The 55,870-nt window shown below is 72.0% G+C and carries 56 protein-coding genes, 1 rRNA gene and 1 riboswitch (1 of these 58 cut by a window edge); of the genes, 39 read left to right on the forward strand and 18 right to left on the reverse strand.

The genetic code is table 11. The features are described 5' to 3' along the window. The 11 genes from rrf to AC067U_RS17660 form a co-directional block, all read left to right on the forward strand. Window positions 1-64: ribosomal RNA gene (rrf, locus tag AC067U_RS17610) — 5S ribosomal RNA — on the forward strand; the annotation flags it as partial. Window positions 65-191: 127 nt separating this feature from the next. Next, complete coding sequence (gene clsA / locus AC067U_RS17615; RefSeq protein ID WP_478830613.1) at window positions 192-782, forward strand: cardiolipin synthase ClsA; 591 nt, start codon at window positions 192-194, stop codon at window positions 780-782. Window positions 783-803: 21 nt separating this feature from the next. After that, a complete protein-coding gene (locus AC067U_RS17620; protein ID WP_478830614.1) occupies window positions 804-3,299 on the forward strand; it encodes a sugar phosphate nucleotidyltransferase in 2,496 nt (831 codons plus the stop codon). A gap of 72 nt (window positions 3,300-3,371) precedes the next feature. Then, the gene (locus tag AC067U_RS17625; protein ID WP_478830615.1) at window positions 3,372-4,271 is read left to right on the forward strand and encodes a DUF881 domain-containing protein; all 900 of its coding nucleotides are present in this window, start codon (window positions 3,372-3,374) and stop codon (window positions 4,269-4,271) included. Next, entirely contained in the window at window positions 4,268-4,600 is a 333-nt protein-coding gene (locus AC067U_RS17630) for a small basic family protein (RefSeq protein ID WP_281207173.1), read from the forward strand. The genes AC067U_RS17625 and AC067U_RS17630 overlap by 4 nt, the downstream gene beginning before the upstream one ends. Window positions 4,601-4,610: 10 nt before the next feature. Then, a complete protein-coding gene (locus AC067U_RS17635) occupies window positions 4,611-5,561 on the forward strand; it encodes a DUF881 domain-containing protein (RefSeq protein WP_478830616.1) in 951 nt (316 codons plus the stop codon). Window positions 5,562-5,750: 189 nt separating this feature from the next. Continuing rightward, window positions 5,751-6,548 (forward strand): FHA domain-containing protein, encoded by a 798-nt coding sequence (locus AC067U_RS17640; RefSeq protein ID WP_478830617.1) that lies wholly within the window; start codon window positions 5,751-5,753, stop codon window positions 6,546-6,548. 43 nt (window positions 6,549-6,591) lie between these two features. Then, the gene (ftsR, locus tag AC067U_RS17645; protein WP_478830618.1) at window positions 6,592-7,320 is read left to right on the forward strand and encodes a transcriptional regulator FtsR; all 729 of its coding nucleotides are present in this window, start codon (window positions 6,592-6,594) and stop codon (window positions 7,318-7,320) included. Window positions 7,321-7,373: 53 nt separating this feature from the next. Continuing rightward, a complete protein-coding gene (locus tag AC067U_RS17650) occupies window positions 7,374-7,847 on the forward strand; it encodes a bifunctional nuclease family protein (RefSeq protein ID WP_478830619.1) in 474 nt (157 codons plus the stop codon). 181 nt (window positions 7,848-8,028) lie between these two features. Then, window positions 8,029-8,679, forward strand: coding sequence for a MerR family transcriptional regulator (locus tag AC067U_RS17655; RefSeq protein WP_478830620.1), 651 nt, complete (start codon window positions 8,029-8,031; stop codon window positions 8,677-8,679). A gap of 146 nt (window positions 8,680-8,825) precedes the next feature. Beyond that, entirely contained in the window at window positions 8,826-10,283 is a 1,458-nt protein-coding gene (locus AC067U_RS17660) for a DNA polymerase IV (protein ID WP_478830621.1), read from the forward strand. A gap of 10 nt (window positions 10,284-10,293) precedes the next feature. Here AC067U_RS17660 and AC067U_RS17665 read toward each other — a convergent pair whose 3' ends face one another. Further along, a complete protein-coding gene (locus AC067U_RS17665; RefSeq protein WP_478830622.1) occupies window positions 10,294-10,671 on the reverse strand; it encodes a PRC-barrel domain-containing protein in 378 nt (125 codons plus the stop codon). A gap of 122 nt (window positions 10,672-10,793) precedes the next feature. Continuing rightward, window positions 10,794-10,892: riboswitch (glycine riboswitch) on the forward strand. A 203-nt stretch (window positions 10,893-11,095) separates the two neighbouring features. Here AC067U_RS17665 and gcvP point away from each other — a divergent pair. Further along, window positions 11,096-13,981: an aminomethyl-transferring glycine dehydrogenase gene (gcvP, locus tag AC067U_RS17670; RefSeq protein ID WP_478830623.1), complete on the forward strand. Its 2,886-nt coding sequence runs from the start codon at window positions 11,096-11,098 to the stop codon at window positions 13,979-13,981. 124 nt (window positions 13,982-14,105) lie between these two features. Here the strand turns inward: gcvP and AC067U_RS17675 are convergent, their stop codons facing one another. After that, window positions 14,106-14,312: a DUF5999 family protein gene (locus AC067U_RS17675; RefSeq protein WP_478830624.1), complete on the reverse strand. Its 207-nt coding sequence runs from the start codon at window positions 14,310-14,312 to the stop codon at window positions 14,106-14,108. Between the two features lie 253 nt (window positions 14,313-14,565). Next, the gene (locus AC067U_RS17680; RefSeq protein WP_478830625.1) at window positions 14,566-15,162 is read right to left on the reverse strand and encodes a hypothetical protein; all 597 of its coding nucleotides are present in this window, start codon (window positions 15,160-15,162) and stop codon (window positions 14,566-14,568) included. Window positions 15,163-15,680: 518 nt separating this feature from the next. Between AC067U_RS17680 and AC067U_RS17685 the strand changes: the two genes are divergently transcribed. Next, complete coding sequence (locus AC067U_RS17685) at window positions 15,681-17,189, forward strand: glutamate-cysteine ligase family protein (RefSeq protein ID WP_478830626.1); 1,509 nt, start codon at window positions 15,681-15,683, stop codon at window positions 17,187-17,189. A gap of 112 nt (window positions 17,190-17,301) precedes the next feature. Next, window positions 17,302-18,105, forward strand: a complete 804-nt coding sequence (locus AC067U_RS17690; protein ID WP_478830627.1) for a CPBP family intramembrane glutamic endopeptidase — start codon at window positions 17,302-17,304, stop codon at window positions 18,103-18,105. A 33-nt stretch (window positions 18,106-18,138) separates the two neighbouring features. Here the strand turns inward: AC067U_RS17690 and AC067U_RS17695 are convergent, their stop codons facing one another. Continuing rightward, the gene (locus AC067U_RS17695) at window positions 18,139-18,960 is read right to left on the reverse strand and encodes a PhzF family phenazine biosynthesis protein (protein WP_478830628.1); all 822 of its coding nucleotides are present in this window, start codon (window positions 18,958-18,960) and stop codon (window positions 18,139-18,141) included. A gap of 158 nt (window positions 18,961-19,118) precedes the next feature. On the opposite strand from AC067U_RS17695, the gene AC067U_RS17700 reads away from it, so the two are divergent. After that, window positions 19,119-19,766, forward strand: coding sequence for a PadR family transcriptional regulator (locus AC067U_RS17700; RefSeq protein ID WP_478830629.1), 648 nt, complete (start codon window positions 19,119-19,121; stop codon window positions 19,764-19,766). A gap of 88 nt (window positions 19,767-19,854) precedes the next feature. Here the strand turns inward: AC067U_RS17700 and AC067U_RS17705 are convergent, their stop codons facing one another. Then, window positions 19,855-20,283 (reverse strand): type II toxin-antitoxin system Rv0910 family toxin, encoded by a 429-nt coding sequence (locus AC067U_RS17705; RefSeq protein ID WP_478830630.1) that lies wholly within the window; start codon window positions 20,281-20,283, stop codon window positions 19,855-19,857. 161 nt (window positions 20,284-20,444) lie between these two features. On the opposite strand from AC067U_RS17705, the gene AC067U_RS17710 reads away from it, so the two are divergent. Both AC067U_RS17710 and AC067U_RS17715 read left to right on the forward strand, forming a co-directional pair. After that, on the forward strand, window positions 20,445-21,431 hold the full coding sequence (locus AC067U_RS17710) for an EamA family transporter (protein WP_478830631.1): 987 nt from the start codon (window positions 20,445-20,447) through the stop codon (window positions 21,429-21,431). Window positions 21,432-21,656: 225 nt separating this feature from the next. After that, a complete protein-coding gene (locus AC067U_RS17715) occupies window positions 21,657-22,637 on the forward strand; it encodes a DMT family transporter (RefSeq protein ID WP_478830632.1) in 981 nt (326 codons plus the stop codon). Here AC067U_RS17715 and AC067U_RS17720 read toward each other — a convergent pair. Continuing rightward, window positions 22,619-23,296 carry a pyridoxamine 5'-phosphate oxidase family protein gene (locus AC067U_RS17720; protein WP_478830633.1) on the reverse strand — a complete coding sequence of 226 codons (678 nt, stop codon included), beginning with the start codon at window positions 23,294-23,296 and terminating at the stop codon, window positions 22,619-22,621. The two genes, AC067U_RS17715 and AC067U_RS17720, sit on opposite strands and share 19 nt — an antisense overlap. Window positions 23,297-23,333: 37 nt before the next feature. Here AC067U_RS17720 and AC067U_RS17725 point away from each other — a divergent pair, with 37 nt between their 5' ends. Beyond that, window positions 23,334-24,668: an aminotransferase class I/II-fold pyridoxal phosphate-dependent enzyme gene (locus AC067U_RS17725; protein ID WP_478830634.1), complete on the forward strand. Its 1,335-nt coding sequence runs from the start codon at window positions 23,334-23,336 to the stop codon at window positions 24,666-24,668. Window positions 24,669-24,726: 58 nt separating this feature from the next. On the opposite strand, the gene AC067U_RS17730 is transcribed toward AC067U_RS17725, so the two are convergent. Next, window positions 24,727-25,713, reverse strand: coding sequence for a DMT family transporter (locus AC067U_RS17730; RefSeq protein WP_478830635.1), 987 nt, complete (start codon window positions 25,711-25,713; stop codon window positions 24,727-24,729). A 74-nt stretch (window positions 25,714-25,787) separates the two neighbouring features. Here AC067U_RS17730 and AC067U_RS17735 point away from each other — a divergent pair, with 74 nt between their 5' ends. Next, window positions 25,788-26,702 carry a LysR substrate-binding domain-containing protein gene (locus AC067U_RS17735; RefSeq protein ID WP_478830636.1) on the forward strand — a complete coding sequence of 305 codons (915 nt, stop codon included), beginning with the start codon at window positions 25,788-25,790 and terminating at the stop codon, window positions 26,700-26,702. 4 nt (window positions 26,703-26,706) lie between these two features. Here the strand turns inward: AC067U_RS17735 and AC067U_RS17740 are convergent, their stop codons facing one another. After that, window positions 26,707-27,165, reverse strand: coding sequence for a pyridoxamine 5'-phosphate oxidase family protein (locus AC067U_RS17740; RefSeq protein WP_478830637.1), 459 nt, complete (start codon window positions 27,163-27,165; stop codon window positions 26,707-26,709). Between the two features lie 76 nt (window positions 27,166-27,241). On the opposite strand from AC067U_RS17740, the gene AC067U_RS17745 reads away from it, so the two are divergent. The 11 genes from AC067U_RS17745 (at window position 27,242) to AC067U_RS17795 (ending at window position 38,651) form a co-directional block, all read left to right on the forward strand. Beyond that, on the forward strand, window positions 27,242-27,850 hold the full coding sequence (locus tag AC067U_RS17745) for a cysteine hydrolase family protein (protein ID WP_478830638.1): 609 nt from the start codon (window positions 27,242-27,244) through the stop codon (window positions 27,848-27,850). Window positions 27,851-27,974: 124 nt separating this feature from the next. Beyond that, a complete protein-coding gene (locus AC067U_RS17750) occupies window positions 27,975-28,802 on the forward strand; it encodes an FAD binding domain-containing protein (protein WP_478830639.1) in 828 nt (275 codons plus the stop codon). Beyond that, window positions 28,799-31,519: a molybdopterin-dependent oxidoreductase gene (locus tag AC067U_RS17755; RefSeq protein ID WP_478830640.1), complete on the forward strand. Its 2,721-nt coding sequence runs from the start codon at window positions 28,799-28,801 to the stop codon at window positions 31,517-31,519. The genes AC067U_RS17750 and AC067U_RS17755 overlap by 4 nt, the downstream gene beginning before the upstream one ends. 3 nt (window positions 31,520-31,522) lie before the next feature. After that, window positions 31,523-32,494, forward strand: coding sequence for an antibiotic biosynthesis monooxygenase (locus AC067U_RS17760; RefSeq protein WP_478830641.1), 972 nt, complete (start codon window positions 31,523-31,525; stop codon window positions 32,492-32,494). Between the two features lie 47 nt (window positions 32,495-32,541). Beyond that, the gene (locus AC067U_RS17765; protein WP_478830642.1) at window positions 32,542-33,396 is read left to right on the forward strand and encodes a HipA family kinase; all 855 of its coding nucleotides are present in this window, start codon (window positions 32,542-32,544) and stop codon (window positions 33,394-33,396) included. Beyond that, window positions 33,393-33,776: a DUF3037 domain-containing protein gene (locus tag AC067U_RS17770; protein WP_478830643.1), complete on the forward strand. Its 384-nt coding sequence runs from the start codon at window positions 33,393-33,395 to the stop codon at window positions 33,774-33,776. The genes AC067U_RS17765 and AC067U_RS17770 overlap by 4 nt, the downstream gene beginning before the upstream one ends. Window positions 33,777-33,929: 153 nt before the next feature. Further along, window positions 33,930-34,691 carry a 3-oxoacyl-ACP reductase FabG gene (fabG, locus tag AC067U_RS17775; RefSeq protein WP_478830644.1) on the forward strand — a complete coding sequence of 254 codons (762 nt, stop codon included), beginning with the start codon at window positions 33,930-33,932 and terminating at the stop codon, window positions 34,689-34,691. 19 nt (window positions 34,692-34,710) lie between these two features. Beyond that, window positions 34,711-35,472, forward strand: a complete 762-nt coding sequence (locus AC067U_RS17780) for an SDR family oxidoreductase (RefSeq protein WP_478830645.1) — start codon at window positions 34,711-34,713, stop codon at window positions 35,470-35,472. A 152-nt stretch (window positions 35,473-35,624) separates the two neighbouring features. Then, window positions 35,625-37,208, forward strand: coding sequence for an ABC transporter substrate-binding protein (locus tag AC067U_RS17785; RefSeq protein WP_478830646.1), 1,584 nt, complete (start codon window positions 35,625-35,627; stop codon window positions 37,206-37,208). A 160-nt stretch (window positions 37,209-37,368) separates the two neighbouring features. After that, window positions 37,369-38,037: a uracil-DNA glycosylase gene (locus tag AC067U_RS17790; RefSeq protein WP_478830915.1), complete on the forward strand. Its 669-nt coding sequence runs from the start codon at window positions 37,369-37,371 to the stop codon at window positions 38,035-38,037. 98 nt (window positions 38,038-38,135) lie between these two features. Continuing rightward, window positions 38,136-38,651 (forward strand): hypothetical protein, encoded by a 516-nt coding sequence (locus AC067U_RS17795; protein ID WP_478830647.1) that lies wholly within the window; start codon window positions 38,136-38,138, stop codon window positions 38,649-38,651. A 51-nt stretch (window positions 38,652-38,702) separates the two neighbouring features. Here AC067U_RS17795 and AC067U_RS17800 read toward each other — a convergent pair whose 3' ends face one another. Both AC067U_RS17800 and AC067U_RS17805 read right to left on the reverse strand, forming a co-directional pair. After that, window positions 38,703-39,278 (reverse strand): hypothetical protein, encoded by a 576-nt coding sequence (locus AC067U_RS17800; RefSeq protein WP_478830648.1) that lies wholly within the window; start codon window positions 39,276-39,278, stop codon window positions 38,703-38,705. A 72-nt stretch (window positions 39,279-39,350) separates the two neighbouring features. After that, window positions 39,351-39,872: a DinB family protein gene (locus AC067U_RS17805; RefSeq protein ID WP_478830649.1), complete on the reverse strand. Its 522-nt coding sequence runs from the start codon at window positions 39,870-39,872 to the stop codon at window positions 39,351-39,353. 153 nt (window positions 39,873-40,025) lie between these two features. Between AC067U_RS17805 and AC067U_RS17810 the strand changes: the two genes are divergently transcribed. Further along, window positions 40,026-40,934: a Gfo/Idh/MocA family protein gene (locus AC067U_RS17810; protein ID WP_478830650.1), complete on the forward strand. Its 909-nt coding sequence runs from the start codon at window positions 40,026-40,028 to the stop codon at window positions 40,932-40,934. Here AC067U_RS17810 and lnt read toward each other — a convergent pair. The 5 genes from lnt to AC067U_RS17835 form a co-directional block, all read right to left on the reverse strand. Further along, window positions 40,876-42,420 carry an apolipoprotein N-acyltransferase gene (gene lnt, locus AC067U_RS17815; protein WP_478830651.1) on the reverse strand — a complete coding sequence of 515 codons (1,545 nt, stop codon included), beginning with the start codon at window positions 42,418-42,420 and terminating at the stop codon, window positions 40,876-40,878. The genes AC067U_RS17810 and lnt overlap by 59 nt on opposite strands. Window positions 42,421-42,487: 67 nt before the next feature. Then, complete coding sequence (locus tag AC067U_RS17820; RefSeq protein WP_478830652.1) at window positions 42,488-42,979, reverse strand: nuclear transport factor 2 family protein; 492 nt, start codon at window positions 42,977-42,979, stop codon at window positions 42,488-42,490. Window positions 42,980-43,107: 128 nt separating this feature from the next. Beyond that, window positions 43,108-43,284: a hypothetical protein gene (locus AC067U_RS17825; protein ID WP_478830653.1), complete on the reverse strand. Its 177-nt coding sequence runs from the start codon at window positions 43,282-43,284 to the stop codon at window positions 43,108-43,110. Between the two features lie 122 nt (window positions 43,285-43,406). After that, window positions 43,407-44,282 (reverse strand): undecaprenyl-diphosphate phosphatase, encoded by an 876-nt coding sequence (locus AC067U_RS17830; protein ID WP_478830654.1) that lies wholly within the window; start codon window positions 44,280-44,282, stop codon window positions 43,407-43,409. A gap of 47 nt (window positions 44,283-44,329) precedes the next feature. Beyond that, window positions 44,330-45,055, reverse strand: a complete 726-nt coding sequence (locus tag AC067U_RS17835) for a TVP38/TMEM64 family protein (RefSeq protein ID WP_478830655.1) — start codon at window positions 45,053-45,055, stop codon at window positions 44,330-44,332. Window positions 45,056-45,217: 162 nt separating this feature from the next. Between AC067U_RS17835 and AC067U_RS17840 the strand changes: the two genes are divergently transcribed. The 4 genes from AC067U_RS17840 (at window position 45,218) to AC067U_RS17855 (ending at window position 48,541) form a co-directional block, all read left to right on the forward strand. After that, window positions 45,218-45,373: a hypothetical protein gene (locus AC067U_RS17840; protein ID WP_478830656.1), complete on the forward strand. Its 156-nt coding sequence runs from the start codon at window positions 45,218-45,220 to the stop codon at window positions 45,371-45,373. A 91-nt stretch (window positions 45,374-45,464) separates the two neighbouring features. Beyond that, the gene (gene tuf / locus AC067U_RS17845) at window positions 45,465-46,658 is read left to right on the forward strand and encodes an elongation factor Tu (RefSeq protein ID WP_478830657.1); all 1,194 of its coding nucleotides are present in this window, start codon (window positions 45,465-45,467) and stop codon (window positions 46,656-46,658) included. Window positions 46,659-46,779: 121 nt separating this feature from the next. Further along, on the forward strand, window positions 46,780-47,652 hold the full coding sequence (locus AC067U_RS17850) for a patatin-like phospholipase family protein (RefSeq protein ID WP_478830658.1): 873 nt from the start codon (window positions 46,780-46,782) through the stop codon (window positions 47,650-47,652). 100 nt (window positions 47,653-47,752) lie between these two features. Beyond that, window positions 47,753-48,541 carry a spermidine synthase gene (locus tag AC067U_RS17855; RefSeq protein WP_478830916.1) on the forward strand — a complete coding sequence of 263 codons (789 nt, stop codon included), beginning with the start codon at window positions 47,753-47,755 and terminating at the stop codon, window positions 48,539-48,541. A gap of 8 nt (window positions 48,542-48,549) precedes the next feature. Here the strand turns inward: AC067U_RS17855 and AC067U_RS17860 are convergent, their stop codons facing one another. Then, window positions 48,550-49,905 carry an MFS transporter gene (locus AC067U_RS17860; protein ID WP_478830659.1) on the reverse strand — a complete coding sequence of 452 codons (1,356 nt, stop codon included), beginning with the start codon at window positions 49,903-49,905 and terminating at the stop codon, window positions 48,550-48,552. A gap of 85 nt (window positions 49,906-49,990) precedes the next feature. Next, window positions 49,991-51,049, reverse strand: a complete 1,059-nt coding sequence (locus tag AC067U_RS17865) for a DUF8017 domain-containing protein (RefSeq protein WP_478830660.1) — start codon at window positions 51,047-51,049, stop codon at window positions 49,991-49,993. 96 nt (window positions 51,050-51,145) lie between these two features. On the opposite strand from AC067U_RS17865, the gene AC067U_RS17870 reads away from it, so the two are divergent. The 4 genes from AC067U_RS17870 to AC067U_RS17885 all read left to right on the forward strand — a co-directional run bounded on the left by AC067U_RS17870 (window position 51,146) and on the right by AC067U_RS17885 (window position 55,112). Beyond that, window positions 51,146-51,601: a DUF4442 domain-containing protein gene (locus AC067U_RS17870; protein WP_478830661.1), complete on the forward strand. Its 456-nt coding sequence runs from the start codon at window positions 51,146-51,148 to the stop codon at window positions 51,599-51,601. A gap of 113 nt (window positions 51,602-51,714) precedes the next feature. Beyond that, window positions 51,715-51,852, forward strand: coding sequence for a hypothetical protein (locus tag AC067U_RS17875; protein WP_478830662.1), 138 nt, complete (start codon window positions 51,715-51,717; stop codon window positions 51,850-51,852). Then, entirely contained in the window at window positions 51,845-54,382 is a 2,538-nt protein-coding gene (locus tag AC067U_RS17880; protein ID WP_478830663.1) for a beta-glucosidase, read from the forward strand. Before AC067U_RS17875 ends, AC067U_RS17880 begins: the two co-directional genes overlap by 8 nt. Window positions 54,383-54,446: 64 nt before the next feature. Continuing rightward, window positions 54,447-55,112 (forward strand): DedA family protein, encoded by a 666-nt coding sequence (locus AC067U_RS17885; protein ID WP_478830664.1) that lies wholly within the window; start codon window positions 54,447-54,449, stop codon window positions 55,110-55,112. A gap of 217 nt (window positions 55,113-55,329) precedes the next feature. Here AC067U_RS17885 and AC067U_RS17890 read toward each other — a convergent pair whose 3' ends face one another. Beyond that, window positions 55,330-55,870: the 3' portion of a gamma carbonic anhydrase family protein gene (locus AC067U_RS17890; RefSeq protein ID WP_478830665.1), read on the reverse strand. Its footprint extends 14 nt past the window's final position; the window shows 541 of its 555 coding nt (coding positions 15-555); the start codon falls outside the window, past its right edge; the stop codon is at window positions 55,330-55,332.

Raw genomic sequence — 55,870 nt, forward strand, 5'->3', positions numbered from 1 at the left:
TAAGCCTTTCAGCGCCGATGGTACTGCAGGGGGGACCCTGTGGGAGAGTAGGACGCCGCCGAACAATCATTGCGGGAAGCCCCGCACCGATCCTCGGGATTCGGTGCGGGGCTTTTCTGCGTTCAGGGCACACGCGTTCTCCTGTAGGGTCAGAAGGCATCGTTCGCACGTTCAACTGTGGAGGCCCCCGGGTGGAGGTCCAGGAGACTCGGGTTCAGACCGACCGAATTTTCACCATTCCGAACATCCTGAGCATGGCTCGGCTCGCCGGCGTACCCCTGTTCCTTTGGCTGATCCTTGCCGAGTACGACGGTTGGGCGCTGCTCGTGCTCATGTTGAGCGGTGTCAGCGACTACCTCGACGGAAAGCTCGCGCGGCGGTGGAACCAGATCAGCAGTCTCGGTCGACTGCTGGACCCCGCTGCGGACCGGCTCTACATCCTCTCGACGCTCTTCGGTCTGACCTGGCGCGAAATTCTACCGCTGTGGCTCACAGTGGCCCTGCTCGCCCGTGAGGTCATGCTGGCGGTCATGGTGCTGATCCTGCGCCGGCACGGGTATCCGCCGCCGCAGGTCAACTTCCTCGGGAAGGCCGCGACCTTCAACCTCATGTATGCCTTCCCGTTGCTCCTCCTCAGTGATGGCACGGGCTGGTTGGCCTGGCTTGCGGCTGTTTTCGGATGGGCGTTCGCTGGATGGGGTACAACCCTCTACTGGTGGGCAGGGATCCTTTACGTGGTTCAGGTTCGCCGGCTCGTGAAGGCGGACTCTGTGGCCGATTGAGCCGAGGAGGAGTATTCCGACATGAAGGCCGTCGTGATGGCCGGAGGCGAAGGCACACGCCTTCGCCCCATGACCTCAAGCATGCCCAAGCCGCTCCTGCCGGTGGCGAACCGGCCGATCATGGAGCACGTGCTCAGGCTGCTGAAGCGGCATGGGCTCAGCGAGACCGTGGTCACCGTTCAGTTCCTGGCATCACTGGTGCGGAACTACTTCGGTGACGGCGAGGAGCTCGGCATGGAGCTCACCTATGCCAACGAGGAGAAGCCACTCGGCACCGCCGGCAGCGTGAAGAACGCCGAGGCGGCCTTGAAGGACGATGCCTTCCTCGTGATTTCGGGTGACGCCCTCACCGACTTCGACCTCACCGACCTCATCACCTTCCACAAGGAGAAGGGCGCACTCGTCACGGTGTGCCTGACCCGGGTGCCGAACCCGCTGGAATTCGGCATCACCATCGTGGACGAGGAAGGCAAGGTCGAGCGCTTCCTGGAGAAGCCGACCTGGGGCCAGGTGTTCTCCGACACCGTCAACACCGGCATCTACGTCATGGAACCCGAGGTCTTCAACTACGTGGACCCGGACGTCCCCGTGGACTGGTCGGGCGACGTCTTCCCCCAGCTGATGAAGGAAGGCCGGCCCATCTACGGCTACGTCGCCGAGGGCTACTGGGAGGACGTCGGCACCCACGAGAGCTACGTCAAGGCCCAGGCCGACGTACTCGAGGGCAAGGTCCAGGTCGAGATGGACGGCTTCGAGATCTCCCCCGGGGTGTGGGTCGCCGAAGGCGCCGAGGTGCACCCGGACGCGGTGCTGCGCGGGCCCCTCTACATCGGGGACTACGCCAAGATCGAGGCCGGGGCGGAGATCCGCGAGCACACCGTCATCGGGTCGAACGTGGTCGTCAAGAGCGGGGCCTTCCTGCACAAGGCCGTGGTCCACGACAACGTGTACATCGGCCAGCACAGCAACCTGCGCGGCTGCGTCATCGGCAAGAACACCGACATCATGCGCGCCGCGCGGATCGAGGACGGCGCGGTCATCGGAGACGAGTGCCTGGTCGGTGAGGAATCGATCGTTCAGGGCAACGTGCGGGTGTACCCGTTCAAGACGATCGAGGCCGGCGCGTTCGTCAACACCTCCGTCATCTGGGAGTCCCGCGGCCAGGCGCACCTGTTCGGTGCGCGCGGCGTGTCCGGGATCCTGAACGTGGAGATCACGCCCGAGCTCGCGGTGCGGCTGGCCGGCGCGTACGCCACCACCCTGAAGAAGGGCGCGACCGTCACCACCGCCCGCGACCACTCCCGTGGCGCGCGGGCGCTGAAGCGGGCCGTCATCTCCGCGCTGCAGGCCAGCGCCATCGACGTCCGCGACCTGGAGAACGTGCCGCTGCCGGTGGCCCGGCAGCAGACCGGGCGGGGCAGCGCCGGCGGGATCATGATCCGGACCTCGCCCGGGGTGCCGGACTCCGTCGACATCATGTTCCTCGACGAGCGCGGCGCCGACCTCTCCCAGGCGCAGCAGCGGAAGCTGGACCGGGTGTACGCGCGCCAGGAGTACCGGCGGGCGTTCCCCGGCGAGATCGGTGACCTGCAGTTCCCGTCCAGCGTGTTCGACTCCTACACGGGCTCGCTGCTGCGGCGGGTGGACACCACCGGGATCGCCGAGTCCGGGCTGAAGGTGGTGGTGGACGCCACCAACGGCAGCGCCGGCCTGGTGCTGCCCAGCCTGCTGGGCCGGCTCGGGGTGGACGCGCTCACCATCAACCCGGGCCTGGACGAGACACGGCCGACGGAGACGGCGGAATCGCGGCGCTCCGGACTGGTGCGGCTCGGGGAGATCGTCGCCTCGGCGCGGGCCGCGTTCGGGGTGAGGTTCGACCCGGTGGGGGAGCGGATCTCGCTGGTCGACGAGCGCGGGCGGATCATCGAGGACGACCGGGCGCTGCTGGTGCTGCTGGACCTGGTCGCCGCCGAGCGGCGGAGCGGCCGGGTGGCGCTGCCGGTGACCACCACGCGGATCGCCGAGCAGGTCGCGGCGTACCACGGCACGCAGGTGGAGTGGACGACGACCTCGCCGGACGACCTCACCCGGGTCGGCCGGGCGGAGAACACGATCTTCGGCGGCGACGGCCGGGGCGGGTTCATCGTGCCGGAGTTCAGCAGCGTGTTCGACGGTTCGGCGGCCTTCGTCCGGCTGATCGGCCTGGTGGCGCGGACGCAGCTCACGCTGAGCCAGATCGACGCGCGGATACCGCGTGCGCACGTGCTCAAGCGCGACGTGCCGACCCCGTGGGCGGTCAAGGGCCTGGTCATGCGGCGGGTCGTCGAGGCGGCCGGAGAGCGGCACGTGGACACCACCGACGGTGTGCGGGTGGTCGAGGCCGACGGGCGCTGGGCGCTGGTCCTGCCCGACCCCGCTGAAGCGGTGACCCACCTGTGGGCCGAGGGGCCGGACGACGGGTCCGCGCAGGCCCTGCTGGAGGAGTGGGCCGCCGTGGTGGACGGCGCCGGGCACTGACCCCGGGAGGGCGTCCCCGGACCGGGCTCCGGGGACGCCCTCATTCGGTGATGGGCCCGCCCACGTGCGACGATGTGCGGCATGTCGCAGCCGTCCCAGAACCGGAGCTCATCGCCCCCCGCGCGTCCGGACGCCTCCATGTCGCTGCTGACGCACGTGATGGACCACGGTCTGGACGAGGGGTACGCGGAGGCCGCGGCCCGGCGCGAGGCGGCCGGCGCGGCGGGTCTGCCCCGGACGCTGAAGGCCAAGCTGGCCCTCGCCGCGGGCCTGGTGCTCGCGGCCGCCATCGTCACCGTCGGTGCCGCCGAGACGCGGTTGAGCGCGCCGGTGCTGGCCAAGGAGCGCCAGGAACTGATCGACCGGGTCGAGCGGGCCGACCGCAAGGCCGACGGTCTGGAGAAGGACGTCGACACCCTGCGCGAGGTCGTCGCGGCGCGGCAGCGGGCCGCCCTCAAGCAGCTCGGCGGGGACCAGGCGGAGCTGGTGGCACTGCTCTCGGGGGCCACGGAGGTCCGCGGCCCGGGGATCAGGCTGGTCGTCGACGATGCCAAGGGCTCCTCGGCGGAGGGCGGCGGGCCGCGGGAGAACTCGGGTTTCTCCGATACCGGCCGGCTGCGGGACCGCGACATGCAGCGGATCGTGAACGGGCTGTGGCAGTCGGGTGCCGAGGCGGTGTCCATCAACGGGCAGCGGCTGACCTCGCTGTCGGCGATCCGGGCCGCGGGTGACGCGATACTGGTCGACAACCGGCCGCTGGTGCCGCCGTACGAGGTGCTCGCGGTCGGGGACAAGGGACGGCTGGGCACCGCCTTCCAGGACAGCGCCGACGGCCAGTACCTGCACGTGCTGCAGGAGAACTACGGGATCCGCTACTCCCTGTCCGCCGAGGACGAGGTGCGGTTGCCGGCCGCGTCGAGCCTGACCGTACGTACAGCCACAGCAGCAGAGCCGAAGAAGGGTGCATCGTGATCGCGGTACTGGGCCTGGTGGCCGGAGTGGTGGTCGGGCTTCTGGTCCGGCCCGAGGTGCCGGCCGTCGTCGAGCCGTATCTGCCGATCGCCGTCGTGGCGGCGCTGGACGCGGTGTTCGGCGGTCTGCGCGCGATGCTGGACGGCATCTTCGTGGACAAGGTCTTCGTGGTGTCCTTCCTGTCCAACGTCGTGGTGGCGGCGCTGATCGTCTTCCTCGGCGACAAGCTGGGCGTCGGGGCGCAGCTGTCCACCGGTGTGGTCGTCGTGCTCGGCATCCGCATCTTCTCCAACGCGGCGGCCATCCGCCGGCACGTGTTCCGGGCGTGAGGGCGGTCCGATGAGTACGCATGACACACCCCCGGAGGGGACTCCCGAGCCGAAGCGGCAGGAGCAGGAGCAGGAGCAGGAGCGGGAGGGGACGGCACGGTCCGGGCCCGCATCCGCCGGAGCTCCGTCGCCCGGTACTCCCTCCTCCGGTATCCCGTCTTCCGGTATCCCGTCGACGGCGGCGCCCGGTCCCGTGCCGCCCGCCGACGCGCAGCCCGGTCCCGGGCCGGAGGGTCCCGAGGAGACCGGCCGGCAGCGGCTGAAGGCCGGTCTGTGGCCGCCGAAGTTCAGCCGGGCCCAACTGATCGTGGCGCTCCTGCTGTTCGTGCTCGGGCTGGGTCTGGCGATCCAGGTGCGGTCCCACACCGAGTCCAGCGCGCTGCGCGGAGCCCGTCAGGAGGACCTGGTCCGCATCCTCGACGAGCTCGACGGACGCACCCAGCGCCTGGAGGACGAGAAGCAGCGGCTGGAGGAGCAGCGCCGGGAACTGGAGAGCAGCTCGAACCAGGCCGAGGAGGCGCGCAGGCAAACCGTGGAGAAGGAGCGCCAACTGGGCATCCTGGCGGGTACGGTGGCAGCCCAGGGTCCGGGTATCACGCTCAAGGTCTCCGATCCCCAGGGTCTGGTGCAGTCCGACATGCTGCTGGACGCCATCCAGGAGCTGCGGGCCGCCGGCGCCGAGGCCATCCAGGTCAACGGAGTGCGCGTGGTGGCGGACACGTACTTCTCGGACGAGGACGGCGGTGTCGGCATCGACGGCAAGAAGATCGCACAGCCTTACGAGTTCAAGGTCATCGGCAAGCCCCAGGATCTGGAACCGGCACTGAACATTCCCGGCGGTGTCATCCAGACGCTGGAGAAGGAGCAGGCCACGGCCACTGTCGTACGCTCACCCAAGATCGTTGTGGACGCCTTGCGGCCGGCGAAGCAGCCTGACTACGCTCGGTCGTCATCGTCATGAGGCGGGACGGAGGGCGCGGCGTTCGACGTGGGCGGAAGCCTGCGGGGGGTCGACGCACAGAAGTCGCGGTGCGTGGTGGAAACTGTCTGGTGGTTACGGACGTTGTGAGAATGTCCGGGTCGGCAGGTGTGTCATTCGGAGTTCGTCCTGCCCCACGGGCGGGTCTGTTTCGGTCAAGGGGAATCGCCCGTGAAGTTGTTTGAGAAGTTGTTCGGCAAGAAGAACCGTGAGGAAAGCGGTGCGGCCAAGCACCGTGGCGGTCACGGGGAAGGGCAGGGCGACCGGCCGCTCTTCCGGGACGAGGTCGCCGGCCAGGGCGGTGCTCAGGGCACGTCGTCCGTCGACCCCGCCGGTACCGCACGCATAGGTGGTGCGGGTGGAGGGTTCGAGTCCGACCCGTACGCCACCCACGTCTCCGCGGGGCAGCCGCGGCCCGAGGAGCCGTCCATGTCGGCCGAGCAGGTGTGCGGCAGGTGCGGTCACCGTGCCCGCTCGACCAGCCGTTTCTGCTCGAACTGCGGCGCGCCGCTGCGGGCGGGGCTGACGCCGGAGCGTGCCTCGGAGACCACGTCCACCATCTCGATCTCGGGCCTGGAGGCCTACGAGGCCGAGGTGACCGGACAGCACCCGTCACCCACGCTGTCCCCCGAGGCCCAGGCCGCGGTGGAGGCGCTCCCGCCGGGCTCCGCGCTGCTCATCGTGCGCCGCGGTCCGAATTCGGGCAGCCGCTTCCTGCTGGACGGCGAGCTGACCACGGCGGGCCGGCACCCGCAGAGCGACATCTTCCTGGACGACGTCACCGTCTCCCGGCGGCATGTCGAGTTCCGCAGGAGTCAGGACGGCGGCTTCACCGTCGCCGACGTCGGCAGCCTCAACGGCACGTACGTCAACCGGAACCCGATCGACTCCATCGCCCTGAACAGCGGCGACGAGGTGCAGATCGGCAAGTACCGGCTGGTCTTCTACGTGAGCCAGCGGGGCGTCTGACCTCACTCCGGACTTCCGTCCGGGGGCACCCCAGGGAAGGTCCATGCTGCGTACACCGACGGGCGGTGCCGGAAACGGCACCGCCGGCTCGGCGGGGCGGCTGGTGAGCATCGGGTCGGTGCTCACCATGCTCCGCGACGAGTTTCCCGAAGTCACGATTTCGAAGATCCGTTTTCTGGAAGCGGAAGGGCTCGTGGAGCCCCGGCGCACCCCGTCCGGATATCGCAAGTTCAGCGCCGGGGACGTCGAGCGGCTGGCGCAGATCCTGCGGCTGCAACGCGACCACTATCTCCCGCTCAAGGTCATCCGCGAGCAGCTCGACGGGCTGGCGCCCGGTGAGCCCGTCCGGATCCCGGGCCCGTCGCCGCAGGGGGACGCTTCCGAGGGCCCGGAGCAGGCCACGGCCGGCAAGGTGGGCCGGGCCGAGCTGCTCGCCGCGGCCGAGGTGGACGAGGCGCAGCTGGCCGAATGGGAGTCGTACGGGCTGGTCGCGGAGGCGGCGGGGGGCGGTTTCGAGGCCCAGGCGGTCACCGTGGCCAAGCTGGTGGCCGATCTCGGCCGTTTCGGTCTGGAGCCGCGGCACCTGCGGGCCATGAAGGCGGCCGCGGACCGCGAGGCGGGTCTGGTGGAACAGGTGGTGGCACCCCTGCGCCGGCATCGCAACCCGCAGACCAGGGCGCACGCCGAGGCGACCATGAAGGAGCTCGCAGGGCTGTCCGTGCGGCTGCACGAGGCCCTGGTGCAGACGGCCCTCGGGGTGCGCCTGAACTGACCGGGGGCCGCCCCGACTACCCAAACCCACACGCCAGGTCCTAGGGTTGCTGTGTGAACGAGCTCGACGTTGTGGGTGTCCGGGTGGAAATGCCCTCCAACCAACCGATCGTGCTCCTGCGTGAAGTGGGAGGCGACCGGTACCTCCCCATCTGGATCGGTCCCGGGGAAGCGACCGCGATCGCCTTCGCCCAGCAGGGCATGGCGCCTGCCAGGCCGCTGACGCACGACCTGTTCAAGGACGTGCTGGACGCGCTCGGCGAGGAACTGACCGAGGTCCGGATCACGGATCTGCGGGAGGGCGTCTTCTATGCGGAGCTGGTCTTCGCCAGCGGGGTGGAGGTCAGCGCGCGGCCGTCCGATGCCATAGCGCTGGCGCTGCGCACGGGTACGCCGATCTACGGCAGCGATGTGGTCCTGGACGATGCGGGCATCGCGATCCCGGACGAGCAGGAGGACGAGGTGGAGAAGTTCCGCGAGTTCCTCGACCAGATTTCGCCCGAGGACTTCGGCACCAGCAACCAGTGACCGGTCGGGCTGGTCATCACAGGCGGGTGTTGCACCCCATTCGGGTAGCCTTTCCCCGATTCAGGGCACGGGAAACCACTCTCAGGGTGATTATCACTCGGCGTGCCGAGTGTGGCGATCGTTGACGCTGCCCTGGTGACTGCCTACCGTCGAGATGGCAGGTCAAGGACGGAGGGTCGGCGTGAGAGTCACGGGCGACGGTACGACCGGGGGCGTCCCCGCGCGCGGTGAGAGCGGGCCGTACCCGCTGCACGGGGGTGCGGTGGGCTCCGCGCGCCGGTCTCCGGAATCCGCGGCAGTGGCGCCGGTCGGGCCGGCCGGTGGCGGCGAGCCGGTCCGCGAGCAGATCGGCTACCGGGGACCCACCGCGTGCGCCGCGGCGGGCATCACGTACCGGCAGCTCGACTACTGGGCCCGGACCGGGCTGGTCGAGCCCAGCGTGCGGCCGGCGTACGGCTCGGGCACCCAGCGGCTGTACAGCTTCCGCGACGTGGTCGTCCTCAAGATCGTCAAGCGCTTCCTGGACACCGGGGTCGCGCTGCAGAACATTCGTACGGCCGTCCAGCACCTGCGTGAGCGGGGCTTCGCGGACCTGGACCGGCTGACACTGATGAGCGACGGCGCGACGGTGTACGAGTGCACCTCGCCGGACCAGGTCGTCGACCTGCTCCAGGGCGGCCAGGGCATCTTCGGGATCGCCGTGGGCGTGGTCTGGCGGGACGTGGAGAACGCGCTCTCGCAGCTGCACGGGGAACGCGTCGACACCGGGGAGACCCTGATCGGCCCCAATCCGGCCGACGAGCTCGCGGCCCGGCGCAACCGGGCCGTCTGACGGGCCGGGCCGTCGGGGCCCGACCTGACATGCGGCGGCGCGACCTGACACGGCGGCGTGAACTGCCGCGTTCCGATGTGGGCTGCTGCGTTCCGACGTGGCGGGTGTGACCCCAGCTGTCAGTGGGGTGAGGCAGCATCAGGGGTGTGAGAGCCGCACCGACCATCCTGCACCTGGACATGGACGCCTTCTACGCCTCTGCGGAGCAGGCGGCGAAGCCCAGCCTGCGCGGAAAACCGGTGATCGTGGGCGGGCTCGGCCCGCGCGGTGTGGTGGCCACCGCCTCGTACGAGGCGCGGCGTTTCGGGGTGCACTCCGCGATGCCGATGGGCCAGGCGCGCCGGCTCTGCCCCAACGGCGCCTACCTGTTCCCCCGCTTCAGCCTGTACCGGGCGGTCAGCGATCTGGTCATGGAGCTGCTGCGGGAGCTGTCGCCACTGGTGGAGCCGCTCAGCCTGGACGAGGCCTTCGTCGACCTGGAGGCGGGCGGGGTCGCCTTCGACTCGGCCACGGCCCGGGCCGTCGGAGAGCGGCTGCGGGCGGAGATCCGGGCGGTGACCGGGCTCAGCGGTTCGGTGGGCCTGGCCGGCTCGAAGATGCTGGCGAAGGTGGCTTCCGAGGAGGCCAAGCCGGACGGGCTGATGCTGATCGAGCCGGGCACGGAGCGGGCGCTGCTCGCTCCGATGCCGGTCCGGACGCTGCCGGGGGTGGGCCCGGCGACCGGGGAGCACCTGCGCCGGGCCGGGATCACCACCGTGGGGGAGCTGGCCGAGGCCGGTGAGGACGAGCTGGTGCGGATGCTGGGGCGCTCGCACGGGGTGGCGCTGTACCGGATGGCGCTGGGGCTGGACGACCGGGCGGTGGTGGCCGAGAGGGACGCCAAATCGGTCTCGGTGGAGGACACCTTCGACGTGGACCTGCACGACCGGGTCCGGATCCGGTACGAGGTGCAGCGGCTGGCGGACCGGTGCGTGGGGCGGCTCCGGGCCTCCGGCCACTCGGGGCGCACCATCGTGCTCAAGGTGCGCCGGTACGACTTCTCGACCCTGACCCGTTCGGAGACCCTGCGCGGGCCCACCGACGACCCGGCGGTGGTCCGCGAGGCGGCCGCCCGGCTCCTCGACGGGGTGGACACCACCGGCGGGGTGCGGCTGCTCGGTGTGGGGGTGTCGGGGCTCGCGGACTACACCCAGGAGGACCTGTTCGCCCAGACCCTCGGCGACCGGCCCCTCGGCGACCGGATCCTCGGCACTGAGCCGGACGGGGCTTCCGAGGCGCCTGAGGCCCCTGGGGAGCCCGCGGCGGAGGCATCGGTCCAGGAGGCCGAGACCCCGGCCGAACGGCGCTGGCCGGCCGGTAGTGACGTTCGGCACGCCCTCTACGGACCGGGCTGGGTCCAGGGCAGCGGGGTCGGCCGGGTCACGGTCCGCTTCGAACAGCCCTGGTCGCCCCCGGGCCGGGTGCGCACCTTCCTGGTCGACGACCCCGAGCTGGAGCCGTCCGAGCCGCTGCCGCTGCGGAAGCCGACGGATTCCCCCCGCCCGGCAGCCCCGGCAGCTCCGCCGGCCGCCGCCGGTACCGCCGACCCGGAGGTTGCGCCCTAGTACTGCGGTACTAGCCCTCGTCGCCCGCCAGCCGTCCGAAGTCCCGGTCCAGGCCGCTCCGGAAGTCGCTCGGCAGGGCCACGTCCAGGCCGTAGTGGTGGTAGAGCTGCAGCTCCTGCTCCGGGGACAGGTGACGGCCGACCCCGAAGTCGGGCGCCTCCTTGATCAGGGAGCGTTCGAACGGGACGCGGAGGGTGTCGTTCACCAGCTCGCTGGGTTCCAGCGGGACGAACGCGTCCCGGCTGAACAGGCCCGTGCGGACGGCCGCCCACTCCGGGACGCCGGTCGCGTCGTCGAGGTAGACCTCGTCGACGGTGCCGATCTTGACGCCGTTGCGGTCGAACGCCTTGCGGCCGATCAGGCTGCGCGGATCGATGTCGGTCTGCACGGTCCCTCCATATGGTCGCAACTCCTCCGTAAGGACAACGAAAGGGCATATCCGGGAAGGGGGCCACTCGAGGGAGCCACGGAAGGCCGGGGAAGCGCGCTGGTAGGCTGGGTGATGGCTGTCGACCCCGTGCGGGAGAGTCCTCCGACCGAGCAGGACGGAGGCGCCGAAGGAGCAAATCCTCCCCGGAATCTCTCAGGCACACGTACCGCATGGACGAGGCCACTCTGGAAAGAAGGGTGGACGTCGGGACCGCAGTGCCGGCACTCCTCCCTCACCGACGGTGAAAACCGGCGTTCCCCGGGCGACCCCCGGGAGCCGGTGAAGCTCTCAGGTTGAGATGACAGAGGGGGAGGCCGTCCGGGTGCCCGCTGTGGTACCCCTCGCAGGTCGCGCAGACCAGCAGACCAGGAGGCCTCCGTACATGACCGCCAACCGCATTCCGCTGTCCCAGCTGGAGCGAGGCATCCCCTTCGAAGAGCGTCACATCGGCCCCGACGCCGAGGCGCAGGCGAAGATGCTCGCCCAGGTCGGCTACGGCTCCCTCGACGAGCTCACCGTCGCCGCGGTACCGGATGTGATCAAGAGCGCCGCCGCGCTGAACCTGCCGTCGGCGCGCACCGAGGCCGAGGTGCTCGCGGAGCTGCGCAGCCTCGCGGACCGCAACCAGGTGCTGCGTCCGATGATCGGTCTCGGCTACTACGGGACGTTCACCCCGCCCGTGATCCTGCGCAACGTGATGGAAAACCCGGCCTGGTACACGGCGTACACGCCGTACCAGCCGGAGATCTCGCAGGGCCGCCTGGAGGCGCTGCTCAACTTCCAGACCGTGGTCGCCGACCTGACCGGCCTGCCCACCTCCGGCGCCTCCCTCCTCGACGAGGGCACCGCCGCCGCCGAGGCGATGACCCTCGCCCGCCGGGTCGGCAAGGTCAAGGGCGGTGTCTTCCTCGTCGACGCCGACACCCTGCCGCAGACCATCGCCGTGATCGAGACCCGCGCCGAGCCGCTCGGCATCGAGGTCGTCGTCGCCGACCTGTCCGACGGCATCCCCGCGGAGATCGCCGAGCGCGGCGTCTTCGGCGTCGTCCTCCAGTACCCGGGCGCCTCCGGTGCCGTCCGGGAGATCAAGGCCGTCATCGACCAGGCGCACGAGCTCGGTGCGATCGTCACCGTCGCCGCCGACCTGCTGGCCCTGACCCTGCTGACCTCCCCGGGTGCCCTGGGCGCGGACATCGCGGTCGGCACCACCCAGCGCTTCGGCGTCCCGATGGGCTTCGGCGGCCCGCACGCCGGCTACATGGCCGTCCAGGACAAGCACGCCCGCTCGCTGCCCGGCCGCCTGGTCGGCGTCTCCGTCGACGCCGACGGCAACAAGGCGTACCGCCTGGCCCTGCAGACCCGCGAGCAGCACATCCGCCGCGAGAAGGCCACCAGCAACATCTGCACCGCGCAGGTGCTGCTCGCCGTCATGGCCGGCATGTACGCCGTCTACCACGGCCCGGACGGTCTGAAGACCATCGCCCGCCGCACCCACCGGTACGCCGCGCTGCTCGCGGCGGGTCTCACCGCCGGCGGGGTCGAGCTGGTCCACGGTTCCTTCTTCGACACCCTCACCGCGTGGGTCCCGGGCAAGGCCGCCGAGGTCGTCGCCGCCGCCCGCGAGGCCGGGGTGAACCTCTACCAGGCCGACGCCGACCACGTCTCCGTCTCCTGTGACGAGACCACCCTGCGCGCCGACATCGAGGCCGTCTGGGCCGCCTTCGGCGTCACCGCTGACATCGAGGCCCTGGACGGGTCCGCTGCGGACGCGCTGCCCGAGGGCCTGCTCCGCACGGACGCGTACCTGACCCACCCGGTGTTCCACCAGCACCGCTCCGAGACCGCGATGCTGCGCTACCTGCGCAAGCTCTCGGACAAGGACTACGCGCTGGACCGCGGCATGATCCCGCTGGGCTCCTGCACCATGAAGCTCAACGCGACCACCGAGATGGAGTCGGTGACCTGGCCCGAGTTCGGCCAGCTCCACCCCTTCGCGCCGATCGACCAGGCCCAGGGCTACGCCACGCTCATCCGTGAGCTGGAGGAACGTCTCTGCGAGGTCACCGGCTACGACAGCGTCTCGATCCAGCCGAACGCCGGCTCGCAGGGTGAGCTGGCCGGTCTGCTCGCCGTCCGCGCGTACCACCGCGCCAACGGCGACGAGCAGCGCACCGTCTGCCTGATCCCGTCCTCCGCGCACGGCACCAACGCCGCCAGCGCCGTGATGGCCGGCATGAAGGTGGTCGTGGTCAAGACCGCCGAGGACGGCGAGGTCGACGTCGAGGACCTGCGCGCCAAGATCGAGCAGCACCGCGACGAGCTCGCCGTGCTGATGATCACCTACCCGTCCACCCACGGTGTGTTCGAGGAGCACGTCGCGGACATCTGCGGCCTGGTCCACGAGGCCGGCGGCCAGGTGTACGTGGACGGCGCCAACCTGAACGCCCTGGTCGGCCTGGCCAAGCCCGGTCACTTCGGCGGCGACGTCTCGCACCTGAACCTGCACAAGACCTTCTGCATCCCGCACGGCGGCGGCGGTCCGGGCGTCGGCCCGGTCGGTGTCCGTGCGCACCTCGCGCCGTACCTGCCGAACCACCCGCTGCAGCCGACCGCGGGCCCGGAGACGGGCGTCGGTCCGATCTCGGCCGCCCCGTGGGGTTCGGCCGGCATCCTGCCGATCTCCTGGTCGTACGTGCGCCTGATGGGCGGCGAGGGTCTCAAGCGCGCCACCCAGGTCGCGGTGCTCGGCGCGAACTACATCGCCAAGCGCCTGGAGCCGCACTACCCGGTGCTGTACACCGGCCCCGGCGGGCTGGTCGCGCACGAGTGCATCATCGACCTGCGCCCGCTGTCGAAGTCGACCGGCGTCTCGGTGGACGACATCGCCAAGCGCCTGATCGACTACGGCTTCCACGCGCCGACGATGTCCTTCCCGGTGGCCGGCACCCTGATGATCGAGCCCACCGAGTCCGAGGACCTGACCGAGATCGACCGGTTCTGCGACGCGATGATCGCCATCCGGGCGGAGATCGAGAAGGTCGCGTCCGGCGAGTGGCCGGCCGGGGACAACCCCCTCGCCAACGCCCCGCACACGGCGGCCGCGCTGGGCGGTGAGTGGAACCACGCCTACACCCGTGACGACGCGGTCTTCCCGGGCGGGGTCGTCGCCTCGGAGAAGTACTGGCCGCCGGTGCGCCGCATCGACGGTGCCTTCGGTGACCGGAACCTGGTCTGCTCCTGCCCGCCGCTGGACGAGTACGACAACTGAGGATCTGCGGACCAGGTCTGCGGAGCAGGTCCGCAGATCAGTCCGTGAAACGTGAAACGCCTGAGGGGCCGGTCCGGGGGAGATCCCCGGACCGGCCCCTCGGCCGTTGTCCTTGCCGGAGCCGTCAGGCGGCCTTCACCACCTGAGCCGCCCCGAGCGGGCGGTGCGGGGCGATGATCTGGCCGTCCGGCAGCAGCTCACCGGTGTCCTCGAAGAGCAGGACGCCGTTGCACAGCAGGCTCCACCCCTGCTCCGGGTGGTTGGCCACGGGCCGCGCGGCCTCCCGGTCGGCAGAGTCGGCAGATGGGCAGGCAGGCTGGTGCTGGCACATGGATGCGTTCTTTCGCTGCGGTGTCGTCTGTGTGCTGCGGCTCGATGCGTTGTTCATGGCCGCCCCCCGTATCGATCGCGGTTGGTCAGGATCCCAGTCTTCCCCTACGGGCTCGGCTCCGCAGGGATTTCCCGGTAGCTGTCCTCTGCGATTGATGACGCATCACTCGTGCGGGCGGTTCAGCTCAACTCCCCTGCTATTTCGGATGGTTATGGTCTGGCCCGAGGTGACTAGGCCGAATGGGGCATCCGGGTCAGGCGGCCGCCTCACCCGCCAGCGCGGGCGGCGTGAGCCGGTGCGTCATCACCGGGAGCAGCTCCGACACCGGGTGCGGCCGGTACGCCGCGATCCCGGGCGGTGCCGGCGCCAGCGGGACCAGCAGGTCCGCGGCGTCCGGCAGGCCCGCGGCGGGATCCGCCCCGGGGGCGCCGTGCAGCCACAGGGTGAGCATGTACAGCTCCGGTACGGACAGCAGCCGCGGCTGGTACGAGACGCCCAGCGCGCTCAGTGATTCGGCCTGGCGCAGCGCCCTTTCGGTGGCCGTCACGTACGGTCCCTCGAAGAAGTGGGAGAAGGCCCAGCCGTCGGGGGTGAGCCGGGTGTCCGCCGCCGCCACGTAGCGGTCGCCGCTGCGGATCAGGAACCGCCAGGCGGTGAGGCGGGTGCGGGGTGGCCGGCCTCCGGCGATCACCCGGTCCAGGACGTGGACGGGCAGGGGGAGTTCGGCCGTCACCGGGCCCTGCAGGGCGCGCAGGGCCGGGGTGTGATCATCGCGCACGGTGGGGGAACCGAGTGCCGCGAGGACGCTGCGCAGGGCGGGCGCGGGGGCCGGAGGGACATGCAGCGGCATGTGGGTCGCCTCTCACTTGGGAGACCGGTGGGAAGAACGGGTGAGTGCGGAGGGCGCTGTCGCATTCTGGGGCCAGAGGGGGGTTGTGGGGCAATGGCCGCGCGCCAACTCTGTGCCCAGTCTGCGGAGTTTATACGACATGTGTTCACACAGTGTTTCGGCTAGCCGTCCCGTCAATTGCCGACAAGGCGCATACCGGTCCCGCTGTCCTGGAATTCATGCCGAGGGCGCGCCAAAGAACTCGCGCTGACCTCGGAGGTTACCCGAAGGCTGCTCGGCTGGAAAGCATCGGTATTGCGATCGCGCGAACTTCGGCATGTCCGCCGGGCAATGTGCATCCGGCAAGATGCCGGATGAATGTGCCAGAGCGCGGGCGGTGCGCCGGTGTGGCCGGACCGGCGTACGCCTCTCGGACACCGCGCCCCCTCCGCGTTAGGGATCGTGCCCCCGGGGCATCATCGACCGTAACGCGCGCGCCCGGGTCGCCGGGTGGGGCCCGCTCGAGGAGGGACGCTTCGATGGGGGAGAAGGTCGTGGCAGGCGGATTCGACCTGTCCGATCGGCAACGGTATCGGAGGAAGCTCCACGAGTGCCTGGAGGGACTGGAGCAGCTTCTGGCCGAGAAGAGGTTCGATCGCCCGAAGAATCTCATGGGTCTTGAGATCGAATTGAATCTGGCGGGTTCCGACGGTCTGCCGAGAATGGTGAACGCCCAGGTACTGGAGCGGATAGCGAGCCCCGATTTCCAGACCGAACTGGGAATGTTCAACCTGGAGCTCAACATACTTCCGCACCGACTCGGCGGCAGGGTTTTCGACCAGCTGACCGAGGAACTCAGCGCGGGCCTCGGCTATGCCCACCGGCAGGCCGCCGAGGTCGACGCCGGGGTGGTGATGATCGGCATCCTGCCGACGATCTCGCAGGCCGACCTGGTGGCCGCGAACCTCTCGGCGGTGGACCGGTATTCACTGCTCAACGAGCAGATCCTGATGCTGCGGGGGGAGGACTTCCACCTGGACATCGACGGGGTGGAGCGGGTCCGGTGGACCGCCGGGTCGATCGTGCCGGAGGCGGCCTGCACCTCCGTCCAGCTGCACCTCCAGGTCACCCCGGGGCGGTTCGCGGACGTGTGGAACGCCGCCCAGTGCGTGACGGCGGTCCAGATCGCCGTCGGCGCCAACTCGCCCTTCCTGTTCGGCCGGGAGCTGTGGCGGGAGTCCCGGCCCCCGCTGTTCCAGCAGGCCACCGACACCCGTCCGCCGGAGCTCCAGGCGCAGGGCGTGCGGCCCCGGACCTGGTTCGGCGAGCGCTGGGTGGACTCGGTGTACGAACTGTTCGCCGAGAACGTCCGCTACTTCCCCTCGCTGCTGCCGATCTGCGACGAGGAGGAACCGCTGCGGGTGCTCTCCGAGGGCGGGGTGCCCAGCCTGCAGGAGCTCGTCCTGCACAACGGCACGGTCTACCGGTGGAACCGGCCGGTGTACGGGGTGGCCGACGGGCTGCCGCACCTGCGGGTGGAGAACCGGGTGCTGCCCGCCGGGCCGACCGTGACCGACGTGGTCGCCAACGCGGCCTTCTACTACGGGCTGGTCCGCACCCTCGCCGACGAGAAGAGCCCGCTCTGGAGCCGGCTGCCGTTCGCGGAGGCCGAGGCCAACTTCGACGCCGCCTGCCGGTACGGGATCGACGCCCGGCTGCGCTGGCCCCGGCGGGGCCGCTCGGGCGGGCTGGTGAGCGTACCGGCGGTCCGGCTGATCCTGGACGAGTTGTTGCCGATGGCGGCCGCCGGGCTGGACGCCTGGGGCGTCGAACCCGCGGACCGGGACCACTACCTGGGCATCATCGAGGAGCGGTGCCGGCGGCGGGTGAACGGGTCCACCTGGCAGGTGGACACCTATCACCGGGGGCTGGCCGGCGGGCTGGACCGGGAGGCGGCGCTGGCCGCGACGACCCGGCGGTACAGCGAGCTGATGCACAAGGGCGACCCGGTGCACACCTGGCCGGTGGGGCTGCCCGACCTGCCCTGAGCGGTGTCCGCGAGGCCCGTGCGCTCCCTTCCGGGATCCCTCCGGTCCCCCTTCTGCCATCGGCCAGGCAGTATGGGGAGATCGGAACGGGATCTCGGGACGGGAGCAGGGCGTGCGGGCGGAACCGGTGCTGGACGATCTGCGCGAGGACGAACGGCGCGCTCTGCTGCGCACCGAGACGCTGCTGGTGCTCGCCCTGTCGCTGGGCGCGAGCGCCGTCTCGTCCCTGATCAGCTTCATCGGCGCGCTGACCCGTCCCGGCGGACTCAAGGACCAGGCCGCCACGCTCAACGGCTCGTACGCCCCCGGCCGGCCCTGGCTGGACCTGGCCTGGCAGCTGTTCGGGATCACCACCGCCCTGGTGCCGGTCCTGCTGGTGGCCCATCTGCTGACCCGGGAGGGGGTCGGCGGCCTGCGCGTCCTCGGCTTCGACCGCACCCGCCCCGGGTTCGACCTGGGCCGGGGCGCGCTGGTCGCGGCCGGCATCGGCAGCGCGGGGCTGGCCTTCTACCTGGCCGCGCGGGCCTCCGGGTTCAACCTGACGGTGGTGCCGGAGGCGCTGCCCGAGGTGTGGTGGAAGTTCCCCGTGCTGATCCTCTCCGCCGTGCAGAACTCGGTGGTGGAGGAGGTCATCGTGCTGGCCTACCTGCTGCGCCGGCTGGACCAGCTGGGGTGGTCGCCGAGGGCCTCTCTGCTGGGCAGTTCGCTGCTGCGCGGCTCGTACCACCTCTACCAGGGCATCGGCGGGTTCATCGGGAACGCGGTGATGGGCGCCGTCTTCGTGCTGCTGTACCGGCGGTGGGGGCGGGTGGGCCCGCTGGTGGTCGCGCACGCGCTGCTCGACATCGTGGCCTTCGGCGGGTACGCCCTGCTCGCCGGCAAGGTGGGCTGGCTCCCCACTCCGGGCGGGCGCTGACGGGCTGACCCCGGCACGGGCCGGGGCGCGTCCTCAGGGCCGGGAGAGCAGCTCGCCGTCGATCACGGTGACGGCGCGGCCGGTGAGCAGGGTGCGGTCGCCGTTCAGGGTGACCTTGACCAGCCCGCGGCGGGCTCCGCCCTGGAGGCCGGTCAGCCCGTCGCGGCCCAGGCGGGCCGCCCAGAACGGGGCGAGTGCCGTGTGGGCGCTGCCGGTGACGGGGTCCTCGTCGATGCCGACGTTCGGGAAGAAGCCGCGGGAGACGAAGTCGTAGCCGCGCGAGGGGTCCTCGGCGGCGGCGGTCACGATCACCCCGCGCTTGGCGAAGGCGCGCAGCGCCGCGAGGTCGGGACGGAGGCCGTGGACCGTCTGCTCGTCGGCGAGCTCGACGACCAGGTCGCCGACGTGGTCCGAGGTGTCGTGCACCGAGCGGATCGGCACGCCGCCGAGGGCCTCGGCGATCTCGGCCGGCGGGTCCCACGGGGTCAGTGAGGACGTCGGGAAGTCCATCGTCACCGTGCCGTCCGCCGCCGTTTCGGCGGTGAGGACGCCGCAGCGGGCGGAGAACCGGATCAGGCCCCCGGCCAGTCCCGCCTGCGCCAGGACGTGTGCGGTGGCCAGGGTGGCGTGGCCGCACATGTCGACCTCGGCGGCCGGGGTGAACCAGCGCAGCGCCCAGTCGGCGTCCCCGCCCGGGGGCAGCGGGTGGGCGAACGCGGTCTCGGAGAGGTTGACCTCGGCGGCCACCTGCTGGAGCCATGCGTCGGAGGGGAACGCGTCGTCCAGCAGCAGGACGCCGGCGGGGTTGCCGCCGAAGGGGCGTTCGGAGAAGGCGTCGACGATTCGGATGCGCATGGCAGGACGGTAGGGCGGACCGCGCTGCGTGATCCAAGGCCAATTCGGGAGGACTGGCCTTGCCGACCGAACACTCCCGATATATCGTTGACGCATCGCGACAGAACGGCGATGCTCGTTGCTATAGCGGAAACGAACATGACGAAAGGAGCGCGGTCATGCGTTCACATGGACACGGACACGACCATGGACACGACCATGGGCACGGACACGGTCCCGGTCACGGGTTCGGGCACTGCGGGCCCGACCGTCAGGGGGAGCGAGAGGGGCGCCGACGGGCCTTCGGGCCGTTCGGGCCCGGCTTCGGCCCCGGTTTCGGGGGCGGCCCCTTCGGTGGCCGCGGCGGACGCGGCGGCCCGCACCGGCGGGCCCGGCGGGGCGACGTGCGCGCGTCGATCCTGGCGCTGCTCGCCGACCGCCCGATGCACGGCTACGAGATGATCCAGGAGATCGGCGAGCGCAGCGGCGGGGCGTGGAAGCCCAGCCCCGGCTCGGTCTACCCGACTCTCCAGTTGCTGGAGGACGAGGGGCTGATCAGCAGCGAGAGCGAGGGCGGCAAGAAGCTGTTCACGCTCACCGACACCGGCCGCACCGAGTCCGAGGCAGGCCCGGCCGCCCCCTGGGAGGAGGCCGGACGCGGCGTCGACTGGGAGAGCATGAACGAGATCCGGTCAGCCGGCTACGGTCTGATGGAGGCGTTCGGCCAGGTCTGGAAGACCGGCACGCCCGAACAGCGCCAGAAGGCAGTCGCGGTCGTCAACGAGGCCCGCAAGAAGCTCTACCTGATCCTCGCCGACGAGCACTGACCGCCGGTGGACACCGCGGAAACGCGGCGGCGCCCCGCGACCTCCGTCGCGGGGCGCCGCCGCGTGTTCCCGGCCCGGAACGGGCGGCTCAGGCCACCAGTCCGGCGAGCTTGCGCAGCGACTCGTTGAGCGCCGCGGTGGCGGAGTCCTTGAGCTTGCCGGCCATCAGGGACACGGCCGCGCCGGTGAACTCGCCGTCGATCCGGACGGTGGTCGCCTCCCCGTCGGGGACCAGGGTGTACCGGGTGCCCACGACCACGCCCATCGGGCCCTTGCCCTTGATCGCGAAGACCCGTTCGGTCTCCAGCGCCTCGATGGTCCAGGTGACCTCGGCCGGGAAGCCCATCATCTTCATGTTCTCCTCGAAGGTGGCCCCCACCGCCAGGGACTCCGGACCGCCCTTCGGGAAGTTCGTGTGGGTCATGCTCCACTGGCCGTACGCGCCCCAGTCCGTCAGCTGGGACCAGACCTTCGCGGCGGACGCCTCGATGCGTGATTCCGCGCTGACTTCGGCCATGCGACCACCCCTTCTCGTCGGGTACGCGTCCGGTTCGTGTGGCGGAACGTAATCCCGGCGACCCCAACATTCAATACTGATGACATGTCAGAAAATCTGTGACCGTCTCAACAGGCGTCACCGCCGTGACGCTCCTGTCATGCGGGTGTCATGATGTCCGGATGAAAGCGTCAGGGAAGAATTCCGGGCTGGGCATCGCGCTCGTCTCGGCGGTCGCGTTCGGCGGCTCGGGAGTGGCGGCGAAGCCGCTGATCGAGGCGGGCCTGGACCCGCTGCACATGGTCTGGCTCCGGGTGGCGGGCGCCGCCCTGGTGCTGTCGCCGCTCGCCTGGCGCCACCGCGACCTGGTACGCCGCAAGCCCGCCCTGCTGGCCGGCTTCGGGCTCATAGCCGTCGCCGGTGTACAGGCGTTCTACTTCGCTTCCCTGTCCCGGATCCCGGTCGGCGTGGCCCTCCTGCTGGAGTACCTGGGTCCGGCCCTGCTCCTGGGCTACATCCGGTTCGTCCAGCGCAAGCCCGTCACCCGGGCCGCCGCCATCGGCGCGGCGGTGGCCGTGGCCGGCCTGGCCTGCGTGGTGGAGATCTGGTCCGGGCTGAGCCTGGACCCGCTGGGCGTGCTGCTCGGCCTGGCCGCCGCCTGCTGCCAGGCCTGCTACTTCATCTTCGCCGACCAGGGCGCGGACGCCGAGGACGTTCCCGACCCGCTCGGCGTGGCGGCGTACGGGTTGATCGTCGGCACCCTGGTGATGACGGTGATCGCCCGCCCCTGGCAGATCGACTGGTCGGTGCTCGGCGGGCCGGCGGAGATCGCCGGGACCGAGGTGCCGGGCCTGGTGCTGCTCGGCTGGGTGGTGCTGATCGCGACCGTGCTCGCGTACCTGACCGGCGTGGTCTCGGTCCGCAAGCTGTCGCCGCAGGTGGCCGGTGTGGTCGCCTTCCTGGAGGCCGTGGTCGCCACCGTGCTCGCCTGGGTGCTGCTCGGCGAGCACCTCTCGCTGCCGCAGGTCCTGGGCGGTGCGCTGGTGCTCGGCGGGGCCTTCATCGCCCAGTCCTCGCGCCCGCCCCAGCCGGCTGCCGAAGGGGAGGCGGATCCCGCTCCCGCACCTGCCGCATGGGACGAACCGGACCGCGAGACCGCCTCCGCCTAGGTCCTGGCGTCACAGTGGCGCCGGTCAGGGCCAGGCGCCACTTCGACGACAGGGGCTAGGGTGGGGACCATGCATTCGACCGTTCTTCCGCCTCCCGCCGCCTAGTCGCGGGCGGCGCCGCCGCAGAGATCCGGCCCGGTCCTCCCGGGCCGGTCCGTGCTGCCCGCGAAGCGATGACGCACCCCTTTCATCCTTCACGCATGCGCGGAGAACGCGGAGAACCACGTGTCGAACACCTCGCCCGCCGGGCGCAGTCTGCTGTACCTCGTCGTCGCCGGAGTCGCCTGGGGTACTGCCGGGGCGGCCGCCTCCCTCCTCTTCCTGGCCAGTGACCTGGGGCCGCTCTCACTCACCTTCTGGCGGTGCGCGGGCGGTCTGCTGGTACTGCTGGCCGTCCTCGCCGTACGCCGCCCGCGCCGGTCGGCGTCAGGGTCGGCGGCGCCGTCGCCGTACTCGCCGTCACGCCGTTCGCTGGTCGTGACCGGCCTCTTCTTCACCCTCTTCCAGGCCGCCTACTTCTGGTCCGTACGGGAGACGGGCCTCGCCGTCGGCACGGTGGTCACCCTCGGGGCCGGGCCGGTGATGATCGCGCTCGGTGCCCGGTACGGAATGGGCGAGCGGCTGGGGCGCGGCGGTGCCGCCGCCGTGGCCGGTGCGCTCGCCGGACTGGTGGTCCTGGTGCTGGGCAGCGGGGGCGGCGAGGTCCGGCCGCTCGGCGTCGGCTGGGCCCTGCTGTCGGCCGCAGGCTACGCGGCGATGACCCTGCGCACCCGGCGGGCCGGGCAGCGCGGCGAGGCCGGGGACCCGCTGGTGACCACCGTGTGGTCGGCGGGCGTGGGCGCCGTCTGCCTGTTCCCGCTCGCGCTGGCGGAGGGGCTGCTGCCGCACACCGCCGACCTCGGGCGGGTGGTCTGGCTGATGGTGTACGTCGCGGTGGTGCCGACCGCGCTCGCGTACGCGCTCTATTTCACCGGTGCGGCCGCGGTACGGGCCGCCACGGTGTCCGTGATCATGCTGATCGAGCCGGTGAGCGCGGCGCTGATCGCGGTGCTGGCGCTGGGGGAGGAGCTGACCGCGCCGATGGTGCTGGGCACCGGCCTGCTGCTGACGGCGGTCCTCGCGCTGATCGTGGCGGAGGCCCGCCGTCCGGCGGCCGAACGGCAGCAGGCTGATCCGGTGCGGCCGCTTCAGAGCGCCGACAGGTAGCCCGGGGTGGCCGTGCCGGGGACCAGGTCCTCGGCCGGGACCGGGCTGCCGTAGCCGCGGGACACCGGGACCACCCCGGACCAGTGCGGCAGGGCCAGGTCCGCGGCGTCGTCGTTGGGGCCGCCGGTCCGGACCTTCGCCGAAACCTCGGCCAGGTCGACGCGTATCACGGCGGTGGCCGCCAGTTCCTTGGCGTCGGCCGGCCGGGAGTCGGCGGCGCGGCCCGGCACCACCTGGTCCACGAGGGCGTCGAGGGCGCGGCGCTTCTCCTCCTCGTCGGTGACGTCGTACGCGGTGCCGTGCACCACCACCGACCGGTAGTTGATGGAGTGGTGGAAGGCCGACTTGGCCAGCACCAGCCCGTCGACGTGGGTCACGGTGACGCAGACCGGGAGACCGGGGTCGGCGGTCGCCGCGCCGCGCAGCGGGCGGGAACCGGTGGAACCGTGGATGTAGAGGCTCTCGCCCACCCTGGCGTACAGGGTGGGCAGGACCACGGGCGCGCCGTCGCGGACGAAGCCGAGGTGGCACAGGTACTCGTCGTCGAGGATCGCGTGCACCGTCGCGCGGTCGTAGTGGGCCCGCTGCCGGGCGCGGGTGGGGACGGTGCGTTCGGTGGGCTCGTACGAGGCTTCTTCGGCGGCGGTGACGGCGGTCATGGTGCGCACTCCATTGCACTAGTGCATAATTGGCTTTGTGCTAGGAGATTACATGATCGAGGGGCGGCGCGCCTCCGAAATCGCGGCCAGTGTGGAAGCGGGAGTGGGCCGGGGGGAGCTCCCGCCCGGCGCCCTGCTGCCACCGATGCGGGAACTGGCGGCCCGGCTGGGCGTCAACCCGAACACCGTGGCGGCGGCGTACCGGACGCTGCGCGAACGCGGGGTCATCGAGACGGACGGGCGGCGCGGCAGCCGGGTGCGGTCGCGGCCGGCGAGCGCACCGCGGGAGGCGCGCGGGGTCGCCGTTCCGCCCGGCACGCGCGATGTGTCGAACGGCAACCCGGACCTCTCGCTGCTTCCGTCGCTGGAAGGGCCGCTCGCCGCGGCGGCCCGTCGCTACGCGGCGGCGCCCACCCTCTACGGGCAGGATCCGGTGGTGCCGGAACTGGCGCGGACGGCCCGCGAGGGCATGGCGGCGGACGGGGTGCCGGCCGCCGGACCGCTGGCCCTGACCTCCGGTGCGCTGGACGGCATCGAGCGGGTGCTGGTGGCCCACCTCAAGCCCGGCGACGCGGTGGCGGTGGAGGATCCCGGCTGGGGCAGCGTGCTGGACCTGGTCCCGGCGCTGGGACTCCGGGTCCTGCCGGTCGCGGTGGACGACGACGGGCCGCTGCCCTCGGCGGTGGCCCGCGCACTGGCGGCGGGGGCGCGGGCCCTGGTCGTCACGGCCCGGGCGCAGAACCCCACGGGCGCGGCGATCGGGGCGGACCGGGCGGCGGAGTTGAGGCAGCTGCTCGCCGCGCACCCGGAGGTGCTGCTCATCGAAGACGATCACGGCCACGGCATCGTGGACCTGCCGCTGCACCCGCTGGGCGGGGTGACCCGCCACTGGGCGCTGATCCGTTCCACGTCCAAGGCCTACGGGCCCGACCTGCGGCTCGCGGTGGTCCTCGGCGACGAGGTGACGCTGGACCGGCTCCGGGGGCGTCAGCGGCTGGGGCCGGGCTGGGTGAGCCGGCTGCTGCAGTACACCGTGGCGGAGCTGTGGGGCTCGGGCACGGTGGATCCGGCGGTGGTGGCCCGCTCGTACGGGGACCGGCGCGACGCGCTGGTCGGGGCGCTGGCCGGGCGCGGGGTACGGGCGTACGGGCGCAGCGGCATGAACGCCTGGATCCCGGTCGCGGACGAGACGGCCACGGTCACCCGGATGCTGGGGGCGGGGTGGGCGGTGGCGCCGGGCGCCCGGTTCCGGCTGGAGACCGGCCCGGCGGTCCGCATCACGGTCTCGACCCTGACCCCGTCGGAGATCCCCGCCCTGGCGGACGCGGTGGCCGCGGCGGTCCGCCCGGCGGCGGGTGTCCGCTGGGACTGAGCCGCGGCTTAGGGTGCGGCGGCCCGGCGGGGGAGGGCCGGGCCGCCGGTGCCGTCGGTCAGGTGCGCGGGCGGGCCTGGGTGAGGGCGGCGCCGGCGAGCACGATGGCCGCCCCGACCGGGGTGTTCCAGTGCAGCTGCTCGCCCAGGACCAGGACGCCCGCGGTGGTGGCGATCACCGGGATGAAGTAGGTGACCATCTGCGCGGTGGTCGGACCGACCTCGGCGACCAGGCCGTACTGCATCTGCAGGGCCATGCCCGTGCCCAGGGCGCCCAGGGCGATCACCGAGAGGGTCGGCCACAGCGGGAAGCCGGCCGGGGCGGAGGTGAACAGGGCGCTGACCACGGTCAGCTGGAGGGTGGAGACCATCAGCTGGCCGCCGGTCAGGGCCACCGGGGAGCCGGGGGTGCCGGCCAGGGTGCGGCGGACGTAGATCCAGCCGATCGGGTAGCAGAGCGAGGCCAGCAGGGCGAGCGCGGTTCCGGTGGCGTCCACGCCGGAGAAGCCCTGCCAGGCGCCGAGCACGATCAGCACACCGAGGAAGCCGAGGCCGAGGCCCGCGACGCGGCGGCGGGTCGGACGGTCCTCGGAGAGGGCGACGAGGGAGAGCACCATGCCCCAGAGCGGGGACGTCGCGTTGCAGATCCCGGCGAGGCTCGACGGAATGCTCAGCTCCGCGAACGCGAACAGGGAGAACGGGACGGTGTTCAGCAGCAGCGCGGCCACCGTGAGGTGGCCCCAGGTGCGCAGGCCCCGCGGCAGCGGCTCCCGGCGCACCAGAAGGACCGTGAGCAGGGCGAGCGCGCCGAAGAACACCCGGCCGAGGGCGACCTGGAACGGGGCGTAGGCCTCCGTGCCGACCTTGATCAGCAGGAAGCTGAAGCCCCAGACCACCGAGAGCAGAGCGAACCGGACGCGCCAGTCGAGCGCGGCGCGGCGCGCGGGGGCCGCCGTGGCCGCGGTGGCGGCAGGGGCGGCCGGGGCGGCAGAGGTGGGGGCTGCTGACCGGGAGGGGAGGGCTCGGGCGGTGGTGGGTGCGCTCATGACACTTAGATTGCGACGCTCGACATCGTAGGACAAGCGAGATTTCTTTGGAGTGAAGGCGTAGCATCGCTTACATGTTGAACCTGGAGCGCCTCCGCACCCTCGACGCCCTCGCCCGGCACGGTTCGGTCAGCGGCGCGGCCGAGGGGTTGCACGTCACCACCTCCGCGGTGTCCCAGCAGATGGCGAAGCTGGAGCGCGAGGTCGGCCAGCCACTGCTGGCCAAGCACGGCCGGGGCGTCCGGCTCACCGACGCCGGGCGGCTGCTCGCCGACCACGCGGCGCGGATCATCTCCCAGGTCGAGCTCGCCCAGGCCGATGTCGAGGCCCAGCGCGGCTGCGCCGTCGGTGAGCTGCGGATCGGGGCGTTCCCCACCGCGATGCGGGGTCTGCTCCCGGCCGCCCTCACCTCCCTGCGGGCCGAGCACCCGGACCTGCGTGTCCGGGTCCGCGAGCGGGAGCCCGAGGAGAGCATGGCGGCCGTGGTGCGCGGGGACCTCGACCTCGCGCTCGCCATCGACTGGCACAACAAGCGGATGTCGGTGCCGGCCGAACTGGTGCGGGCGCACCTGCTGGACGATGCCGCCGACGTGGCGGTGCCGTCCGGCCACCCGCTCTCCGGGCGCACCGAGGTCGTCTCCCTCCGCGAGTTCGCCGACGAGGAATGGATCTCCTGGAACGAGGGCCAGTTCTGTCACGAGTGGCTGGTTTTCACCCTGCGCGGCATCGGTGTGGAGCCGCGGATCACCCACATCGCCGAGGAGCACCACACCCAGCTCGCCTTCGTGGAGGCCGGGCTCGGGGTGTGCGTGACGCCCCGGCTGGGCCGCGGCCCGGTGCCGCCCGGGGTCCGGCTGCTGCCGGTGTGCGACACGGTGCGGCGGCACGTCTACGTGGTCTGGCGCGCGGACGCCGACCGCCGGCCCTCGATCCGGGCGGCCGTGGCCGCGCTGACGGCCGCGGCCGCGGCCGTCGAGGGCGCGGCGTAGGCCCTCAGATCTTGCGGAAGTCCCAGGACACGATCCGCTCCGGGGTCAGTCGGAGCCAGGCGTGGCGGCCGTCGTGCGGCATCTGGTCGATCCCGAAGTTCTTGGCCGGAAAGAGCCGTTCGACCTCCTCCAGTTCGGGGCAGGGCTCGCCGGTGCGCGGGGCCTCGCCCACCGGCACGGCGCTGCCCGACAGTTCCACGCCGCGCAGTTCGTCGTAGGACTCGCCCGCGTCCACCACCACCGAGATCCGGGGGTCCTTGCGGAGATCGGCCCACCGGCGGCTGCGGGTGATCGAGTAGAGCCAGAGCGAGGTGCCGTCCCAGGCGAACCACAGCGCGCCGATGTGCGGGCTGCCGTCCGGGGAGACCGTGGCCACCCGGCAGGTGCGCTGTTCCCGCAGGAACGCGTCCACCTCCGGCGGGGTCATCATGATGCGCCGGCCGCGCCGCTGAGTATCGTCCATCCGTCCTGCACCCCTTCACATCTGACTGTGTGTCAGGAATCATCGGGGCTCTTCCGCCGTCACACCAGGGGGAGTCATGCTCCAGCTCGATCCCGCGACCACCGCCCTGCTCACCATCGAGTGCCAGAACGGCGTGGTCGGCGACGACAGCGCCCTGCCCGAGCTGGCCAAGGAGGCGCGCGCCTCCGGGATGCTGGCCCGGGTCGCGGCGCTGGTCGCGGCCGCCCACCGGGCCGAGGTGCAGGTCCTCCACGCGGTGGCCGAACGCCGGCCGGACGGCCGGGGGGCCAACGCCAACGCCCGGCTGTTCCGCGCGGCCGCGAAGCTCCCCGTACAGCAGCTGTCCGGCACGCACGCCGTCCGGGTGGCCCCGCCCATCGAGGTCGCCGAGGAGGACCTGATCGTCCGCAGGCTGCACGGCCTCTCGCCGATGGCCGGCACCGACCTCGACCCGCTGCTGCGCAACCTCGGCTGCCGGACCCTGGTCGTCACCGGCGTCTCCGCCAACGTGGCCGTCCCCAACACCGTGTTCGACGCGGTGAACCTCGGCTACCGGGTGGTGGTCCCGGGCGACGCCGTCGCCGGAGTGCCCGCCTCGTACACCGCCGAGGTGCTCCGCAACTCCCTCTCCCTGGTCGCCACGGTCACCACCACCGCCGAAGTCCTCACGGCCTGGACCGGGTGAATCGAACGGTCAACCGCCGGGCACCGGTCGCCCTGCGGCGCGCGTCCCCGCGATCTAGACTGGAAGGCACATGGCAGGCCGCCCCTCCATCGCACGATGGCCGTCTTGAGGGAGGTCGGTCCTCGTGGACCTCAACACCATCGCCGAGGTCGTCCGGCGCCCCTCCGAACGGCCTTCCGCCGACTGGCGCGAGGGCGACGCCTGGCTGGCGGGCGGCACCTGGCTGTTCTCCGCGGAACAGCCGGACCTGCGCCGCCTGATCGATCTGACGGCCCTGGGATGGGATCCCCTCGTCCCGAGCGACGAGGGCCTGGAGATCGGCGCCACGTGCACCATCCGGGACCTGTACGCCTTCGCGTACCCGGAGGACTGGACCGCGGGCCCCCTGCTCACCACGAGCTGCGAGGCCTTCCTGTCCTCGTTCAAGGTCTGGAACGCGGCGACCGTCGGCGGCAACATCTGCATGTCCCTGCCGGCCGGTCCCATGATCACGCTGACGGTGGCACTGGAGGCTACGTACGAACTCCACGCTCCTGACGGGTCCCAGCGGACCGTGGACGCCCTCGACTTCGTGACCGGAGACCACCGGAACATCCTCACCCCCGGCGAGATCCTGCGACGCGTCCGCATCCCGGCCGGCGCCCTGCGGAAACGCGCCACCCACCGCCGCTTCACGCTCACCCACCTCGGCCGTTCGACCGTCTTCATCATCGGTACCCGGACGCCGGGCGCGAACGACCTGCTGCTCACCGTCACGGCCGGCACCACACGGCCGGTGCGCATGGCCTTCGACACCATGCCCGATGCCCGCACCCTCCAGCAAAGCATCGACGTCATCCCCGGCGACGTCTGGTTCGCGGATCCCAACGGAACCCCCGACCACCGCCGCCATCTGACGAAGCACTTCGTCGAAGAGATCCGCCGCGAACTCATGGACGGGGGCCCGTCATGACGTACAGCGTCAACGGCAAGGCCTTCGACCGAGAGCCGGAGCCCGGCCAGTGCCTGCGCACCTTCCTCCGCTCGCTCGGCCACTACGGTGTCAAGAAGGGCTGTGACGCGGGCGATTGCGGCGCCTGCACGGTGTGGGTGGACGGCAGCCCGGTCCACAGCTGCATCACCCCCGCCTTCCGCGCGGACGGCCACGAGGTGACCACCATCGAGGGTCTCGGCTCGCCGGGCGACCTGCACCCGATGCAGCGCCGGTTCCGCGACGCCCCCGGGTTCCAGTGCGGCTTCTGCACCGCCGGGATGATCATGACCTCGGCGGCGTTCACCGAGGCGCAGAAGGCCGACCTGCCCCGGGCGTTGAAGGGCAACCTCTGCCGCTGCACCGGATACCGCGCCATCGAGGACGCGGTCAAGGGCGTCGTCGGCGTGGAGACGGCCAGGCCGGGAAAGGCCGTCGGAACGAGCGTCGGCGCACCCGCGGCCAACGACGTGGTGACCGGCCGCGCGGAGTTCACGATGGACACCCGCATGGAGGGCATGCTGCACCTCAAGGTGCTGCACTCACCCCACGCGCACGCCCGGATCCTCTCGATCGACAAGACCGCCGCACTCGCGGTTCCCGGTGTGCACCGTGTCTACACCTGGGAGGACGTGCCGCGCAGGCGCTTCACCACGGCCATCCACACCGACCACCTGGTCGATCCGGACGACACCTTCATCCTCGACGACACGGTCCGCTTCGTGGGGCAGCGCGTCGTCGCGGTGCTGGCCGACACGCCCGGCGCCGCAGAGGAGGGCTGCCGCAAGGTGGTCGTCGCGTACGAGCCGCTGCCGGCGGTGTTCGACCCCGAGGAGGCCATGGCGGACGGGGCGCCGCCGGTACACGGCGGCACGGAGGATCCCTTCGTCCGTGATCCCGCCCGCAACATCCTGCTCGAACTCCATTCGCACATCGGGGATGTGGACGCCGGGTTCGCCGCAGCCGACGTGATCCACGAAGGCACGTACTCCTCACCACGCGTGCAACACGCGCACCTGGAGACGCACGGCTCGATCGCCTGGATGGAGGACGGGCGGCTGAACGTCCGCACCAGTTCGCAGTCGCCGTCGATCGCGAAGGTCAAGCTGAGCTATCTGTTCGCGCTGCGTCCCGACCAGCTCCGGGTGTTCTGCATGCGGGTGGGAGGCGGCTTCGGCGGCAAACAGGAAGTGATCTCGGAGGACCTGGTGGCCCTCGCCACGCTGGACACCGGGCGGCCCGTCTGCTTCGAGTACACCCGCGAAGAGGAGTTCACCACCGCCTCGCCACGGCACCCGATGAAGCTGACGGTCAAGCTGGGTGCCAAGGCGGACGGAACCCTTACCGCCCTCCAGGTCCGCAACGTGTCGAACACCGGCGCCTACGGAAACCACGGCGGCGAAACGCTGTACGCGGGCGGCGCCGCCGTCATGATCTACCGCTGCCCCAACAAGAAGTACGACGCGTACTCGGTCTACACCAACACCGTGCCGAGCGGGGCGCTGCGCGGCTACGGGATGACGCAGCCGGCGTTCGCCATGGAGTCCGCGATGCACGAGCTCGCGCTCGCCCTGCACATGGACCCGCTGGAACTGCGCCGACGCAACATCGTGCGCCCGGGTGACCCGCTCGTCGCCCTGCACGACGGCCCGGACGACGTGATGTTCACCGAGGACGGACTGGCGAAGTGCATCGACCTGGTGGGCAGGGCCATGGCCCGGTCGGCGGGGGAGCCGAACCCCGGCCGGGAGTGGCTCATCGGGTCCGGCGTCGCCAGCTCCCTGCACGAGACGGCACCCCCGACCGAACACATCTCCGAGGCCTGGGTCACGCTCGGCGACGACCTCGTCTACGAAGTGGCCGTCGGCACCGCCGAGTTCGGTGAGGGCACCTCGACCGCCCACGTCCAGCTCGCGGCCGGTCAACTGGGTACCACGACGTCCCGGATCCGCCTGGTGCAATCCGACACCGACCGCACGGGATTCGACACCGGCGCCTTCGCGAGCGCGGGACTGTTCGTGTCGGGCAACGCGGTGCTGCGGGCGTCCAACGCCGTACGCGACCGCATCCTGGAGTTCGCCGCCGCCCACACGGGCGTCCACCTCGTGATGTGCTCCATGGACGACGACGGCGTCACCTGCGGCGACCGGCGCCTCTCCCTGGCCGAGATCGTGGCGCTGGCCCGAGCGCGCGGCATCCGCTTCACCGCCGCCCGCAAGGCCTACGGCTCGCCGCGCAGCGTCACCTCCAACACCCAGGGGTTCCGGATCGCCGTCCACCGGGTGACGGGGGAGATCCGCATCCTGTACAGCGTCCAGGCGGCCGACGCGGGCGTGGTGATCAACCCCCAACAGGTCCGGGGACAGGTGGAGGGCGCCGTCGCCCAGGGCATCGGATTCGCGCTGACCGAGAACTTCCTCCTCGACGCGGACGGGGCCGTGGTCAACCCGAACTTCCGCAACTACCGCATCCCCACCTACGCCGACGTCCCGCGGACCGAGGTGCTCCTGGTGGACTCGGCGGACTCCGTCGGCCCCCTGCGGTCGAAGGGGATGGCGGAGTGCGCCATCAACCCGGTGGTCCCCGCCCTGGCGAACGCGCTCCACGACGCCACGGGCATCCGCTTCCGCGCGCTGCCCTTGACTCCCGAACGGATCTACAGCCGGATCAACGAAAAGCAGCCGGCTTCGAAGGCCTGATCCATGGACACCGACAAGCACGAGGACGCCGCGGCGACGGCCATCATCGGCCAGCGGGTCCTGCCCGGCCGGGAGCGTGATTACGAGACCTGGCAGGACGAGGTGAACGCCGCCGCGGCCGGCTACCCCGGATACCTCGGTGTGGAGGTCTCCCGACCGACACCCCTGCAACCCGAATGGGTCGTCGTCTACCGGTTCGACTCGATACCCCACCTCCAGGCGTGGATCAACAGCGCCACCAGGCAGCGGCTCCTGGAGGTCGGTGACACCTATCTCGACGGCCCGGGAACCCAGCGGGTCCTCAGCGGCCACACCAAGGCCCCCGATCCGCTGGTGACCGTCGTGATCACCCACCGCGTCCACCCGGACCGGGTGGACGGCTTCCTCGCGTGGCAACGTCGCATGAGCGAAGAGGAGAGCAAGTTCGAGGGCTTTCGCGGAACCGAGATATTCCGGCCGATCGAGGGGCTGCAGGACGAATGGACCACGTTGTACCGGTTCGACAGCGCCCAGCACCTCGACGCCTGGCTGACCTCGCCCCAGCGGCGGGAAGTCCTGGCCGCAGGGCAGGAGTTCAGCGACTTCAAGCTGAGCACGATCGACAACTCGTTCGGCAGCTGGTTCGCCTTCGAGGAGGACGGCAGAGCGGCGCCGGCGCCCTCCGAGACGAAGACCGCCATCGCCGTGTGGGTCGGCCTGTACCCGACCGTCGTGTTCCTGACGCTCGCCCTGTCGCCGCTGCACATGCCGCTCTGGCTCGGCATGCTGGTCGGCAACCTGCTCTCCAGCTTCCTGATGACCTTCCTCACGATGCCCTTCTACGTGAACCCGCTGCTGAAGCGGTGGCTGCGACCGCCCCCGGGGGAATCCCGGGCGAAGAACAACCGCGTGGGCCTCGGACTCGTCGCGGCGGTGACGGTGTTCTGGGTCGCCGTCTTCTACGTCATGACGACTCAGATCTGGACACTGCCCTGATCACGTGGAGTCGGCTGTACCGCCTGCCCGCGGGTTAGCCTGGGCGAATGCTCACAGAAGTGATCGCGACCCGCTACGTCACACCCCTGCGTGAGGGCGGCTCGCTCCCCGGGATCGTCGAGGCCGACGACTGCGGCACGTACGTCATGAAGTTCACCGGGGCCGGGCAGGGCCGCAAGACCCTGGTCGCCGAGGTCATCTGCGGCCGCCTGGCCCAGCGGCTGGGGCTGCGCGTCCCGGAACTGGTCCGGATCCAGCTGGACCCCGTCATCGGGCTCGCCGAACCCGACCAGGAGGTGCAGGAGCTGCTCAAGGCGAGCGGCGGCCTGAACCTCGGCATGGACTACCTGCCCGGCTCCATCGGCTTCGACCCGCTGGCCTATCAGGTGGACCCCGTCGAGGCGGGCCGCGTGGTCTGGTTCGACGCGCTCATCAACAACGTCGACCGGTCCTGGCGGAACCCCAACATGCTGGTCTGGCACGGGGAGCCGTGGCTGATCGACCACGGCGCCACCATGATCTGGCACCACAACTGGCCCACCGCGCAGGCCGCGGCCGCCAAGCCGTACAACGCCTCGGACCACGTCCTGGCCCCGGTCGGGCCGGACATCGCCGCGGCCGCGGCCGAACTGGCCCCGCTCGTCACGCGCGAACTGCTCAGGGAGGTCGCCGCCGACGTCCCCGACGAGTGGCTCGCCGGCGAACCCGGCTTCGCCACGCCGGACGAGGTGCGCACCGCCTACGTGGACACCCTGCTGCCGCGCGCCGCCGGCATCCACGAGCGCATCTCGATGGAGGCCGGGGTGAAGGCCCCGTCCGAACCGCCGGGCTGGCTCACCGACCACCTCGCCGAATGGCCCCACAAGAACGTCAAGAACCAGAAGAAGAGCGACAGCCGGTGACCAAGCGGGACGTGTTCGAGTACGCGCTGGTGCGCGTGGTACCCCGGATGGAGCGCGGTGAGTGCTTCAACGCCGGAGTGATCGTCTACTGCCGGGCGCACGCTTTCGTGGCCGCCCGCACCCACCTGGACGAGGCCAAGCTCCTCGCCCTGGACCCCGGCGCCGACGTGACCGGCGTACGGGCCGCCCTGCACGCCGTGGAGGGCGTCTGTGCCGGCGGCGAGCAGGCCGGCCAGGCCGCCGGGGACGACCCCGGACGGCGCTTCCGCTGGCTGATCGCGCCCCGCAGCACGGTGGTCCAGCCCGGCCCGGTGCACACCGGGCTGACCGCCGACCCGGCCGCGGAAGTGGAGCGGCTGCTCGAACTCCTGGTGCGCTGAGGCCGCGACACACGGCCCGGGAGCCGCGGTGCCGTTGACACCCGGTGCCGCGCCTCCTAGCGTCCTCCCCAGCTGAAGCTACTAAGCGGTTGCTCAGAGCGTGTGCTCGGGGCGGCCGCATCCAGAGCATTCCAAGGGCGAGGAGAATCCAGCATGTCCACCACCGAGCAGCGCGTCGCCATCGTCACCGGCGCGGCCAGGGGCATCGGCGCCGCCACCGCGATCCGGCTGGCCGCCGAGGGCCGCGCCGTCGCCGTTCTCGACCTCGACGAGACCGCCTGCAAGGACACCGTGGAGGCGATCACGGCGGCCGGCGGCACGGCCCTCGCGGTCGGCTGCGACGTGTCCGACGCCGGTCAGGTGGAGGCCGCCGTCGAGCGGGTGGCGAACACCCTGGGCGCCCCCGTGATCCTGGTCAACAACGCCGGGGTGCTCCGCGACAACCTGCTCTTCAAGATGGGCGAGAGCGACTGGGACACCGTCATGAACGTGCACCTGCGCGGTGCGTTCCTGATGTCCAGGGCCACTCAGAAGTACATGGTCGAGGCGCAGTTCGGCCGGATCGTCAACCTGTCCAGCTCCTCCGCGCTGGGCAACCGCGGCCAGGCCAACTACTCCGCCGCCAAGGCGGGCCTGCAGGGCTTCACCAAGACCCTCGCCTTCGAGCTCGGCAAGTTCGGCGTCACCGCGAACGCCGTCGCCCCCGGCTTCATCGCCACCGACATGACCGCCGCCACGGCCGCCCGCGTCGGCATGGGCTTCGAGGACTTCCAGGCCGCCGCCGCCACCCAGATCCCGGTCCAGCGGGTCGGCCGCCCGGACGACGTCGCCAATGCCATCGCCTTCTTCACCGGCGAGGCGGCCGGCTTCGTGTCCGGCCAGGTCCTGTACGTGGCCGGCGGCCCGCTCAACTAGCGCGAAAGGGGTACGGGTCATGGCGTACGACGGCACGGACAGCGGGCGCGTCGCGCTGATCACCGGGGCGAGCCGCGGCATCGGCTACGGCATCGCCGAGGCACTGGTCGCCCGTGGCGACCGGGTGTGCATCACCGGCCGCAACGAGGACACCCTGAAGGAGGCCGTCGAACGGCTCGGCGCCGACCGGGTCATCGGGGTCGCGGGCAAGGCGCACGACGAGGCCCACCAGGCCGTGGCCGTGGAGCGCGCGATGGAGGCCTTCGGCAGGATCGACTTCCTGATCAACAACGCGGGCACCAATCCGGTCTTCGGTCCCATCGCGGACCTCGACCTCGGGGTCGCGCGCAAGGTCTTCGAGACCAACGTGATCTCCGCGCTCGGCTTCGCCCAGCGCACCTGGCACGCCTGGCAGAAGGACAACGGGGGTGCGATCGTGAACATCGCCTCGATCGCCGGCGTCTCCGCCTCGCCCTTCATCGGCGCGTACGGGATGAGCAAGGCCGCCATGGTCAACCTCACCCTGCAGCTCGCGCACGAGATGGCGCCGGGGGTACGGGTGAACGCGATCGCGCCGGCCGTGGTCAAGACCAGGTTCGCCCAGGCGCTCTACGAGGGCCGGGAGGCTGAGGCGGCGGCGGCCTACCCGCTGGGCCGGCTCGGCCTCCCGTCCGATATCGGCGGAGCCGCGGCGTTCCTCACGTCCGACCAGTCGGAATGGGTCACAGGTCAGACGCTGGTCGTTGATGGCGGAATGTTTCTCAATGCCGGAGTTCACTGACCGATAAACGGACACTACCGCTCTTTTGAGAGTGGTAAATGTCCCCCTAATGTAGACAGAATCGGTCAAGTACCCCACGGAACCTACCCCATCGGATTCGTGGGGTACTGCGGTATGGTCTGCCGCACCCAGGCCGATCGAGGAGCGTGCACGTGTTCAACCGGACCAGATGCCTGCAGAGCGCTGCGGCCCTTGCGTCCATATCCCTGCTCGCTGGTTGCGGGCTCATCTCGGGCGATGAGAGCGAGGGCGAGACGCGGATGGTCGTCGGCACGACCAGCGCGCCCAGCACCCTCGACCCGGCCGCCGCCTGGGACGGCTCCTGGGAGCTCTACCGGAACGTGTACCAGACCCTGCTCGCGTTCCCGACCGGCAGCTCCAAGCCCCAGCCGGACGCCGCGCAGAACTGCGAGTTCACCGACTCCAACAACGAGTCGTACCGGTGCACCCTGCGCAAGGGCCTGAAGTTCTCCAACGGTGAGCCGCTGGACGCCAAGGCGGTCAAGCACTCCTTCGACCGTATCAGAACGATCAATTCCAAGGTCGGCCCGAAGGACCTGTTCGGCAGCCTCGACAAGATCGAGACCCCGGACACGCTGACCGTCGTCTTCCACCTGAAGAACCCCGACGCGACCTTCCCGTACGTGCTCGGCTCCCCGGCCGCCTCGCTCGTCGCGCCGAAGGACTACCCCGCCGACAAGGTCCGCGAGGGCAACAAGGTCACCGGCTCCGGCCCCTACGTGCTCGACGAGTACGTGGAGAAGGAGAAGGCGGTGCTCTCCCGCTACGGCGACTACCAGGGCTTCGCCGAGATGAAGAACGACGGCGTGACCATCCGGTACTTCGACGACTCCGGCAAGATGGTGGCCTCCCTCAAGGACAAGGACATCGACGCCACCTACCGAGGCCTCACGGCCGAGGAGGTCAAGGAGCTCCAGACCGGCGGGGGCCGCGAATTCGGCATCCAGGTGGTCGCCAACGTCGGATCCGAGATCCGTTACCTGGTCTTCAACCCCAAGGACCCGGCCGTCAAGCAGCTCGCCGTCCGGCAGGCGATCGCCCAGGTCGTCGACCGCGGCACGCTGGTCTCGAAGGTCTACCAGGGCACCGCGGAGCCCCTCTACTCGATGGTCCCCAAGGGCGTGAACAGCCACCGGACGCCGTTCTTCGACAAGTTCGCGCACCCCGACGTCCCGAAGGCCAAGAAGTACCTCAAGGACGCCGGCATCTCCACCCCGGTCGAGCTGAACTTCTGGTACACCACGGACCGCTACGGCTCCTCCACCGAGGCCGAGTTCAAGGAGCTCCAGCGGCAGCTGGAGGAGAGCGGCCTGTTCAAGGTCTCCGTGCAGGGCAAGCCCTGGAAGGAGTTCCAGCAGGGCTACAAGACCGGCCAGTACCCGGTCTTCGGCCGAGGCTGGTTCCCCGACTTCCCGGACGCGGACAACTTCATCGCGCCGTTCGTCGGCAAGGAGAACGCGGTCGGCACCCCCTACGAGCCGCCGGCCATCATGCAGGACCTGCTGCCCAAGTCGCGCCGCTCCAGCGACCGGTCCGCGGTCTCCCCGCAGTTCGAGGAAGCACAGAAGATCTTCGCCGAGGACGTCCGGCTGCTGCCGCTGTGGCAGGGCAAGCTGTACGTGGCGGCCGGCGAGGACGTCGGCGGCGCCGAGCGCGCGCTGGACCCGCAGACCGCCATGCAGATGTGGGAGCTCTACCGCAAGCAGAGCTGGTAGCGGGCGCCGACCCGAAGGCCGACGGGAACCGGCCGTCGGGAAGCGGGCAGCAGGAAGCGGCAGCAGGAAGCGGGCAGCGGGTTCGGGCGATGTCAGTGGTCGCCGGTAAGTTCTGTGATCAGTTGCAGAACGATTGTCGGAGGTTGTCGACGTGACGCAGATGCTGCCCGAGTCCTGGCTGCCCGTGCTCGGCGAGGAACTGGAGAAGCCCTACTTCCGGGAACTCCAGGAGTTCGTCGAGAAGGAGCGGGCCCAGGGGCCGGTCTACCCGCCGCGCGAGCAGGTCTTCGCCGCGCTGGAGGCCACGCCCTTCGACCGGGTCAAGGTGCTGGTCCTCGGCCAGGACCCGTACCACGGCGCCGGCCAGGGCCACGGGCTGTGCTTCTCGGTCCGCCCGGGGGTGAAGACCCCGCCCTCGCTGCGCAACATCTACAAGGAGATGCAGGCCGAGCTGGGCACGCCCATCCCGGACAACGGCTACCTGATGCCGTGGGCCGAGCAGGGCGTGCTGCTGCTCAACGCGGTGCTCACGGTCCGGGAGGCCGAGCCCAACTCGCACAAGGGCAAGGGCTGGGAGAAGTTCACCGACGCGGTGATCCGCGCGGTGGCCGAGCGGCCCGACCCGGCCGTTTTCGTGCTGTGGGGCGCTTACGCGCAGAAGAAGCTCCCGCTGATCGACGAGACCCGGCACGTGGTGGTCAAGGGCGCGCACCCGTCCCCGCTGTCCGCCAAGAAGTTCTTCGGCTCCCGGCCCTTCACCCAGATCAACGAGGCCGTGGCCGCGCAGGGCCGTGAGCCGATCGACTGGACGATCCCGAACCTCGGCTGACGCCGGACCGCGCCTTGCGCGGCAATGTCGGTGCCTCCGGCTAGCGTCTTGATGATCAGACCATACGGGTCTGGCAGGACGTACCGCCGGAGGCCGCTTTGACCGAGCAGCAGGAGGCGTCGGAAGACGCCGTCATGACCCGGATCGGCCAGGCGGTCATCCTGCTGCACGCCGGGGACCGGGAGGAGGCCCGCAACCGGCTCGGGGGGATCTGGACGGAGATCGGCGAGGAGGGCGATCCCCTGCACCGCTGCACCCTGGCCCACTACATGGCCGACGCGCAGGACGACCCCGCCGACGAGCTCGCCTGGGACCTGCGGGCCCTGTCCGCCGCCGACGCCCTGGGCGACGAGCGGCTCGCCCGGCACGAGCCGCACCTGGCGGTCCGGGCCTTCTACCCGTCGCTGCACCTGAACCTCGCCGCGGACTACGTCAAGCTCGGACGGCCGGAGGCCGCACGGGTCCATCTGGGGCGGGCCCGCGCGGCCACCGGCGCGCTCGCCGACGACGGGTACGGCAACGGGGTCCGGGCGGCCATCGCCCGGCTGGCGGAACGACTGGCGGAGGGGCCCTGGGACCCGCCGCCGGGCTCCGTCCCGGGACAGCACCCGTAGGCGGCCAGGCGGCTCCCGCGGGCCCTACCCGTCGTCGGAGCCGCCGGCGGGTCAGCCGTTGTGGACGCCGTCGCAGATACGGGCCTCGGGGCTGTCCGGCTTGAGGTGGCCGTGCTTCCGGCCCAGCGCGCACACATCGGCCGGCCGGACCGGCAGGTGCTTCATGACCTCCCGCTCCACCTCCCGGGACCGCGGCCCCCGCCCCGCGTCCTGGCTGCCGTCCCGGCCCTTCCCGTCCCGCTCGGCCTTCCCGCCCCGCGGCCCGTCCGGGGACGTCCGCGGTTCCGGGATGTCCGGGACGGGCGGCACGGGCTCCACGGGGGCCTCGGGGACGGCCGCCCGGCCCTCGGCGGCCTCCGGGGCGGCCGACTCCGGCGCCGGGCCCCCGCCGGAGCCCGCGGACCCCTCCGGAGCCGCCCTCAGCGCCTCCAGCGCGGGAGCCTGCACCACCACCGGCGCGGTCCCCGTCCCACCGCGCGTCTCGTGCCGCGGCGGCTCACCCGCCGACGGGGCCTCGGCGGGCTGCAGCGGAGCGGAGCTCGGGGTCACGTTCACACAGCCGGAGACGGCCGAGACGGCAGCGGCGACTCCGAGCAGCAGGGTTGTCGTGGTTCGGGTTGCATGCACTCGCGCAACTCTGCTCCGACCGGACCCCGTTGCGGAAATCCGCGGGCCGTTTTGACCCCGCACGAGTGACGGCTACGCGCCGGTTGCCCCGTCGATCTGCTCCCGGAGCAGGTCCGCGTGCCCGTTGTGGCGCGCGTACTCCTCGATCATGTGCGTGTACACCCAGCGCAGGTTGTAGCGCTGCTTCCGGCGCGGGTGCTCGGCCACCGACAGCTCGTCCAGCGAACGCCCCGCCACGGCCTCGCGGGCCAGCTCGATCTCCTTGGTCCACTGCTTCTCCGCCTCGGCGAAGGTGTCCTCCGGGGCGAAGTGGAAGTCGCCGTCCCGGTCCTGCTCCGTGGAGTACAGCTCGGGCACGTCCACGCCCAGGGTGATCTCCCGGAACCACCACCGCTCCACCTCGGCCATGTGCCGTACGAGGCCCAGCAGGGTCAGCTCCGAGGGCGGCAGCGAGGCCCGCCGGAGCTGTTCCTCGTCCAGTCCCCGGCACTTCATCGCGAGGGTGACCCGGTGGTGGTCGAGCCAGCCCTCCAGCATCTCCCGCTCGCCGGCGGTGGTCGAGGGGTCGGGACGCTGATCCATGTCGAAAGTCATGCCCACATCCTGGGACAACACCCCGTCCCGCACCAGGGAATAAGCTGCCGGGGCGGGCCGGGCGAAGCCGGCCCGCGGACGACGACAACCGCAGACAACCGCAGACAACCGACGACAGCAGACGGCGCTGCAGACGGCACAGGAGGATCCCCGGTGAAGGTCGCATGCATCGGACTCGGCGACATCGCCCAGAAGGCCTACCTGCCGGTCCTCACGGCCCGGCCCGGCACCGAACTGCACCTGCACACCCGTACCCCCGCCACCCTGGAGCTCGTCGGCGACCGGTACGCCGTGCCGGCCGCCCGCCGCCACGCAGACCTCGACTCCCTGCTGGACCAGGACCTGGACGCGGCCTTCGTGCACGCGGCGACCGCCGCCCACCCCGAGATCACCGAACGGCTGCTCCGGGCCGGCGTCCCCACCTACGTCGACAAGCCGCTCGCCTACGAGTACGCCGACTCGCAGCGGCTCGTGGAACTCGCCGAACAGCGGCAGGTCTCGCTCGCGGTCGGATTCAACCGGCGGTTCGCCCCCGGCTACGTGCAGTGCGCCGACCACCCCCGGGACCTGATCGTCATGCAGAAGAACCGCGTCGGCCTGCCCGAGGACCCGCGCACCCTGGTGCTCGACGATTTCATCCACGTCGTCGACACCCTGCGCTTCCTGCTGCCGGGCGAGGCCGACCACATCGACGTCCGCGCCCGGATCCGGGACGGCCTGATGCACCACGTGGTGCTGCAGATCTCCGGTGAGGGCTTCACCGCCCTCGGGATCATGAACCGGCTGTCCGGCTCCACCGAGGAGATCCTCGAGGTCTCCGGGCAGGACACCAAGCGGCAGGTGCTCAACCTCTCCGAGATCGTCGACCACAAGGGCCAGCCGACCGTACGGCGCCGCGGCGACTGGGTCCCGGTGGCACGCCAGCGCGGCATCGAGCAGGTGGTGGACGCCTTCCTGGAGGCCGTCACGGCCGGGAAGGTGCTCAGCGCCCGGGACGCCCTGCTCACCCACGAGCTGTGCGAGCGGGTGGTCCTGTCCGCGCTGGAGCAGGCCGCCGCCTGATCCGGCGCAGCACGAGGAACACGACGTACCCGGCGAGGGCGGCCAGGGCGGCCCGTACCGGCCAGTCACCGAAACGGACGTACGGGGTGCTGCCCCGCGCGAGCGGGACCGCGTACACCTCGGCGGTGGACGAGGAGGTGCCCAGCCGTTTTCCGACGGGCTCCCCGGAGGGGCCGTGCACGGCGCTGATCCCGGTGAGGGTGGCGTGCACCACCGGGCGGCCGTTCTCGGCGGCCCGCAGCGCGGCGAGGGAGGCGTGCTGGGCGGGCGCCCAGCTGTCCTGGAAGGTGGACGTCGCCGACTGGGCGACCAGCAGGCCCGCCCCCTCCCGGGTCAGGTGCCGGCTCATGTCGGGGAAGGCCGACTCGAAGCAGACCAGCGGCCCGACCCGGACCTCCGGCCGGCCCGGCAGCGCCATCAGCACCGGGGCGGAGCCCCGCCTGCGGTCCTCGCCGGCCGCCTTGCCCACCGAGGTCACCCAGCCGAGCAGCGAACGCGCCGGGACGTACTCGCCGAACGGCACCAGCCGCATCTTGTCGTACCGGTCCCCGGTCGGCCCGTCCTCGCCGACCAGCACCGAGGACTTGTAGATCCCCGGCCGGTCCGAGCGCCTCGCGTCCACGTTCACCAGCAGCGGTGCGCCCACCTCGGCCGAGAGGGCCGCCAGCCGCCGGGTCAGGTCCGGCCGGGCCGCGAGGTCCGCGCCGACGCCGCTCTCGCCCCACACCACCAGGTCGGGCCGCTGCCCGGACAACTGCCGGGTCAACCGCTCCTGGAGAGTGAACCGCTGCTCCACACTGTCCGCACCGCCCACCACCCCCGGCTGCACCACCGCCACCCGCAGCACGCCCGACACCTGCGGCCGGGGCGTCCACAGCCACACGGCCCCCGTCAGCACCGCCAGCGCGGCCACTCCGGCGACGGCCACGGCGCGGGCGGCGGGCGCCGCGACCAGCAGCACCAGCGCGCAGTTCACCGCGACCACCACCAGGCTCACCAGCCACACCCCGCCCACCGAGGCCAGCCGCAGCGCCGCCGGCACCTGCCACTGCCCGGCCCCCAGCAGCCCCCACGGCCCGCCCAGCCCCTGCCAGGACCGGACCAGTTCGGACAGCAGCCAGCCCGCCGGTACGAGCACCAGTGCGGCCGCCGCCCGGCCCGGGGGCGGGGTGCCGCCGAGCAGGGCCCGGACCAGCAGTGCCCAGGGGATCCACAGCAGGCCGACCAGCGCGGCCACCGGCAGCAGGAACACGTGCAGGCTGGGCAGCAGCCAGTGGTGCACGGCCACGATGAAACCGCACCCGCCCAGCCAGCCCTCCAGGGCCGCGCGCCGCGAGCTCGGCGCGGTGCGCAGCAGCAGCATCCACGGCACCAGCGCCGCGTACGCCCACCACCACAGGGCCGGAGCGGGGAACGCGAACACGGGCAGTGCGCCGGCCGCCACCGCGGCCGCCGCACGCCACCACCGGGGTCCGCCGGTCAGCATGAAGCGCCCTCCCCTTCCAGTGTGGCCCTGAGCGGGGCCCGTCTCCCGCCGAAGAGTGCGGCCGGCCTCATGCCGACAGGTGCCGCCACTTCTCGTGCACGGTGACCCGGCCGATCCGCCAGCCGTCCGCGGTACGGGCCAGCACGAAGGTGTAGCGGCCGGCCGCGATGAAGTTGGGCGCGGTCGGGCCGCTCCCGCCGGCTGCTCCGTCGGTGTGCTCCGGCCCCGGGTCCCGGAGCCGCATGGGGTTCACGAAGTCGGCCCGGACCTCGGCCCGGTCACCGGGGGAGCCGTCCACCCGCTCCAGGGCCACCCGGCGGTTGACGATCAGGTGCTGGCGGACCGGGAACAGCGTCATGGTCCCGGCCAGCCACTCCGCCACCTCCCCGGCCGGGCCCTCGATGCCGCCCGCGGAGCGGTAGTCCGCCCGCCCGTCCGGCGCGAAGAGCGCCCGGTAGGCCGTCCAGTCCCCGTCGTCCACGGCGACCGCGTACCCCGTGATCACGTCGTCCACGGCGAGCCGGTCCATCACCGTCGCCAGGTCCACACGCTGAGTCATCGGGTCAGTGTGGGGGAGCGGGCGCCCGAGGCCAAGGGGCGTGCGGGCACCAGGCGGAAAGACGGGGCGCCGGGGGCCGGAGCGGTGGCCCTTTGGCGGGCTCGGGCCCACCGCGGTGCCCGCCGGACTCAGGGCCGGGAGCGCGGGTCCCGCTGCCGGACCACCACCAGGAAGGCGTCCGTGGCCAGGTCCATCACCACCTCGGCTTGCACCCCCTCACGCATCCGCTCCGCCGCGTACTCCTCTGCGGGCCAGCTTCCCCTCGGACTTCCCGCGGGAAATCGCTCCAGCACCACACGGCCCATGGGACACCCCCTACGTTGCCGTTGCCTTTCCTTCTCTCACAGGCACAACGACGCGGGGGCCGCCCGGGAACGTTCCCGGGCGGCCCCCGCGTGGTCGTATCGGAGGTCGGACCAGCGTCCGGCTACTGGCCGGACTCGCCCGCGTGCGGGCTCAGCACGTCCGTGCCGACCAGCACGAACAGCGCTATGCCCAGCACGATCCGGTAGATCACGAAGGGCATGAAGCTCTTGGTGGAGATGAACTTCATGAACCAGGCGATGACCGCGTAGCCGACGACGAAGGCGAGGACCGTCGCGAAGATGGTCGGCCCCCAGGACACATGGCCCTCCTCCATCGCGTCCTTCAGCTCGTAGCCGCCGGAGGCCACCACGGCCGGAATGGCCAGCAGGAAGGAGTACCGGGCCGCCGCCTCACGGGTGTAGCCCATCAGCAGACCGCCGGAGACGGTCGCGCCCGACCGGGAGACACCCGGGATCAGCGCCATCGCCTGGCAGACACCGAAGATCAGGCCGTCCTTGACGTTCAGGTCCCGCAGCGTCTTGCGCTCCCGGAGCGCCCGGTGCCGGCCGCCGGCCTCGTCCCGGGCCGCGAGCCGGTCCGCCACACCCAGCACGATGCCCATCACGATCAGCGTGGTCGCGGTGAGCCGCAGATCCCGGAACGGGCCCTCGATCTGGTCCTTCAGCGTCACACCCAGCACACCGATCGGGATCGAGCCCACGATCACCAGCCAGCCCATCCGGGCGTCGTGGTCGGCGCGCATCGCCTTGTTCGTCAGCGACCGGAACCAGGCGGAGATGATCCGCATGATGTCCTTGCGGAAATAGATCAGCACCGCGGTCTCGGTGCCGATCTGGGTGATGGCGGTGAAGGCCGCACCCGGGTCCTCCCAGCCGGCGAACGCCGCGGTCAGGCGCAGGTGGGCACTGGAAGAGATCGGGAGGAACTCCGTAAGCCCCTGGACGAGACCGAGGATTAGGGATTCGAACCAGCTCATGACGGGGTGCGCTCGTCCTTGTGATCGTCGGGCAGATGGGGACGATGCTAGGGCCCGTGGGTTACGCCGGTGACCACAGGGGTCGGCTGCGGGGGGATTCCGGCCGCGGGCACGGCCGGAGCGGCCGCCAGCCGGTGCCTCTTGCGCCAGGCCACGGCCCCGGCGAGCAGCCCGGACACCGCGATGAAGCCGAAGGAGGCGAGGAAGGCCGGAGAAGTGGGCGACGCAGCGCTGCCGCCCGCGATCACATAGGCCGCGGTGTTGGGGACCGTCCCGATCGCGGTCGCCGTCAGGAAGGGCAGCCAGCCGCACCGGGAGACCGCCGCGATGTAGTTGGCGGCCGCGAAGGGCACGCCCGGGAAGATCCGCACCGCCAGCATCGACCGGAACCCGTGCCGGCTCAGCTGGCCGTCCGCCGCCTTCAGCCAGCGGCCGCGCAGCAGCGGCCGCAGCGCGTCCTGCCCCATCGACCGGCCCAGGCCGAAGGCGATCCCGGCCCCGACGACCGTGCCGGCCACCGCCGCGAGCAGACCGTACTGGGCCCCGAACACCGCCCCGGCGCCCAGGTTCAGCAGCGGGCGCGGCACGAACGCCGCCGTGCACAGTCCGTACGCCACCGCGAACAGCAGCACCGCCGTGCCCACCGGGAGCTCGGGCGGCCAACCCTCCGAGAGCAGCCGCTGGGGCTCGTACAGCACCACCCCGGCGCCTGCCGAGACCAGCAGGACGACGAGCAGCGACAGCCGGGTCCACGGCGCGAGGAGGAGGGACATTCCGGGAGACTAACCGACACGAATGACCCTCCGCCGTAATCTGCGCCTCAGGCGGCCGAACGCCCCGTGGCCGCGAGCGCGCGGAAGGCCGGCGGAAACCCGGCGGAAGACCAGCGGAAAACCATTCGACCGCCGGGCCCGGATCCGGGCAGGATCGGGGCCATGTTCCGGCACGCCTTCCCCGCAGCGCCGTCCGCAGTCGCGGACGTGCCGAAGGCTGCCGTCTTCTCCTCCCCGGCCTCCCCGGCCTCCCCGGCCTTCCTCTGCTTCTCCTCCTCCGATGCCACCGCGACCGCGTTCGGCGGCGCACGAAGCTGACCCTTCCCGGATCGTCCGGCGGACCCCGCAGGGGGAGGGTCGGCAGGACGCAGGGGTCCCGTCTCACGCTTCGAACCAACGGGAAGAGATCATGGCCAAGACGGCCTTCGTGCGGACCAAGCCGCACCTCAACATCGGCACCATGGGTCACGTCGACCACGGCAAGACCACCCTCACCGCCGCCATCACCAAGGTCCTCGCCGAGCGCGGGAGCGCCTCCTTCGTCCCCTTCGACCGGATCGACCGGGCGCCGGAGGAGTCCCGCAGGGGCATCACCATCAACCTGACCCACGTCGAGTACGAGACCGACACCCGGCACTACGCCCACGTGGACATGCCCGGCCACGCCGACTACGTCAAAACCATGGTCACCGGGGCCGCCCAGTTGGACGGCGCGATCCTGGTGGTCTCCGCCCTCGACGGGGTCATGCCGCAGACCGCCGAGCACGTGCTGCTCGCCCGCCAGGTCGGCGTCGACCACATCGTCGTCGCCCTCAACAAGGCCGACGCCGTCGACGACGGTGAAGACGCGGTGCTGACCGACCTGGTCGAGCTGGAGGTGCGCGAGCTGCTCACCGCGCACGGCTACGGCGGGGACGCGGCGCCCGTCGTACGGGTCTCCGGACTGCGGGCGCTGGAGGGCGACCCACGCTGGACGGCGGCCATCGAGGCACTGCTGGACGCCGTGGACACCTACGTCCCGATGCCGGTGCGCTACACCGATGCGCCGTTCCTGCTGCCGGTGGAGAACGTGCTCACCATCACCGGGCGCGGCACCGTCGTCACCGGCGCCGTCGAGCGCGGGACCGTCCGCGTCGGCGACCGGGTCGCCGTCCTCGGCGGCTCCGGTGAGCCGGCCGAGACGGTGGTCACCGGGCTGGAGACCTTCGGGAAGCCGATGGAGTCCGCCGAGGCCGGCGACAACGTGGCGCTGCTGCTGCGCGGGGTGCCCCGGGACGGCGTGCGCCGCGGGCACGTGGTGGCCGCGCCCGGCAGCGTCACGCCCAGGCGTCGGTTCACGGCGCGGGTGTACGTGCTGTCCGCCCGCGAGGGAGGCCGCAGCACCCCGCTGAGCAGCGGATACCGGCCGCAGTTCTACGTACGGACGGCCGACGTGGTCGGGGACGTGGACCTGGGGGAGGCTGGGGTCGCCCGGCCCGGCGAGACGGTCACCATGACCGTGGAGCTGGGCCGCGACCTCCCGCTGGAGCCCGGCCTCGGCTTCGCGATCCGCGAGGGCGGCCGTACGGTCGGCGCCGGCACGGTCACCACCGTCGAGCCGTAGCCGTAGCCGTAGCCGTAGCCGTAGGTCGGCCGTAGGCCGCGGGGACCCCGCTCTGGTGGCGGCAGGAGCGCACTGCGAGACTGCCGCCACCGGGTCACGGCATTCCAGGAAGGCGGCACCGATGACGGGGACGGGGACGGGCGGCGCCGGGACGGCACTGGTCCTGGGCGGCGGCGGGCTGACCGGCGTCGGCTGGGAGTGCGGCATCCTCCACGGCCTGGCCGAAGCGGGGATCGACCTCTTCGCGGCCGGCCGGGTGGACCTGGTCGTCGGCACCTCAGCCGGATCCCTGGTCGGAGCCCAGTTCACCTCCGGGCTCGTCGGCCCCCGCGAGCTGTACGAGCGCCAGCTCGTCGACCCGGCCGGTGAGCCGGTGGCCCGGCTCGGCGGCTCGGTCTTCGCACAGTTCGCCCTGGCCATGCTCCGTTCCCGCACCCCGGAGGCGTACCGGCGGCACATCGGCACCCTCGCGCTCGGGGCCGCCACCGAGCCCGAAGAGTCCCGGCGCGCCGTGCTGGCCGAACGGCTGCTCACCCACGAGTGGCCGGACCGGCGGCTGCTGGTCAGCGCCGTGGACGCGCTCACCGGGGAGCTGCGGGCCTTCGGCCGGGACAGCGGCACCGGACTCGTCGACGCGGTCTCGGCGAGCTGCGCGGTCCCGCTGGTGTGGCCGGCGGTCACCATCGGCGGCCGCCGCTACATCGACGGCGGGATCCGCTCCTCCGCCAATGCCGACCTCGCGGCCGGGTACCGCCGGGTGATCGTCATCGCTCCGGTGGCCCTGGGCTCGCGCCTGGTCCCCTCTCCGCGGACCCAGGCGGCAGCACTGCGGGAGGCCGGTGCGGAGGTGGTGGTGATCCACCCGTCCCGGGAGGCCCGCAGGGCCTTCGGCCGCAATGTGCTCGACCCCGGGCGCCGGGCGCCGGCCGCTCGTGCGGGACGGGCCCAGGCCGCCGCGCACGCCGCCGAGGTGGAGCGGGTCCTGAGCGCCTGAGGCCCGGGGATCCCGCTGCGCCCGGCTGCCGGAGAATGGTGCCGTGAGCGACGAACGGATCCCGGTGCTGCGGGACACGGTGCAGGGCACCGCCAAGCTGATGCCGGACGTGGACCGGGACGCGGGCTGGCTGCTGACCGTCGACGGGGCCCCGCAGTCCTACGTGGACCTCGACGATCCCGGGTACCTGGAGTTCGAGTACGTCCGGCGCCTGGCACACGTGCTGGACTGCGCGGCGGACCCGGGCGAGCCGCTGGACCTGGTCCACCTGGGCGGGGGCGCGCTGACCCTGCCCCGGTACGCCGCCACCGGACGGCCGGGCTCGCGGCAGCAGGTGGTGGAGTTCGACGCGGCCCTGGTGGAACTGGTCGCCGGACACCTGCCGGTGGCGGCCGGGTCCGGGATCACGGTGCACACGGCGGACGCCCGCGCCTGGCTGGAGCAGGCTCCGGCGGCGAGCGCGGACGTGGTGGTCGGGGACGTGTTCGGCGGCTCCCGGGTGCCCGCGCAGCTGGCCTCGGTCGAGTACGCGCGGGAGGTGGCCCGCGTACTGCGGCCGGGCGGGCTGTACGCCGCCAACCTGGCGGACGGTGCCCCCTTCGGCTTCCTCCGGGCCCAGCTGGCCAACTTCCGCGCCGTGTTCGCCGAACTCGCCCTGATCGCGGAGCCCGCGGTGCTCCGTGGCCGCCGCTTCGGCAACGCGGTCCTGCTCGCTTCCGGCACGGACCTCCCCCTGGCGCCCCTGTCCCGGCTGTGCGCGGGCGACGCGTTCCCGGCCCGCGTCGAATCGGGGCGCTCCCTCACCCGGCTCATCGGCACGGCCCACCCGGTGACGGACACCGATGCGGTCCCGTCCCCGGTCCCGCCGACGGGCGCGTTCACCGTCTAGCGAGGGCGTCAGCGCGAAGCCGGCTCCGCCGGAACCGGAGCCGGTCCCGGCGTCGCGTCCCGCTCGGGCGCCGCAGCCGCCTGCGCAGCCGCCTCCGGACCGGATGCCACGGCCTTCGAGCCGCGCCGCCGAAGCCGCCGTACATCCGGCACCACCAGCACCAGCGCCGTCGGTAGCACGACGAGCGCCGCGCACCCCCACAGCGCCGACGTCCGCCCGAACGCCGACTCGGCCGGCCCGGCCAGGGCCGTGGCCAGCGGCAGCATCGACACCGAGCCGAACCAGTCGTACGCGGAGACGCGCGAGAACTTGTCCGCGGGGATCTCCTGGTGGAGCGTCGACATCCAGTTGACGCCGAACACCTCGATCGCCAACCCGCTCACGAACATCGCCACGCACAGTCCCCAGGCCGGCAGCGGCACGGCAAGTCCCGCCGAGGGCAGGGCCAGCGGGAACACGCACAGCGTGCCGACCAGCAGCATCCGGCGCGGCTTCCAGGCCATCATCAGCACGGCGCCCGCGATCGTGCCCACCCCGAAGAAGGCCAGGGCCAGGCCCCAGGGCGCGGGCCCGCCGAGGTGCTCCCGCGCGACCAGCGGCCCGTACACCGATTCGGCCGCGCCCACGACGCCCACCACCACGGAGAACTGGAGGATGATGCCCCACAGCCAGGGCCGGGTCCGCACCTCGTCCCAGCCCTCGCGGAGGTCGGCCAGCAGTCCGCCGCCCTCCTTCGCCCCGGTCTTTCCGCCGACGTCCAAGAAGGCGCGCAGCAGGCCCGCCACCGCGAAGGCGGCGGCGTCCACGGCGAGCACCCAGCCCGGCCCCATCGCGGCGATCATCGCGCCGCCGAGCGCGGCGCCGCCGATGCCGGCACCGTTCACGGCCATCCGGAAGAGGGCGAAGGCGCGGTTGGCGTGTTCGCCGGAGACGGTGGCGAACAGCATGCCCTCCGCCGCCGGGTTGAAGAACGCCTGGCCGGTGCCGCACAGCGCGCTGAACAGCATCATCTGCCACAGCTGTGCGTCGCCGAGGAGCACCACGGCGGCGAAGGCGGCCTGGGAGAGGCAGTTGAGGGAGTTCGCGGCGACCATCACCCGGTGCCGCGGCAGCCGGTCCGCGACGGCCCCGCCGACCAGCAGGAAGAGGACGAGGGGGAGGGTGCGCGCGGCGGCCACCAGGCCTACGTCGCCGCCCGATCCGCCGGCCTCCAGCACCGCGAACGCGGACGCCACCAGGGCGCCGTGCGCACCGAGGTTGGTGATGACGGCGGCGGCCGTCAGCAGGGTGTAGTTCCGGCCCGCCCACGCGGGGCGTTGCCGGCCGGGCGTGCCGGAGGCGGAGGGGGCGGTGGGAGAGCTCACCCCCGGACTATCCCCGTTCGGGACCGTTCTGCCAAACGGATTACCCGTCGGAAATCGTCCGGGGGCGGGGCGGAATCGTGCGGGATCAGCCGGAGGTGAGGCGGACCGTGCTGAGGACCTTCTCGTACACCTCGGGCTTGACCTCGTCCTTCACGCCGGCCGCGCCGTACAGCACCCAGCTGGCGAGGTCGCCCTTGGCGGTCTTGAAGCCGAAGCCGATGGCCTTGCCGTCGGTGGCGCACTTGTGGGGCTTCTTCACGCCGGTGGCGGTGGAGGTGACCATGTGGCCCTTGAGGCCGGAGGCGGTGGTGTACTCCTTGGGCTCGGTGACCTTGACCGTGCCCTTCGGCTCCTTCTGGGCGTAGCCCGCCCAGACCCAGCTGCCGGTGTTGTCGTGGGCGGCCTCTCCGGTGTCCTTGGCGCCGTTGGCGCCCTTCACGCCGGTACCGGCCAGCGAGTACTCCTCGGTGTCACCGTCCTTGTCGGAGTCGACCGTGCACCACTCCTCCTTGAGGTACGCGGGCGCCGACATGCTGATGGCGGGGCTGATGCCGTCGTTCTTCTCCTCGTCGAGGAAGCCAGCGCTGACGCCGGAGCCCAGCACCTTCCACTCGGGAGGCACGTCGAAGGCGACGCCGTACTTGGGGTTGACGACCACCTTCCAGCCGGGGACGGTCGGCTGGACGTCGCCGCCCGAGCGCGGGTTGCCGCTGGGCTTGGCGGGCGCGGCCGGGCTCATGGCGGCCGACGGCGGTGCGGAAGTCGTGTTCTGCGGCTTGTCGTTGGCCTCGGTCTTCTTTTCGTCGTCCTTGGTCAGGACGATCGCGCCGGTGACGGCGGCCGCGACGACCACGGCCGCGGCCGCGATGATCGCCACGGTCTTGGTCGAGTTCGACGAGCCGGAGCCGCCGCCCTGCGGGGGCTGCGGCGGGACCTGCGGACCCCACGGCTGGGTGGTCGGCTGCTGTCCGTACCCCTGCTGCGGGTACCCGTAGCCCGGTTGCTGCTGTCCGTACCCCGGTTGCTGCTCTCCGTACCCCGGCTGCTGGTAAGGGTTCGGCTGCCCCGGCTGCTGGTAGGGGTTCTGGTTGGCGTTCTGCGGGTTCTGGTCGCCCCCGGGCGACGGCTGCTGTCCTGGCCACATGGCCGGTAACGATAGTGGGAGGGGGTGGGAGGGGCTACGTCCGCCCCTCCGAGGGGGCTGGTCAAGCGCATCTACTCACGGGTAACATCGGGGTCCATGAGCGCAGATCAGATGAACATGGGCGAACTGCTCGCCGCCACGGTGCCGATGGTCCGCACCCTCAACCTCCAGTGCGTGGAGACCACGCCCGAGCGCGCCGTCTTCCGCCTGCCGGACCAGCCGGACTACCACAACCACATCCAGGGCCCGCACGCCGGCGCCATGTTCACCCTCGCGGAGTCCGCGAGCGGCGCGATCGTCCTCGCCGCCTTCCAGGAGCAGCTCTCGCGTGCCGTCCCGCTCGCGGTCAGCGCCCAGATCGGCTACAAGAAGGTCGCCAAGGGCCCGGTCACCGCGACCGCCACCCTGGGCCGCCCCGCGGCCGAGGTCGTCGCGGAACTCGACGCGGGCGGCCGCCCCGAGTTCCCGGTGGCCATCACCATCCAGCGCGATTCCGACCAGGCCGTCACGGGCGAGATGACCGTGGTCTGGACCCTGCGTCCCAACAGCTGAACGACCCCGCCCCGGGCCGCGCGTCTCCGCGGGGCCGGGGGTGCCGGTGGCGCAGAGTGGGCGGGGCGGTTCCGTGGGGCCGCCCGCGCCGAGCGCTGCCGCAGGGGGTGTCCATGTCCGAGGAGAAGTCCGAGGCCGTGTCCGGGGTCGAGGCGAAGTCCGAGGCCGTGTCCGGGGTCGAGGCGAAGTCCGAGGCCGTGTCCGGGGTCGAGGCGAAGTCCGAGGCCGTGTCCGGGGTCGGCCGTGTCTGAGGTCGGGGCCGGGTCCGAGGCCCTGTCCCGGCGTTCCGCGCTGCGGCTGCTGGGGGTGGCGGGTGCCGCGCTCGGTGCCGGTGGGGCGGCGGGGTGCGTGGCCGAGGTGCCGCCCGGTGCGGGTCCCCGTACGACGGGCGCGGCGAGCGGGGCCGCGGCCGGGCCCGCCCGGCCGGGCAGCGCCGTCCGGGTCGACACCCTGCTGGAGCACCTCACCCTGGACGAGAAGACCGCCCTGCTGCACGGCGCCCGTGACCCCGCCCCGCTCGGGCAGGCGGCGTACGTGCCCGGGGTACGGCGCCTGGACGTGCCCGTGCTGCGCATCGCCCACGGGCCGAACGGGGTCAAGGTCGCCAAGTCGGCCACCGCGCTGCCCGCCCCCGTCATGCTCGCCTCCGCCTTCGACCCGGGGCTCGCCCGTGAGTACGGGCGGGTGCTCGGCCGGGAGGGGCGGGCGCTCGGCCAGGACCTGCTACTGGCCCCCGTGGCCAACCTGATCCGCACCCCGTACGGCGCCCGCAACGCCGAGAGCCTCGCCGAGGACCCGCGGCTCACCGCCGACCTGGTCGCCGAGCTGGTGCGCGGCATCCAGGACGAGGGACTGATCGCCGCCGTCGGCCGCTTCGCCCTCGACAACCAGCAGCACGGCCGCGGCACCCTCGACGTGACCGTCGACGAACAGACCCTCCAGGAAACCGAACTGCGCGGCTTCGAGTCCGCCGTCGCGGCCGGAGCCGGCGCCCTCGTCGGCGCGTACAACAAGGTCAACGGCGTCCACGCGGGCGAGAGCAGGCAGCTCCTCGACGAACTGCTGCGCGGCCGCTGGGGATTCGACGGCTGGGTGCTGTCCGACTGGAACGCCACCCACAGCACCGTTGCCGCCATCACCTCCGGCCTCGACATGGAACTCCCGGCCGGCATCCACTTCGGCGCCCCGCTGCGCCAGGCGGTGCGGGCCGGAACGGTCTCCGAACCCGCCGTGGACCAGGCCGTCCGCCGGGTGCTCGGCACCATGGACCGCTTCGGACTCCTCGACGGGAGGGCACCCCGCAGGCCCCCGCGCGACCCGGCCGCAGGCGTCCGCACCGCCCGCCGCGTCGCCGTCGCCGGCGCCGTCCTGCTGCGCAACGAGCGCGGCACCCTCCCGCTGGCCGGCCCGGCCGCCCGGTCCATCGCCGTGATCGGCCCCTCCGCCGGTGTCCCCCTGGTCAGCGGCGGCGGCAGCGCCCGTGTGGTGCCCGACCGGGCCGCCGCTCCGCTGGCCGCCATCCGGCAGCGCGCCGGACGGAACGCGACCGTGCGCCACGCCCTCGGCGAGGACGTGCACGGCCGGCCGATCCCCGCCGCGCTGTTCACCCCACCCCTCGCCCTGGAGGAGCAGCGCGTCGACGCCGGCCGCAGCCGCCGCTGGGAGGCCGCCTTCACGCTCCCCGAGGACGACGAGTGGACCCTCCTGCTGCACCACTCCGGGCCCCGCCCCGAGGTCCGGATCGACGGCGAGGAGGTCTTCCCGGTCCGCCCGGGCGCCCCCGAGCCCCTCGCCGGAACCCTGCTCGGCACCGCCGCGGACGGGCTCACGGTCCGCCGCCGGGCCCTGGGGCTCAAGGCCGGTCCGCACAAGCTGGCCGTCACCGCCCGCGGTGGCACCGCGGGGCAGCGCTTCCGGCTCCGGCACACCACCCGGGCCACCCGGGCCGCCGACCTCGCCGAGGCGGTCAAGGCCGCCAAGGCCGCCCACAGCGTGGTGCTCTTCGCCTACGAGGACGCCGCCCCCGGCACCGACCGCACCACCCTCGCCCTGCCCGGCGGCCAGCAGGCGCTGATCGAGGCCGTCACCGCCGCCAACCCGCGCACCGCGGTCGTCCTCAACACCTCCTCCGCCACCACCATGCCGTGGCTGGACCGGACCGGCGCCGTCCTCCAGATGTACTACCCCGGGCAGGAGGGCGCCGCGGCCACCGCCGACGTGCTCTTCGGCGATGCCGACCCGGGCGGCCGGCTCACCCAGACCTTCCCGGCCGACGAGCGGGCCCATCCCTTCGGCGGGGACCTGCTGCGCTATCCCGGGGTCGGCGGACGGCAGGAGTACAGCGAGGGCGTCCACGTGGGGCACCGCTGGTACGACGCGCAGCGCGTGGCACCGCTGTTCCCCTTCGGGCACGGCCAGTCGTACACCTCCTGGCGCTACGAGCAGCCCGCCGTACGCTCCGAGGACGGCGCACTGCGGGTGGAGTTCACCGTCCGCAACACCGGCCGCCGCAAGGGCACCGAGGTGGCCCAGGTGTACGTCGGGCCCTCGCCGGACCTCAAGCTGGACCAGCCGGTCCGGGCCCTGGCCGGATACCGGCGGATCTCCCTCGGCCCGGGGCAGGCCCAGCGGATCACCGTGACCCTCGACCGGCGCGCGCTGTCCTCGTGGGACCCCGTACGGCACGCGTGGGTGCTGGGCACCGGGCGCCGGGAGGTCTTCGTCGGGCGCTCCTCCCGGGAACTGCCGCTGCGGGCCAAGGCCGTGGTCCGCAGCAGGTAGGCTCCCCGTCGGTACGCGGTGCGCCACAGGGGGCGGACCGGGGTCGACACGGGAGGACGCGCCGGTGCACATCCAGGAGTGGCTGGAGACCGTTCCGGCGGTGAGCGTCTACCTGCTGGTGGGACTGGTCATCGGGCTGGAGAGCCTCGGCATCCCGCTGCCCGGCGAGATCATCCTGGTCAGCTCGGCCCTGCTGGCCTCCCAGCACGGGGACATCGACCCGCTCGTGCTCGGCATCTGCGCCACCACCGGTGCGATCGTCGGCGACTCCATCGGCTACGCCATCGGCCGGCGCGGCGGCAAACCGCTGCTGGAACGCCTCGGCCGGCGGTTCCCCAAGCACTTCGGCGCGGCGCAGATCGCCATGGCGGAGCGGTCCTTCGAGAAGTGGGGCATGTGGGCGGTCTTCTTCGGCCGGTTCGTGGCCCTGCTGCGGATCTTCGCCGGGCCGCTGGCGGGCGTGCTGCACATGCCGTACTGGAAGTTCCTGATCGCCAACGTCCTCGGCGGGATCCTCTGGGCGGGGGGCACCACCGCGGTCATCTACTACGTCGGCATCGTCGCGGAGGCCTGGCTGAAGCGGTTCTCCTGGCTGGGGCTGGTGCTCGCGGTGCTGATCGGGCTGACCTCGATGCTGGTGCTCAAGCGGCGGGCGGCCAAGGCCGCGGCCGCGGCCGAAACGGAGCCGGCTGCCGAGCCGGAGCCCGCCCTGGCCGCCGACCGGGCGTGACCCGCCGGGGTGGTGCCGGGGCGCGCCTCGAGCGCAGGGCCGGGGTTCCCCGCGGGGCTGTTCCCCACCCCGCCCCCCAGACTCCGTCCGGGGGGACCCCCATCCCGAAACCGGGGCTCCGCCCCGGACCCCGCCCCCGGTCGGGGGCGGTCGGCCGCAACGGGCCTGCAGCGCCGTCGGGGCTTGGTCGCGCAGTTCCCCGCGCCCCTGACAGGGCTTACTCGGCCGGGGCCACCGATGCGCGGTGCTGCTTGGCGAGTTCCACGTACATCGTCGCGTTGAGGCGGATGCCTTCCTTCTCCTCCTCGGTCAGCTCGCGGCGGACCTTCGCCGGGACCCCGGCGACCAGCGAGCCCGGCGGGACCACCATGCCCTGGGGGACCAGGGCCTGGGCGGCGACCAGCGAGCCCGCGCCGATCACCGCGCCGTTGAGGACCGTCGCGCCCATGCCGATCAGGCAGTCGTCCTCGACGGTGCAGCCGTGCACCACCGCGTTGTGGCCGACGGAGACCCGCTCGCCGATGGAGACCGGGAAACCGGGGTCCGTGTGGACCGTGCAGTTGTCCTGGACGTTGCTGTCCGCGCCCATCGTGATCGGGGCGCAGTCGGCGCGGAGCACCGCCGAGTACCAGATGCTCGTACCGGCGGCCATGGTGACGTCGCCGACGACCACGGAGGTCGGGGCGGTGAACGCCTCGGGGTCGACCTGCGGGTTCTTGCCGGCCACGGCCGCCACCAGTGCCCCGGCCGGTCCGCCC

This window comes from Streptomyces sp. NPDC043853, from assembly GCF_056436025.1.

What these genes read in the sequence shown, in the direction of transcription:
- AC067U_RS17840 (WP_478830656.1), top strand. Translation starts at nt 45,218, where the DNA reads ATGTTCCGGCACGCCTTCCCCGCAGCGCCGTCCGCAGTCGCGGACGTG.
- lnt (WP_478830651.1), bottom strand. Translation starts at nt 42,420, where the DNA reads ATGCTGACCGGCGGACCCCGGTGGTGGCGTGCGGCGGCCGCGGTGGCG.
- AC067U_RS17705 (WP_478830630.1), bottom strand. Translation starts at nt 20,283, where the DNA reads ATGGCCGAAGTCAGCGCGGAATCACGCATCGAGGCGTCCGCCGCGAAG.
- AC067U_RS17745 (WP_478830638.1), top strand. Translation starts at nt 27,242, where the DNA reads ATGCTCCAGCTCGATCCCGCGACCACCGCCCTGCTCACCATCGAGTGC.
- AC067U_RS17695 (WP_478830628.1), bottom strand. Translation starts at nt 18,960, where the DNA reads ATGCGCATCCGAATCGTCGACGCCTTCTCCGAACGCCCCTTCGGCGGC.
- fabG (WP_478830644.1), top strand. Translation starts at nt 33,930, where the DNA reads ATGTCCACCACCGAGCAGCGCGTCGCCATCGTCACCGGCGCGGCCAGG.
- AC067U_RS17765 (WP_478830642.1), top strand. Translation starts at nt 32,542, where the DNA reads ATGCTCACAGAAGTGATCGCGACCCGCTACGTCACACCCCTGCGTGAG.
- AC067U_RS17740 (WP_478830637.1), bottom strand. Translation starts at nt 27,165, where the DNA reads ATGGACGATACTCAGCGGCGCGGCCGGCGCATCATGATGACCCCGCCG.
- AC067U_RS17735 (WP_478830636.1), top strand. Translation starts at nt 25,788, where the DNA reads ATGTTGAACCTGGAGCGCCTCCGCACCCTCGACGCCCTCGCCCGGCAC.
- AC067U_RS17685 (WP_478830626.1), top strand. Translation starts at nt 15,681, where the DNA reads ATGGGGGAGAAGGTCGTGGCAGGCGGATTCGACCTGTCCGATCGGCAA.
- AC067U_RS17675 (WP_478830624.1), bottom strand. Translation starts at nt 14,312, where the DNA reads ATGTGCCAGCACCAGCCTGCCTGCCCATCTGCCGACTCTGCCGACCGG.
- AC067U_RS17825 (WP_478830653.1), bottom strand. Translation starts at nt 43,284, where the DNA reads ATGGGCCGTGTGGTGCTGGAGCGATTTCCCGCGGGAAGTCCGAGGGGA.
- AC067U_RS17850 (WP_478830658.1), top strand. Translation starts at nt 46,780, where the DNA reads ATGACGGGGACGGGGACGGGCGGCGCCGGGACGGCACTGGTCCTGGGC.
- AC067U_RS17700 (WP_478830629.1), top strand. Translation starts at nt 19,119, where the DNA reads ATGCGTTCACATGGACACGGACACGACCATGGACACGACCATGGGCAC.
- AC067U_RS17780 (WP_478830645.1), top strand. Translation starts at nt 34,711, where the DNA reads ATGGCGTACGACGGCACGGACAGCGGGCGCGTCGCGCTGATCACCGGG.
- AC067U_RS17855 (WP_478830916.1), top strand. Translation starts at nt 47,753, where the DNA reads ATGCCGGACGTGGACCGGGACGCGGGCTGGCTGCTGACCGTCGACGGG.
- ftsR (WP_478830618.1), top strand. Translation starts at nt 6,592, where the DNA reads ATGCTGCGTACACCGACGGGCGGTGCCGGAAACGGCACCGCCGGCTCG.
- AC067U_RS17830 (WP_478830654.1), bottom strand. Translation starts at nt 44,282, where the DNA reads ATGAGCTGGTTCGAATCCCTAATCCTCGGTCTCGTCCAGGGGCTTACG.
- AC067U_RS17820 (WP_478830652.1), bottom strand. Translation starts at nt 42,979, where the DNA reads ATGACTCAGCGTGTGGACCTGGCGACGGTGATGGACCGGCTCGCCGTG.
- AC067U_RS17805 (WP_478830649.1), bottom strand. Translation starts at nt 39,872, where the DNA reads ATGACTTTCGACATGGATCAGCGTCCCGACCCCTCGACCACCGCCGGC.
- AC067U_RS17875 (WP_478830662.1), top strand. Translation starts at nt 51,715, where the DNA reads ATGTCCGAGGAGAAGTCCGAGGCCGTGTCCGGGGTCGAGGCGAAGTCC.
- AC067U_RS17760 (WP_478830641.1), top strand. Translation starts at nt 31,523, where the DNA reads ATGGACACCGACAAGCACGAGGACGCCGCGGCGACGGCCATCATCGGC.
- AC067U_RS17720 (WP_478830633.1), bottom strand. Translation starts at nt 23,296, where the DNA reads ATGACCGCCGTCACCGCCGCCGAAGAAGCCTCGTACGAGCCCACCGAA.
- AC067U_RS17730 (WP_478830635.1), bottom strand. Translation starts at nt 25,713, where the DNA reads ATGAGCGCACCCACCACCGCCCGAGCCCTCCCCTCCCGGTCAGCAGCC.
- AC067U_RS17790 (WP_478830915.1), top strand. Translation starts at nt 37,369, where the DNA reads ATGCTGCCCGAGTCCTGGCTGCCCGTGCTCGGCGAGGAACTGGAGAAG.
- AC067U_RS17680 (WP_478830625.1), bottom strand. Translation starts at nt 15,162, where the DNA reads ATGCCGCTGCATGTCCCTCCGGCCCCCGCGCCCGCCCTGCGCAGCGTC.
- AC067U_RS17755 (WP_478830640.1), top strand. Translation starts at nt 28,799, where the DNA reads ATGACGTACAGCGTCAACGGCAAGGCCTTCGACCGAGAGCCGGAGCCC.
- AC067U_RS17620 (WP_478830614.1), top strand. Translation starts at nt 804, where the DNA reads ATGAAGGCCGTCGTGATGGCCGGAGGCGAAGGCACACGCCTTCGCCCC.
- gcvP (WP_478830623.1), top strand. Translation starts at nt 11,096, where the DNA reads ATGACCGCCAACCGCATTCCGCTGTCCCAGCTGGAGCGAGGCATCCCC.
- AC067U_RS17625 (WP_478830615.1), top strand. Translation starts at nt 3,372, where the DNA reads ATGTGCGGCATGTCGCAGCCGTCCCAGAACCGGAGCTCATCGCCCCCC.
- AC067U_RS17835 (WP_478830655.1), bottom strand. Translation starts at nt 45,055, where the DNA reads ATGTCCCTCCTCCTCGCGCCGTGGACCCGGCTGTCGCTGCTCGTCGTC.
- AC067U_RS17635 (WP_478830616.1), top strand. Translation starts at nt 4,611, where the DNA reads ATGAGTACGCATGACACACCCCCGGAGGGGACTCCCGAGCCGAAGCGG.
- AC067U_RS17865 (WP_478830660.1), bottom strand. Translation starts at nt 51,049, where the DNA reads ATGTGGCCAGGACAGCAGCCGTCGCCCGGGGGCGACCAGAACCCGCAG.
- AC067U_RS17710 (WP_478830631.1), top strand. Translation starts at nt 20,445, where the DNA reads ATGAAAGCGTCAGGGAAGAATTCCGGGCTGGGCATCGCGCTCGTCTCG.
- AC067U_RS17870 (WP_478830661.1), top strand. Translation starts at nt 51,146, where the DNA reads ATGAGCGCAGATCAGATGAACATGGGCGAACTGCTCGCCGCCACGGTG.
- tuf (WP_478830657.1), top strand. Translation starts at nt 45,465, where the DNA reads ATGGCCAAGACGGCCTTCGTGCGGACCAAGCCGCACCTCAACATCGGC.